Source organism: Bacillus sp. FSL K6-0993, assembly GCF_037977205.1.
GTDB classification, from domain to species: domain Bacteria; phylum Bacillota; class Bacilli; order Bacillales; family Bacillaceae; genus Bacillus; species Bacillus subtilis.
Genome location: NZ_CP150275.1, coordinates 2,813,501 through 2,871,171 on the forward strand (window position 1 = coordinate 2,813,501; position 57,671 = coordinate 2,871,171).

At 44.1% G+C, this 57,671-nt stretch carries 57 protein-coding genes, 1 pseudogene and 1 other annotated feature (2 of these 59 running past the window's edge); of the genes and pseudogenes, 10 read left to right on the top strand and 48 right to left on the bottom strand.

All coding sequences use genetic code 11. The features are described 5' to 3' along the window. Positions 1-1,036, bottom strand: partial view of a M42 family metallopeptidase gene (locus MHH79_RS14685; RefSeq protein WP_063335818.1) — the 5' portion only. Its footprint begins 50 nt before the window's first position; the window shows 1,036 of its 1,086 coding nt (coding positions 1-1,036); the start codon lies at positions 1,034-1,036; its stop codon lies beyond the left edge, outside the window. A gap of 183 nt (positions 1,037-1,219) precedes the next feature. Between MHH79_RS14685 and ysdB the strand changes: the two genes are divergently transcribed. Further along, positions 1,220-1,612, top strand: a complete 393-nt coding sequence (ysdB, locus tag MHH79_RS14690; RefSeq protein WP_003229493.1) for a sigma W pathway protein YsdB — start codon at positions 1,220-1,222, stop codon at positions 1,610-1,612. Between the two features lie 15 nt (positions 1,613-1,627). Here ysdB and MHH79_RS14695 read toward each other — a convergent pair whose 3' ends face one another. From MHH79_RS14695 to infC, 4 genes are read right to left on the bottom strand one after another with little or no spacing between them, the layout of a single operon-like run. Continuing rightward, entirely contained in the window at positions 1,628-1,897 is a 270-nt protein-coding gene (locus MHH79_RS14695) for a DUF1294 domain-containing protein (protein WP_003229490.1), read from the bottom strand. Positions 1,898-1,953: 56 nt separating this feature from the next. Continuing rightward, entirely contained in the window at positions 1,954-2,313 is a 360-nt protein-coding gene (gene rplT, locus MHH79_RS14700; RefSeq protein WP_003222420.1) for a 50S ribosomal protein L20, read from the bottom strand. A 31-nt stretch (positions 2,314-2,344) separates the two neighbouring features. Beyond that, a complete protein-coding gene (gene rpmI, locus MHH79_RS14705) occupies positions 2,345-2,545 on the bottom strand; it encodes a 50S ribosomal protein L35 (protein WP_003222418.1) in 201 nt (66 codons plus the stop codon). A gap of 12 nt (positions 2,546-2,557) precedes the next feature. After that, the gene (gene infC, locus MHH79_RS14710) at positions 2,558-3,079 is read right to left on the bottom strand and encodes a translation initiation factor IF-3 (protein WP_010886591.1); all 522 of its coding nucleotides are present in this window, start codon (positions 3,077-3,079) and stop codon (positions 2,558-2,560) included. A gap of 58 nt (positions 3,080-3,137) precedes the next feature. Then, positions 3,138-3,268: a sequence feature (ribosomal protein L20 leader region), on the bottom strand. Between the two features lie 257 nt (positions 3,269-3,525). Here infC and MHH79_RS14715 point away from each other — a divergent pair. After that, positions 3,526-4,188: a hypothetical protein gene (locus MHH79_RS14715; RefSeq protein ID WP_309530170.1), complete on the top strand. Its 663-nt coding sequence runs from the start codon at positions 3,526-3,528 to the stop codon at positions 4,186-4,188. 31 nt (positions 4,189-4,219) lie between these two features. Here the strand turns inward: MHH79_RS14715 and lrgB are convergent, their stop codons facing one another. The 4 genes from lrgB to lytS form a co-directional block, all read right to left on the bottom strand. Next, entirely contained in the window at positions 4,220-4,915 is a 696-nt protein-coding gene (lrgB, locus tag MHH79_RS14720) for an antiholin-like protein LrgB (protein WP_003229482.1), read from the bottom strand. A gap of 21 nt (positions 4,916-4,936) precedes the next feature. Beyond that, the gene (lrgA, locus tag MHH79_RS14725; RefSeq protein ID WP_014477620.1) at positions 4,937-5,377 is read right to left on the bottom strand and encodes an antiholin-like murein hydrolase modulator LrgA; all 441 of its coding nucleotides are present in this window, start codon (positions 5,375-5,377) and stop codon (positions 4,937-4,939) included. 133 nt (positions 5,378-5,510) lie between these two features. After that, positions 5,511-6,236, bottom strand: a complete 726-nt coding sequence (lytT, locus tag MHH79_RS14730) for a two-component system response regulator LytT (protein WP_015251493.1) — start codon at positions 6,234-6,236, stop codon at positions 5,511-5,513. Further along, positions 6,214-7,995, bottom strand: a complete 1,782-nt coding sequence (gene lytS / locus MHH79_RS14735; RefSeq protein WP_015384334.1) for a two-component system sensor histidine kinase LytS — start codon at positions 7,993-7,995, stop codon at positions 6,214-6,216. Before lytS ends, lytT begins: the two co-directional genes overlap by 23 nt. A 166-nt stretch (positions 7,996-8,161) precedes the next feature. Between lytS and MHH79_RS14740 the strand changes: the two genes are divergently transcribed. Beyond that, positions 8,162-8,944, top strand: a complete 783-nt coding sequence (locus MHH79_RS14740) for an HAD family hydrolase (RefSeq protein ID WP_015251491.1) — start codon at positions 8,162-8,164, stop codon at positions 8,942-8,944. Positions 8,945-8,982: 38 nt separating this feature from the next. Here MHH79_RS14740 and thrS read toward each other — a convergent pair whose 3' ends face one another. The 9 genes from thrS to MHH79_RS14785 form a co-directional block, all read right to left on the bottom strand. After that, a complete protein-coding gene (gene thrS, locus MHH79_RS14745) occupies positions 8,983-10,914 on the bottom strand; it encodes a threonine--tRNA ligase (protein ID WP_014480529.1) in 1,932 nt (643 codons plus the stop codon). Between the two features lie 396 nt (positions 10,915-11,310). Further along, positions 11,311-12,156, bottom strand: coding sequence for a putative sporulation protein YtxC (ytxC, locus tag MHH79_RS14750; protein ID WP_340034686.1), 846 nt, complete (start codon positions 12,154-12,156; stop codon positions 11,311-11,313). Between the two features lie 78 nt (positions 12,157-12,234). Continuing rightward, on the bottom strand, positions 12,235-12,876 hold the full coding sequence (locus MHH79_RS14755) for a TVP38/TMEM64 family protein (protein ID WP_015384338.1): 642 nt from the start codon (positions 12,874-12,876) through the stop codon (positions 12,235-12,237). 33 nt (positions 12,877-12,909) lie between these two features. Continuing rightward, entirely contained in the window at positions 12,910-13,845 is a 936-nt protein-coding gene (gene dnaI, locus MHH79_RS14760; RefSeq protein ID WP_014480531.1) for a primosomal protein DnaI, read from the bottom strand. 27 nt (positions 13,846-13,872) lie between these two features. Then, positions 13,873-15,291, bottom strand: coding sequence for a replication initiation membrane attachment protein DnaB (dnaB, locus tag MHH79_RS14765; RefSeq protein ID WP_015384339.1), 1,419 nt, complete (start codon positions 15,289-15,291; stop codon positions 13,873-13,875). Between the two features lie 114 nt (positions 15,292-15,405). After that, positions 15,406-15,864: a transcriptional regulator NrdR gene (gene nrdR, locus MHH79_RS14770; protein ID WP_003223586.1), complete on the bottom strand. Its 459-nt coding sequence runs from the start codon at positions 15,862-15,864 to the stop codon at positions 15,406-15,408. A gap of 273 nt (positions 15,865-16,137) precedes the next feature. Next, entirely contained in the window at positions 16,138-16,518 is a 381-nt protein-coding gene (gene speD / locus MHH79_RS14775; RefSeq protein WP_003223584.1) for an adenosylmethionine decarboxylase, read from the bottom strand. Positions 16,519-16,756: 238 nt separating this feature from the next. Beyond that, entirely contained in the window at positions 16,757-17,779 is a 1,023-nt protein-coding gene (locus MHH79_RS14780; RefSeq protein WP_003229459.1) for a glyceraldehyde-3-phosphate dehydrogenase, read from the bottom strand. Between the two features lie 205 nt (positions 17,780-17,984). Beyond that, positions 17,985-18,365 carry a winged helix-turn-helix transcriptional regulator gene (locus MHH79_RS14785; protein WP_003229458.1) on the bottom strand — a complete coding sequence of 127 codons (381 nt, stop codon included), beginning with the start codon at positions 18,363-18,365 and terminating at the stop codon, positions 17,985-17,987. A 183-nt stretch (positions 18,366-18,548) separates the two neighbouring features. Here MHH79_RS14785 and MHH79_RS14790 point away from each other — a divergent pair, with 183 nt between their 5' ends. Both MHH79_RS14790 and ytbE read left to right on the top strand, forming a co-directional pair. Continuing rightward, complete coding sequence (locus MHH79_RS14790) at positions 18,549-19,739, top strand: MFS transporter (protein WP_015483547.1); 1,191 nt, start codon at positions 18,549-18,551, stop codon at positions 19,737-19,739. A gap of 23 nt (positions 19,740-19,762) precedes the next feature. Then, complete coding sequence (gene ytbE / locus MHH79_RS14795; protein ID WP_251218135.1) at positions 19,763-20,605, top strand: aldo/keto reductase YtbE; 843 nt, start codon at positions 19,763-19,765, stop codon at positions 20,603-20,605. A 40-nt stretch (positions 20,606-20,645) separates the two neighbouring features. Here ytbE and coaE read toward each other — a convergent pair whose 3' ends face one another. The 10 genes and pseudogenes from coaE to MHH79_RS14845 form a co-directional block, all read right to left on the bottom strand. Further along, positions 20,646-21,239, bottom strand: coding sequence for a dephospho-CoA kinase (gene coaE / locus MHH79_RS14800; RefSeq protein WP_309530168.1), 594 nt, complete (start codon positions 21,237-21,239; stop codon positions 20,646-20,648). Between the two features lie 15 nt (positions 21,240-21,254). Then, a pseudogene (gene ytaF / locus MHH79_RS14805) lies at positions 21,255-21,905 on the bottom strand (sporulation membrane protein YtaF); the annotation flags it as partial. Positions 21,906-22,053: 148 nt separating this feature from the next. Further along, the gene (gene mutM / locus MHH79_RS14810; protein WP_015714500.1) at positions 22,054-22,884 is read right to left on the bottom strand and encodes a DNA-formamidopyrimidine glycosylase; all 831 of its coding nucleotides are present in this window, start codon (positions 22,882-22,884) and stop codon (positions 22,054-22,056) included. Between the two features lie 22 nt (positions 22,885-22,906). Then, positions 22,907-25,549: a DNA polymerase I gene (gene polA, locus MHH79_RS14815; protein WP_251218134.1), complete on the bottom strand. Its 2,643-nt coding sequence runs from the start codon at positions 25,547-25,549 to the stop codon at positions 22,907-22,909. 243 nt (positions 25,550-25,792) lie between these two features. After that, positions 25,793-27,532, bottom strand: a complete 1,740-nt coding sequence (gene phoR, locus MHH79_RS14820) for a sensory box histidine kinase PhoR (RefSeq protein WP_063335812.1) — start codon at positions 27,530-27,532, stop codon at positions 25,793-25,795. Further along, on the bottom strand, positions 27,525-28,247 hold the full coding sequence (gene phoP / locus MHH79_RS14825; RefSeq protein ID WP_014477634.1) for a two-component system response regulator PhoP: 723 nt from the start codon (positions 28,245-28,247) through the stop codon (positions 27,525-27,527). The genes phoR and phoP overlap by 8 nt, the downstream gene beginning before the upstream one ends. 211 nt (positions 28,248-28,458) lie before the next feature. Then, positions 28,459-29,397, bottom strand: a complete 939-nt coding sequence (gene mdh, locus MHH79_RS14830) for a malate dehydrogenase (RefSeq protein WP_003237775.1) — start codon at positions 29,395-29,397, stop codon at positions 28,459-28,461. 43 nt (positions 29,398-29,440) lie between these two features. Further along, positions 29,441-30,712, bottom strand: a complete 1,272-nt coding sequence (gene icd / locus MHH79_RS14835) for an NADP-dependent isocitrate dehydrogenase (RefSeq protein ID WP_014477637.1) — start codon at positions 30,710-30,712, stop codon at positions 29,441-29,443. Positions 30,713-30,876: 164 nt separating this feature from the next. Next, positions 30,877-31,995 (bottom strand): citrate synthase, encoded by a 1,119-nt coding sequence (gene citZ / locus MHH79_RS14840; RefSeq protein WP_004398810.1) that lies wholly within the window; start codon positions 31,993-31,995, stop codon positions 30,877-30,879. 333 nt (positions 31,996-32,328) lie between these two features. Further along, the gene (locus MHH79_RS14845) at positions 32,329-32,793 is read right to left on the bottom strand and encodes a DUF441 domain-containing protein (protein ID WP_004398695.1); all 465 of its coding nucleotides are present in this window, start codon (positions 32,791-32,793) and stop codon (positions 32,329-32,331) included. A 96-nt stretch (positions 32,794-32,889) separates the two neighbouring features. On the opposite strand from MHH79_RS14845, the gene ytvI reads away from it, so the two are divergent. Further along, on the top strand, positions 32,890-34,005 hold the full coding sequence (gene ytvI / locus MHH79_RS14850; protein ID WP_004399115.1) for a sporulation integral membrane protein YtvI: 1,116 nt from the start codon (positions 32,890-32,892) through the stop codon (positions 34,003-34,005). A 32-nt stretch (positions 34,006-34,037) separates the two neighbouring features. Here ytvI and MHH79_RS14855 read toward each other — a convergent pair whose 3' ends face one another. From MHH79_RS14855 to dnaE, 7 genes are all read right to left on the bottom strand, one after another. Beyond that, on the bottom strand, positions 34,038-34,421 hold the full coding sequence (locus MHH79_RS14855; RefSeq protein WP_015251477.1) for an FxsA family protein: 384 nt from the start codon (positions 34,419-34,421) through the stop codon (positions 34,038-34,040). A 92-nt stretch (positions 34,422-34,513) separates the two neighbouring features. Then, the gene (gene pyk / locus MHH79_RS14860) at positions 34,514-36,271 is read right to left on the bottom strand and encodes a pyruvate kinase (protein WP_004398560.1); all 1,758 of its coding nucleotides are present in this window, start codon (positions 36,269-36,271) and stop codon (positions 34,514-34,516) included. A 42-nt stretch (positions 36,272-36,313) separates the two neighbouring features. Then, entirely contained in the window at positions 36,314-37,273 is a 960-nt protein-coding gene (gene pfkA, locus MHH79_RS14865; protein ID WP_003237788.1) for a 6-phosphofructokinase, read from the bottom strand. 183 nt (positions 37,274-37,456) lie between these two features. Further along, positions 37,457-38,434: an acetyl-CoA carboxylase carboxyl transferase subunit alpha gene (gene accA / locus MHH79_RS14870; protein ID WP_015384352.1), complete on the bottom strand. Its 978-nt coding sequence runs from the start codon at positions 38,432-38,434 to the stop codon at positions 37,457-37,459. Next, positions 38,419-39,291 carry an acetyl-CoA carboxylase, carboxyltransferase subunit beta gene (gene accD, locus MHH79_RS14875; RefSeq protein WP_003223544.1) on the bottom strand — a complete coding sequence of 291 codons (873 nt, stop codon included), beginning with the start codon at positions 39,289-39,291 and terminating at the stop codon, positions 38,419-38,421. Before accD ends, accA begins: the two co-directional genes overlap by 16 nt. Positions 39,292-39,623: 332 nt before the next feature. Beyond that, a complete protein-coding gene (gene maeB, locus MHH79_RS14880) occupies positions 39,624-40,856 on the bottom strand; it encodes an NADP-dependent malic enzyme (protein ID WP_014664951.1) in 1,233 nt (410 codons plus the stop codon). A gap of 136 nt (positions 40,857-40,992) precedes the next feature. Next, positions 40,993-44,340 (bottom strand): DNA polymerase III subunit alpha, encoded by a 3,348-nt coding sequence (gene dnaE, locus MHH79_RS14885; protein WP_340034688.1) that lies wholly within the window; start codon positions 44,338-44,340, stop codon positions 40,993-40,995. Between the two features lie 139 nt (positions 44,341-44,479). Between dnaE and ytrH the strand changes: the two genes are divergently transcribed. The 3 genes from ytrH (at position 44,480) to MHH79_RS14900 (ending at position 45,614) form a co-directional block, all read left to right on the top strand. Continuing rightward, positions 44,480-44,821, top strand: coding sequence for a sporulation membrane protein YtrH (ytrH, locus tag MHH79_RS14890; protein ID WP_003229410.1), 342 nt, complete (start codon positions 44,480-44,482; stop codon positions 44,819-44,821). After that, the gene (gene ytrI / locus MHH79_RS14895; protein ID WP_003229408.1) at positions 44,818-45,321 is read left to right on the top strand and encodes a sporulation membrane protein YtrI; all 504 of its coding nucleotides are present in this window, start codon (positions 44,818-44,820) and stop codon (positions 45,319-45,321) included. The genes ytrH and ytrI overlap by 4 nt, the downstream gene beginning before the upstream one ends. A gap of 101 nt (positions 45,322-45,422) precedes the next feature. Beyond that, on the top strand, positions 45,423-45,614 hold the full coding sequence (locus tag MHH79_RS14900) for a hypothetical protein (RefSeq protein ID WP_003229407.1): 192 nt from the start codon (positions 45,423-45,425) through the stop codon (positions 45,612-45,614). Between the two features lie 17 nt (positions 45,615-45,631). Here the strand turns inward: MHH79_RS14900 and nrnA are convergent, their stop codons facing one another. Continuing rightward, on the bottom strand, positions 45,632-46,573 hold the full coding sequence (gene nrnA, locus MHH79_RS14905) for a bifunctional oligoribonuclease/PAP phosphatase NrnA (protein WP_134156553.1): 942 nt from the start codon (positions 46,571-46,573) through the stop codon (positions 45,632-45,634). A 130-nt stretch (positions 46,574-46,703) separates the two neighbouring features. On the opposite strand from nrnA, the gene MHH79_RS14910 reads away from it, so the two are divergent. After that, positions 46,704-47,006 carry a YtpI family protein gene (locus tag MHH79_RS14910; RefSeq protein ID WP_340034690.1) on the top strand — a complete coding sequence of 101 codons (303 nt, stop codon included), beginning with the start codon at positions 46,704-46,706 and terminating at the stop codon, positions 47,004-47,006. Positions 47,007-47,024: 18 nt separating this feature from the next. Here the strand turns inward: MHH79_RS14910 and MHH79_RS14915 are convergent, their stop codons facing one another. The 12 genes from MHH79_RS14915 to tcyJ all read right to left on the bottom strand — a co-directional run. Further along, positions 47,025-48,344, bottom strand: a complete 1,320-nt coding sequence (locus MHH79_RS14915; RefSeq protein ID WP_217019409.1) for a CBS domain-containing protein — start codon at positions 48,342-48,344, stop codon at positions 47,025-47,027. 175 nt (positions 48,345-48,519) lie between these two features. Further along, positions 48,520-49,422, bottom strand: a complete 903-nt coding sequence (locus MHH79_RS14920) for a sulfite exporter TauE/SafE family protein (RefSeq protein WP_340034691.1) — start codon at positions 49,420-49,422, stop codon at positions 48,520-48,522. 18 nt (positions 49,423-49,440) lie between these two features. Further along, positions 49,441-50,691, bottom strand: a complete 1,251-nt coding sequence (gene sndA / locus MHH79_RS14925; protein ID WP_217019408.1) for an S-alkyl-N-acetyl-metabolite deacetylase SndA — start codon at positions 50,689-50,691, stop codon at positions 49,441-49,443. Positions 50,692-50,708: 17 nt separating this feature from the next. After that, positions 50,709-51,401, bottom strand: a complete 693-nt coding sequence (gene ribR / locus MHH79_RS14930; protein WP_029318236.1) for an RNA-binding riboflavin kinase RibR — start codon at positions 51,399-51,401, stop codon at positions 50,709-50,711. Positions 51,402-51,447: 46 nt separating this feature from the next. Further along, entirely contained in the window at positions 51,448-52,776 is a 1,329-nt protein-coding gene (locus MHH79_RS14935; RefSeq protein ID WP_340034692.1) for an LLM class flavin-dependent oxidoreductase, read from the bottom strand. Next, a complete protein-coding gene (locus MHH79_RS14940; protein ID WP_251187620.1) occupies positions 52,773-53,054 on the bottom strand; it encodes a glutaredoxin family protein in 282 nt (93 codons plus the stop codon). The genes MHH79_RS14935 and MHH79_RS14940 overlap by 4 nt, the downstream gene beginning before the upstream one ends. Positions 53,055-53,068: 14 nt before the next feature. Beyond that, a complete protein-coding gene (locus MHH79_RS14945; RefSeq protein ID WP_326210232.1) occupies positions 53,069-54,073 on the bottom strand; it encodes an LLM class flavin-dependent oxidoreductase in 1,005 nt (334 codons plus the stop codon). Then, positions 54,070-54,849, bottom strand: a complete 780-nt coding sequence (tcyN, locus tag MHH79_RS14950) for a sulfur-containing amino-acid ABC transporter ATP-binding protein TcyN (RefSeq protein WP_003229383.1) — start codon at positions 54,847-54,849, stop codon at positions 54,070-54,072. Before tcyN ends, MHH79_RS14945 begins: the two co-directional genes overlap by 4 nt. Next, positions 54,846-55,553 (bottom strand): sulfur-containing amino acid ABC transporter permease TcyM, encoded by a 708-nt coding sequence (tcyM, locus tag MHH79_RS14955; RefSeq protein WP_123372916.1) that lies wholly within the window; start codon positions 55,551-55,553, stop codon positions 54,846-54,848. The genes tcyN and tcyM overlap by 4 nt, the downstream gene beginning before the upstream one ends. 29 nt (positions 55,554-55,582) lie before the next feature. Further along, complete coding sequence (gene tcyL / locus MHH79_RS14960; RefSeq protein ID WP_340034693.1) at positions 55,583-56,302, bottom strand: sulfur-containing amino acid ABC transporter permease TcyL; 720 nt, start codon at positions 56,300-56,302, stop codon at positions 55,583-55,585. 21 nt (positions 56,303-56,323) lie between these two features. Then, positions 56,324-57,136, bottom strand: a complete 813-nt coding sequence (tcyK, locus tag MHH79_RS14965; protein WP_119899684.1) for a sulfur-containing amino acid ABC transporter substrate-binding protein TcyK — start codon at positions 57,134-57,136, stop codon at positions 56,324-56,326. Positions 57,137-57,149: 13 nt separating this feature from the next. Beyond that, a protein-coding gene (tcyJ, locus tag MHH79_RS14970; protein WP_123372914.1) for a sulfur-containing amino acid ABC transporter substrate-binding protein TcyJ crosses the window boundary here: on the bottom strand, positions 57,150-57,671 show its 3' portion. 288 nt of this gene lie beyond the right edge of the window; the window shows 522 of its 810 coding nt (coding positions 289-810); its start codon lies beyond the right edge, outside the window; the stop codon is at positions 57,150-57,152.

The window sequence follows — 57,671 nt, forward strand, 5'->3', positions numbered from 1 at the left end:
CTTCTGTAATTAACTTTACCGCGTTTTCATAATCATCACGATGCAGCATGGCCGCGTGCGTATGAATGTAGCGGGTTGCAATAGTAATGGACAGCGCAGGAACGCCATTTGCCGTCAAATGGATGGCACCCGAATCAGTTCCGCCGCCGGCAATGGCATCAAATTGGTACGGAATGCCGGCTTCCTCCGCAGTGGCTACAACTGCATCGCGCAAACCTTTGTGAGAGACCATGGATGCATCGTAAACGATAATCTGCGGGCCTTTGCCCATTTTGCTCTGCGCTTCCTTCTCGGAAATGCCAGGCGTGTCTCCTGCTATCCCTACATCAACACCAAACGCAATATCAGGCTGAATGGTGTGTGCAGCCGTTTTCGCTCCCCTCAGGCCGACTTCCTCCTGCACGGTTCCGACGCCATACACTATATTTGGATGGTCTGTGTTTTGTAAGTTTCTTAACACATCAATTGCAATCGCACAGCCGATGCGGTTGTCCCAGGCCTTTGCGAGTAGGAATTTTTCATTGTTCATGACCGTAAATTCAAAATGCGGAACGATCATATCTCCCGGAAGTACACCCCACTCCAAGGCTTCTTCCCGGCTTGAAGCTCCGATATCAATAAACATGTCTTTTATTTCCACTGATTTTTTTCTTGCTTCAGGAGACAAAATATGAGGCGGCTTAGATCCGATAACCCCTGTGATTTCTCCTTTTTTTGTGACAATGGTGACGCGCTGGGCAAGCATAACCTGAGCCCACCAGCCGCCAACGGTTTGAAAACGGATAAAGCCTTTATCTGTGATTTGTGTCACCATAAAGCCGACTTCATCCAAATGTCCGGCGATCATAATTTTCGGGCCGTTTTCTGCACCAGTTTTTTTGGCAATTAAACTGCCCAGGCGATCTGTTATCACCTCATCAGCAAATGGTTCTATGTATGATTTCATCACTTGCCTTACTTCTCTTTCATTGCCCGGTATGCCTTTTGCATCTGTTAAATCTTTCAGCATGGTCAATGTTTCATCTAATTTTGCCATGTTCCAAACCCTCCTTCATCAGTCCTGCATTCTTATTATACAAAACATGGCGCTAACCATACGACTATTTCACTTGAAAATCGGGTATATGTTTTTACAGCTTTCTTTTAGAAAAAGTGAAACCTTTTTCTATGCTTTTCGTATTACATCAGATCATCACAATAAGGGAGGTGCCTTCACACAATGTTTGTCATGGTTCTAAGGATTATTTTGCTTGCACTTTTTGCTTATTGTATTTATGCCGTGGTCAAATATGTCGCGAATCCTAAGAGAAGGCTTAAGCTGGCCCAATCAAAAGAACATTTTTATATTATTGATGAACAAAACAATACCCGGAAGAATTTTCAGCTGACGTATAAAGGCGTGCTTTTTGAGGGAGAAAAGCATATTCCTTCCAAGGATCATCCGCTGTTTATTCACACGATCTTTGTCTGGACAGAATCTCCTGAGAAGCTGAAACATTTCTCTGCAAAAGATTTTGAGAACATTGAAGAAAAAGTGCTGGAACGATATCCAAATTGTAAGATTGACTGGGACCAGCCCATTAAACTCGCAAAAAAAGCAGAAGAGCGTTAAACGCTTTTCTGCTTTTTATAAATCAAACGGGCTATAGTAAATAGCGATGAGAATCGCTTCAATTACCAGAAGAAGCGGTACTCCATACTTAAAAGAAGCGTGTTTCGTTTTATGTCTGAAGGTTTGCATGCCAAGCCAGACACCGAGCGCTCCAAACACGATGGCTATCAGCCACAGCCGGTCTTCAGAAATTCTCCACTTGTGCTGCTGCGCTTTGCGTTTGTCAATGCCCATCACCCAAAAACCGCACAGATTAATCAACACCAAATAAGCTGCAATAATCATGTTGCCTCATCCTTTATATAGAAAAAGCCGCTCTGCTGGAGAGCGGCTCTATATGATTACTTGTTTAATTGAGCTTTAGCAGCATCAGCAAGCTGATTGAATGCAGTAAGATCGTTTACAGCAAGATCAGCAAGCATTTTACGGTTTACTTCGATACCAGAAAGCTTAAGACCGTGCATTAAACGGCTGTAAGAAAGGCCGTTCATGCGAGCAGCTGCGTTGATACGAGTGATCCAAAGTTTACGGAAATCACGTTTTTTCTGACGACGGTCACGGAAAGCATAGTTTCCAGATTTCATGACCTGCTGGTTAGCTACTTTGTATAATGTATGTTTTGAACCGAAATAACCTTTTGCTAATTTAAGAACCTTTTTACGACGCTTACGTGTAACAGTTCCGCCTTTTACTCTTGGCATTGAATTTCCCTCCTAATTGTTCCTTATCCGATTACTTGATGTTAGCAAGCATTTGTTTGATACGTTTGAAGTCTCCTGCGCTTACAACAGCACTCTTGCGAAGCTTACGCTTTTGCTTTTGAGATTTGTTGGCGAATAAGTGACTTGTGTACGCGTGAGAACGTTTTAACTTCCCAGAACCTGTCTTTTTAAAACGTTTAGCAGATCCGCGGTGAGTTTTCATTTTTGGCATGGGATTTCCTCCTTATTGCTTTTCGTTTTTCGGTGCGAGCATTAAGAACATGCTGCGGCCGTCCATTTTTGGTTTTGTTTCGACTGTCGCAACCTCAGCACATGCTTCGGAGAAACGGTCTAATACACGCTGACCGATTTCTTTATGAGTGATTGCGCGTCCTTTAAAGCGGATAGAAGCTTTCACTTTATCGCCTTTTTCAAGGAATTTAATCGCATTGCGCAATTTCGTGTTAAAGTCATGCTCATCGATTGTCGGACTTAACCGAACTTCTTTTAAGTTAATGATTTTTTGATTCTTGCGTGCTTCTTTTTCCTTTTTCTGCTGCTCAAATCGGAACTTACCGTAGTCCATGATTCGGCAGACAGGCGGTTTTGCATTCGCTGCAACTAACACAAGGTCAAGATTTGCGCGGCCGGCGATTTCAAGTGCTTCCTGACGGGACTTGATTCCAAGCTGGTCGCCATTTTGTCCGATTAAACGGACCTCACGTGCACGGATACCCTCATTAACCAATTGATCTTTGCTAATAATGAGCCACCTCCATAGTTTCTTCGAATTGATTCACAACTCATTTTGAATGCATTTTGCAGGCAAACAAAAAGTGTGGGCATTATAAAACACCCACACTACGAACATCTGTATCAATAAAAATGTACGGTCAACCTGCCAACTACATGCATGTGTCAATCAGGTGAGAAGCGGGTGCTTCTGCTTGTGATTTATATTCAATTCAATAACTATTCTACACAATACCGGATCTTTAGTCAAGGACGACTTATCCGGAACAACTTTTACATTGTAACATGGGTTTTCTATGAGCGCAAGAGAGAAAAAGAAAATCTTTCATCCCCACCCAGAATGCAAAGAACCAACCATTCCCCCCTTATTTCGCAATTTACAACAAAACCACCGACAGGAAGAAATGTAAAACAAAGTTAATCTCTGACCGATATAAGAAGCAGAAGGGAGCCTGACACATGAACAAACTGATACAGCTTGCTTTATTTTTCACATTGATATTAACCGGTTGCTCGAATAGCAGCACATCTTCCGAATCAAAAGTCGAAACTGTTAAGACAACTGCAGCATTTCCTCAAAAGGAGCTGGAGAAAGAGCTAAAAAAATTAAAACCCGTTTCATTGGACATGAAGTTCGAAAGTCCACTTGCTACTGAGTTAGGAAAGCGGAAGGCAAAAGAAGAAGCTGAAAAGCAAAGACAAATCGCCGCAGAGAAAAAGCTTGAAAAAGAGCGGGAGGCGAAACGAAAGAAACAGCAGGAGGAAAAAGCGGAGAGACAGCGATTAGCAGAGCAGCAGGCGGCAGAGAATCAGCGATTAGCGGAAGCAAAAAGACAAGCTGAACTTGAAAGACAGCGGCAGGCAGCAATCAAAAAAGAGCAGAAAGCGAACGCTGAGAAAAAGCGGCAATCACAGGCACAACGGCAGCAGACCGAGGCACCCTCATCTAATAGTAAAAATCCACCATCTTCCTCGAGTCAGACAGATAAAACCATTCAACAGCCAGCTTCAGAGCTTCCTGATGACGATGGTTATGGTTATGAAGAACGAAAAAAGTGGCATGACGATCAAGTAGAATGGGGCATTAAACAAGGGTATATCGATCCCGAAGACGCACCATAAAATAAAAAAAGCCAAGGCATTCAGCCTTGGCTTATCCTCCGATCAGCTGCACGAACACAGGGATGACCAGAACCGTTACCACTCCTACTACGACAACAGCAATACTTGCCATCGCAGCTTCAACTTCTCCCATCTCAATCCCGACCGCTACACCAAGTGCATGTCCGGATGTTCCAAGAGCCAATCCTTTAGAAATCGGATTTTTCACTTTAAACACCTTCAAGAACAATGCTCCGAGCGCATATACGATGACAGCGTTAAAGATGACCGCAAAGGCTGTGATGTCGCTGATGCCCCCGATGCCTTTTGATAAAGGAAGCGCAATTGCCGTTGTAGCCGCCTGCGGAAGCATGCTTTTCATTACGGCCGAATCGAGATGAATGCCTTTAGCGAGCAGATAAACAATCGTGACAGAGCAGATAGAGCCGGCAATAATGGAGGCCATGATTTGCCACCAGTATTTTTTAAGCTTATCTCTTTGTTTGTACAAAGGAATTGCAAATGCGATCGTTGCCGGTTCAAGGAAAAACTTAATGATCTCTCCCCCGTTATTATAATCCGCGTAGGAAAAACCGCCGATTTTTAAAAATGCGATCCCCAGCACCATGGCAACAAACAAAGGAGTGAAAAGGAAGAAGCCTTTCGTTTTCTTAAATAAAAAGGTGCCGATGCCGAATGCAGCAAGTGATACGACAATCCCAAAATAAGGACTCATTGTGCTTTCCATGTGAAGAACCTCCTGTTTCCCTTAATGGTGAACGAGTTCGTTATTGTTCTGCGGGCTTTGCACTGTTTTTGTTTTCATGTCCGCTGCGGTTTTGCGTTTTCCGCTCAGCGAAAGAATCAGCTGAGAAAACAATCCCGTAGCCCCCAGCAAAATAATCGTTGCGAGCAGAATGACAAGAACAATTTGCAGGCCGTATTGCTGCATCACACCAAGCGAATTCATAACAGATATACCTGACGGAACAAATAAAAATCCGATCAGAGAGGTTAAAGACGTTCCGAGCGTTTCCACTTGTTCCAGTTTAATGACTTTCAAACATAATAGGAGAAATAATAAGACCAACCCTACAACCGATGCCGGGATAGGTATTGGGACAATAGCGGCAATCATATTCGAAACCAGCATAATGACGGCAAAAATAAATGCTTGTGTTAAAAACCCGTACACTTTTTTAGCACTCATTTTCTTCACCTCTTTCTCTTTGGTACCCTCATTATAAATAAGAATTCCCTGTTATAAAGCGCTTACAAGATAACTTGCCGAATAGCGGGTCTGAGTTGCAGAATCAAATGGCTGAAATGCAAAAAGCCGCCCATCAAATATGGAGCAGCTTTTTCAATTCCTTCGCATATGTCCGGCTGACCGGTATTTTCGATCCGTCTTTCATGATCAGATTATACGTTGAATTAAACCATGGCTGAATTTCTTTAATATATTCGGTATTCACGACAAAGCTCCGATGGACGCGGATAAAATCAGAATCCGGCAGCTTTTTCTCAATCACAACGAGTGTATCGCTGACCGTATAAGAATGATCGAAGGTTTTTACATTGACATGACCATCTTCTGTTCCGGCATAGATAATGTCCTTCGTATCCACAATCACAATCGATTCCCCCACAGATAGCGCGAGCTTGTGCTGGCCAGCATGGCTGTTTTGCTCTGTTTCTACAATATCCCGATTGACTTTTTTATATTTTTTCAGCGTTTGCTGAATTCTTTCTTCATCGAAAGGCTTGGTTAAATAATCAAGAGCGTCCACCTCAAACGCTTTGAGCGCATACTGGTCATACGCTGTCGCAAACACAACAGCAGGAGGATGCTTCATTTTTTTCAATCGCTTTGCGATATCAAAACCGTTTTCTCCGGATAAATCAACATCTAAAAACAGCAAATCAGGTTTTTGATCCATCATTTGGTCAAAAGCGGATTCGATATTTTCCGCTTCATTGATTTCCATTTCCTCATTGGTCCGCTTAAGCAAGTAAGCCAGTTCATCTCTTGCCAGCATCTCATCATCAACTATTAACACCCTGAGCATGTTCTTCTCCCTCTTTCATCTGTTGCATTGGCACTTGAAAGGAAACCTCTGTCCCTTTATGAACCTCACTGCTGATATGCAGTGCAGCCTGCTGTCCGAATAAACCGATCAGCCGCTGATTTAGGTTATAAAGCGCTGTACCGGTTCCCTCCTTAGACGGAAACGGTTTCTTTCCCAGTTCCGACAAGACGTCCGGCGGAATTCCGCGTCCGTTATCCGCCACCTTCATATAGACGGATGCATCATCAGATAAGACACAGACTGTAACCTTGCATATGTCTTGTTTTTTCGGAAACGCGTGCCGAAGCGCGTTCTCGACAAGCACCTGCAAAACAAACGGAGGGATATCAATCTGCTCCAGTCTGCTGTCGATATTAAGCTCAATTTTATATTTCCCGGGAAAACGCGCCTGTTCTAATGACAAATAGGCGTTAAGATGGTTCAGCTCCTTTGAGAGCGGAATCAGCAGCTGTCTCGCTCCTTGAAGGTTTGAACGAAAATAAACACTGAGCTGCAATAGGAGCTTACGGGTTTTTTCAACATCTGTACGGCATAGCGCAGAAATCGTGTTGATCGCATTAAATAAAAAATGCGGATTCACCTGTGCTTGAAGCGCTTTAATTTCAGCATCCTTGAGAAGTTTGCTTTGCAGCTCTGCTTCCCCAAGCTCAAGCTGTGTCGAAAACAGCATGGCCAGCCCCTCGGCAAGTTCCTCCTCTACCTGACTCAGGCCTGCCGGGCTTTTAAAGTACATTTTTAAGGTGCCGATTGTATTGCCGTTCGATGTCAGCGGCAGGACAATTGCAGCGTGCAAAGGGCATTCAGCATGCGTGCATTCAATTTCTTCCTGCGAAATCGCCTTCATAATATGCCCTGTTTTAATCACCTTTTTGGACAGGCCGGTGATCAAACTTTTCGATGGGATGTGGTGATCCATTCCCGCACCGACATGCGCAAGGATCTTTTCTTTGTCAGTGAGAGACACCGCATCTGTTCCTGTCAGCTTATGGATAATAGCCGCTACACTTTTACAGGAGTTTTCATTTAATCCTTGGCGAAAAAATGGAAGTGTCTGATCAGCAATTGTCAGCACTCGATGCGTTTCGAGAGCCCTTGCCTGTTCTTCCTTGCGAATGATCGCTTGAATAATAGACAGAAAAATAAAACTGCCTGTTCCATTGATGAGTATCATCGGAATTCCGATCATGCTGACAAGCTCCCAAGCGTCACTGAACGGCTTTGCCATCAGCAAAATAATGATCATTTGCAGTGACTCCATGCCGATTCCCACAAGAGCGGCGATGCGCGGTGTCGGCATTCGATATCGCTTCGTAAAATACCTGCCGATCAAGCCTGCAAGAACACCCGCTAAAATAGATGATACGGCACAGCTTAAGGCCGTGCTGCCACCGAGTGAAAAACGATGCAGGCCCGCCAGTATGCCGATCCCAGCCCCTACAAACGGACCTCCGAGAAGGCCCCCAATTTCCACGCCCAAAATACGGGTATTCGCGATAGAGCCCGATGGATCTATCGTAAACACCCAGTCATTGTTTACAATCATATTTCTTTGAATTTCGATGCCTGTATAATTGCTGATGATGCTGAAAAGAGAAAAAATAGAAATTAAAATCGCTTTTCCTTTATAGCCGTCCTGATTCTGAAGAGCTTGTCTGAAAAGTTTCGTATGGGCGAGAATGAACCCTAATATAACAATAATCCCCACTCTCTCCAGCATCATAATCATTAAATGAATCATTCATGTCACCTGTTCTTTCCGTTTTCATTCTAGCATGTTTTCGTTTTACGGCTGACTGTTTTTTTAAAATCGTCTGAAAACATATTTCATAAGGCTTTTATCTATTGTAAAATAAAACATGAGCCTTTTGGCAGAAAGATTTGAATCTGAAGCAGAGGAGAAGATCATGAAAGCCGTATTTTTTGATTTAGATGATACACTACTTTGGGACGAGAAAAGCGTCAGAACAACATTTGCAGAAACTTGCTTACAGGCGGAGAAAAAATATGGCCTTGCCCCTGAGGAATTCGAAGCAGCTGTTCGCGAAGCGGCGAGAGAATTGTACATGTCATATGAGACGTATCCATATACAGTGATGATCGGCATTAACCCGTTTGAAGGATTGTGGTCCAATTTCTCAGAGCCAATCAGTGAAGGCTTTCAAAAGCTGAACAAGATTGTGCCGGAGTACAGAAGAAATGCATGGACAAACGGACTGAAAGCGCTTGGGATCGATGATCCTGCATATGGCGAATACTTGGGAGAGTTTTTTGCAGCAGAGCGCAGAAAACGCCCGTTTGTATATGATGAAACTTTTGCTGTACTCGATCAATTAAAAGGCAAGTATGAATTATTGCTTTTGACAAATGGCGATCCGAGTCTGCAAAAGGAGAAGCTTGCCGGCGTACCTGAGCTCGCTCCTTACTTCAATGAAATCGTCATCTCGGGCGCATTCGGCAAGGGCAAGCCGGATGTTTCAATTTTTGAACACTGCCTTAAGCTGATGAATATTGAAAAAGACGATGCCATCATGGTCGGCGATAATTTGAATACTGATATTTTAGGCGCTTCAAGAGCCGGAATCAAAACCGTTTGGATCAACCGGACAGATAAGAAAAACGAAACTGACGTAACGCCTGATTACATCATCAGCAGCCTTCATGATTTGTTTCCTATATTAGAGAAATAAAAAAGCATGATCTCTTCAATGAGATCATGCTTTTTATTTTATTTTTTCGCTTCAGCTACTGCCTTTTTCACAAACTCATCAAGTGAAATGGTTTCAGAGTTCTGTTCTCCGTATTTACGCACGTTTACCGCTCCGTTTTCTGCTTCTTGGTCACCGACCACCAGCATGTACGGGATTTTTTGCATTTGCGCTTCACGGATTTTGTAGCCGATTTTTTCATCGCGGCTGTCGACTTCAACACGCAGGCCTTCACGCTGCAGGCGTTCCTGCACTTTTTTCGCGTAGTCTAAATGCACAGCCGGAGAAACCGGGATGACTTGGAACTGAACCGGCGCAAGCCATGTCGGCAGCGCGCCTTTGTGTTCTTCGATTAAGAAGGCAACAAAGCGTTCCATTGTTGAAACGACACCTCTGTGAATGACAACCGGACGGTGCTGCTTGCCGTCCTCACCGATGTATGTCAGGTCGAAACGTTCCGGCAATAAGAAATCAAGCTGAACCGTAGACAGTGTTTCTTCTTTTCCGATCGCAGTTTTCACCTGAACATCAAGTTTAGGGCCGTAGAATGCCGCTTCACCTTCTGCTTCGTAATAGTCGTGGCCGATTTCGTCCATTGCCTCTTTCAGCATGGATTGCGCTTTGTTCCACATTTCATCATCATCAAAATATTTCTCTGTATCTTCCGGATCGCGATAAGACAGACGGAATGTGTAATCACTTAAACCGAAGTCTTCATATACATCCTGGATTAAACGGACTGTACGGATAAACTCATCCTTAATTTGATCCGGGCGCACAAAGATGTGTGCATCATTTAACGTCATTCCACGTACCCGTTGAAGTCCTGACAGCGCACCTGACATTTCATAGCGGTGCATCGTTCCAAGCTCCGCAATTCGAATCGGAAGCTCGCGATAACTGTGAATGTCTTGTTTGTAAATCATCATATGGTGCGGACAGTTCATCGGACGCAATACAAGTGTTTCATTGTCCATTTCCATCGGAGGGAACATGCCTTCCTGATAATGGTCCCAATGCCCTGATGTTTCATACAGCTCTTTGCTGCCAAGCACAGGTGTGTATACGTGCTCATAGCCGAGGCTGATTTCTTTATCGACAATGTAACGCTCGATGACGCGGCGGATTGTCGCGCCTTTTGGCAGCCAAAGCGGCAGGCCTTGTCCGACTTTTTGAGAGTTCGCAAACAGCTTTAATTCTTTGCCGAGCTTTCTGTGGTCGCGTTCTTTCGCTTCTTCTAGCATACGAAGATGCTCTTCAAGATCAGCTTTTTTGAAGAAAGCTGTACCATATACGCGCTGAAGCATTTGGTTTTTGCTGTCACCGCGCCAGTATGCGCCAGCAAGGCTTAACAGCTTAAATTCTTTGATTTTTCCGGTTGAAGGAACATGGACGCCGCGGCACAGGTCAAAGAATTCGCCTTGCTCATAGATCGAAACGGTTTCTCCTTCAGGAATCGCATCCAATAGTTCAAGCTTCAGGTCGTCGCCGATTTCCGCAAAACGGGCTTTCGCTTCTTCACGGCTGACTTCTTTTCGAACGATCGGAAGGTTCGCATTAACGATTTTTTTCATTTCTTTCTCGATTTTCGGCAGATCCTCCGGTGTAATCGCTTCGTCCATTTCTACATCGTAGTAAAAACCGTTTTCGATAACCGGACCGACGCCGAATTTAACATCCTTGTAGATGCGTTTAATCGCTTGAGCCAGCAAGTGAGCCGTACTGTGGCGCATAATTTGAAGACCTTCTTCTGAGCCTTCTGTAATGATTTCCACTGTACCGTCTTCATTGATCGGCGTTCTCAAATCGATTTCTTTTCCGTTCAGTTTTCCGGCTAATGATTTTTTCTTTAATCCCGGACTGATGGATGCCGCGATATCTTCTGTTGTTGTTCCTTTCGCAAACTCCTTGACTGCTCCATCAGGAAATGTGATTTTTACCATATCTGACATCTTTGTCACTCCTTTTTTTGCATATAAAAACCCCGCCCCCTATGAAAGGGACGAGGTTGAATAAACGGAATCGTGGTTCCACCCTTTTTTCCGCAAAGCCAATACACGGCACCTGCGGCTCTAAGCTCTGTAACGGGAGTTCCCGTCAGCCATTACTGTTCCTTTTCAAGAGGTTCACAGCTGAAGTTCAAAGGCGGTAAAGAGAATGGTCCTTAGCTGGGAAGCTTGCAGCCAGGGCTTCCCTCTCTTTGAGCCGGTATCATTCCTTCGTGTCCTTATCAATACGTGTGTCTTTCTTAATCTCCTATGTATTATAAATTGTTCAATCCAAAAAATCAACACGATCGCGTTTCCTTTTTTTAAACCGACAGCCTTATATAGACAGGCTGCCGGCCCTCATCCTTCCGAGTGCTTCACCGGTATTTCTGCATCTGAAAAAGCGTGCAGCGGGAGCATTTCCACTCTCTCTTGAAATACGTTTTGAATGGTCCTTGCCATCATGTGCTCGGGCTGGTCGGTATAAAGCACGACTTCATCAGGCGCAATGGAAATCAGCGGCGCGAGCAATTGAGAATCAATATACATAGGATGATCCCGGACAAATCTCCTGTCTATGTATTTCATTTTTTCCCGTTCCGGCACATAGCGCAGCTCCCATAATGTAAAGGAACCATCATGGACAATATGCACTTTTTTGATTCGCGGCTGTTTGGCATTTACATAGTCTCTGAGTGTTTGAATAAAGTTTTGATATTCCTGTTCCATCTTATATTCATCAATCGCTGCTTCTGTAATATCTCTCAGCTGCTTATAGTATGATCCAAGTCGGAAGGTCTGAAAGGAGCGAATGTAAAATACTCCTTCCTCTAAACAGATCGTTTGGAGTTCATCCAAAATAGATTGTTTCCGTGAAAGCTTCAGCGGCTCAAACGGAAGGTCGTCTGCTTCACCTTCAATAATACTGTGTGCGAGCTGAAGGATTTGCTGCTGTTCATCCTGGTCCGTGAAACAATACGTTTCCTCAATCAATGACAGCATATGCTCGTCTTCTTTGCATTCCAAAAAAAATTTGACCAGAATCGGCTCCATAAAACGCTGAATAGGAAAAGCCGGATTCGCTTTTTCAATCCCGATTTTTCGTATGCCTTCACGGACAATGATATTGTTCCGATCGTCCGAATGCTGAATGAGATGTAAAAAAGCGGCTGCATCATGGTCATCTTCAAAGATTATTTCAAGCATGTTTGTCCCCCCTTACGGCATCTGTTACAAGTATATGGGGGATGTTTTTAAAATAGACGTAAAGGTCATTGGCAAATCTTAATTTGATTCCTGAAACAAGTTTTGCATTTTCTTTCTGAAGATAAATGGCAGCGAGATAAACACGATATATAGAGCGAGGACAAGAAAGAAAGCTGGCAAATTGCCAGTCAAAAAGCTTGCTCCCAGAACATTCAGCGCAATGGTCCCAGGGATGATTCCTACAGCCGTCGCCGCAAAATACGGCAGCGCTTTGACATTGGAAAGGCCTGCCGCATAGCTGACGAAATCAAAATTGATCGGGAGGATTCTCAAAAGAAAGATATAGAAAAATCCGTTATCCTCCATTTGCTTCTGTATGGCTTCAAGCCTTTCGTAATGCCCGTTCTTTTTCGCCGCAAACAAACCTGCCGCAAAAAACGAAACAGCTGAAGCGCACATCGAACCGAATAACGTATAAAACGTGCCGAGAAGCGGGCCAAACGCAAGTCCGCCAGCTATTGATATAACAGACACCGGAAATAAAACAAGTGGCCTGACGATGGATATCCCGATAAACATCAGAGGTGCAAAGACTCCGAACGACAATACCCATACCCTGATCTCTTTCGGCGATACATTCAAATATATTTTATTTCCCCAAAAGATTAAACCTGCACCTGCCAGCACTGCCAGCCATTTAAAAGCGGTTTTTCGATTCATACCCTCAGTTCCTTCCCCTTTGAACCGCAGCAGTTACGGATGGCGGCGGTTTTCTCCGTCAAGGCGGATCGGAGCAGCCAAATATAATATCCGCTCCATTAATCTTGCCGCTTTTACTTCTTCCTTTTCCCCCCTTTGCGAATACGTAAAATGATGCTTCAGCTCGTCAGGTGAGAAATTAGAAGAAAAGAAAGTAGGCAGCTGCTGGGACATTCTGTGCTGAAGCACCGTTCCGATGACTTCATCCCTTACCCAGCTTGTCATTGATTCTGCTCCGATGTCATCAAGCATCAATACGGGTGTGGTCTTTACCATATTGAGCTTCTCTTCCAATGTCTGGTCTTGCAGCGAATTCTTAAGCTCTCTCACAAATTCAGGCACATAGACAATCATGGAGGAATACTCTTTTTCCGCCAGCTCATTGGCAATCGCAGCGAGCATAAACGTTTTTCCTACCCCGAATTTCCCGTATAAATATAATCCTTTCCCTTTTCCCGTCTCATTATAGCTTTTCAGGAAGTCTGTAACATGCTGAAACATTGCGAGCCTGCTCGGGTCACTGATATCAACTTGCTGGAACGTCGCTCCGAGAAGATCCTGCTGGATATACATGCTTTTCATAAGAGACTTTTGTTTCTTCTGCTGGTCGAGCTTCCGTTTGACTGGACATTCATAATACTCGATATCAATAGACCGCCCATTGACAACAAGCTTCGGATGGTAGCCCTCCAACAAATTGTTGCAGTTTTCATCTTCCGAACAATAGGAGCAATTCTTGCTTTGTTCGATATATTCATAAAGCTTATTTAAACTCTTTTCGATCATTTTTTGGTCAATCACTTCTTCGTTTTCCTTTAAAAATGCTTGAACATCTTGATCTTTCATGACTTTTTCCTTCATTTGTTCAAGACGTTTTTGGAAATCCGGCCTGCCGGTTACGCCCTGCAGGGAACGGCCGATTGGTTCCATCTATTCCTTCACCCCGCATCTCTGTCTTTAATAGGCAGAGTATTTTTTCAGTTTTTGCATTTCTTCCATCATCTTTTTCTTCTGTTCTTCCAAATCCTGCGGATGCAGCTTCTGCTGTCCGGATTCTGAATCAGACGCTGTTTCCTTTTCTGTCATCCAATCAGGAAGCTTTTCTTCACGAATCACTTTTTGGTTTCGTTTCGAAGACTTTGTTTTTCCTTCAGCCCATTCAAGATACTGGCGGTTTTCTTCTATTGCGAGCTTCATCGCTTCCCTGACCGTTTTTACCTTTTTGCGTGCCCAATGCGAAGCGATTTTTTGAATATAGTTTTTCGACAGCTTCATGTCGGTTTTCAGCATGACATAATAAATTAACACATTTGTGACGCCTGGCTCGAGCTTCTGTTCGAACATAATTTCTTCTATGATCTTCAGATCAGCTTTTGACGGCTCTGTTCCGTCAGCAATGTCCTGCAGAAGCTTCTTCGGAGAAATCGCCTCCAGCAATGCGATCAGCTTCCCATCTAGAGAATCCTCTTCTGCCGGTTTTTCGCCTTCACGCAGATGCACCGGCTGTGTTTTTTCCACCAAATCAGGCAGCTGTCCGTTTCTTTCAATTTGATACCAGTCGCTCGCCGCTTTTCTTAATGCCTCCGTCGTAATGACGTCACGCTCATCAATTGCGCTCATCACAACATTTTGCATTTGCAAAGGGTCAATTCCGTACAGATAAGAAAGCTTTTTGATTGTGTCACGCACCTGCTGGGTCATCGCTTTTCTCGGTATCATCGTCTCAGAAAGTCCCGCTAAAAACAAATCAAAATCAAACACATCCTCCGTTATGGTGTAGGACGGAGACTGTCCGACAGAAGTATACTCGGACCCCTCGGCAAGCCTTACCGTTTCCTCCATATCGGATGTGAGCTTCCATTCACTCGGCTGCAGCGATTCAAACGCGTGATTAAACGGCCGCGTAATGTCCTTCGCATCTTCTGTAATGGCCGGGTGCGTAAAAAATTGTTTTAATTGCTGATATTTCGTTTTTCCGACTCTATTATACAGAAAAACATTCAGCATTCCGTCTTCAAAAAATTCATTTGGTCTGAGCGGCGGAAGGAGTTCATATATAAAGAGGCGCTCCTGCCGCTCGGATTCTTTCATATATACTTTCAGCAATCCGATGCCCTCGAGCTTCCCCTGTTCCTGATGGATCGTTTTTAAGTTGGACTGTGTCATCCCCATCAGCTGTCTATGTGTGGACTCTCCGCCCCACAGACGGTTTTGTTCAAGCTCTCCCCACAATGTCATATAAAGAGAGAATGCAACAGGGCCGATTAAGGGCTGGTACAGTTGTGTAATAATTTGTCTGTCGATATCCTGCAGCATCGATCTGCTTTTAACCACATACGGGTCTACAGGCAGTACATCTTTCCAATAGTCAGCCATACATTCTCAAACCTTCCGAATTTGTTTCTACCTTTCATTTTACACCGTTTCTTATATCTATCAAATGCCAATTTTGCACATGAGAAAAGAGCTAGAAGAATCCTCTTAGCTCTTTTAACGCTCTTTCTTTATTAAGTCTTTTAATTCATCGATAAAGACGTTTATATCTTTAAACTGCCGATAGACGGACGCGAACCGCACATATGCGACTTCGTCAATCTTAGCCAGCCGGTCCATGACCATTTCTCCGACGAGCTCACTCTTCACCTCGGAGCAGCCTTGATTGCGAAGCTCTTTTTCAATATCAAAGCACATGTCTTCAAGCGTTTTGAGTGAAACAGGCCTTTTTTCACATGCTTTTATGAGACCGCGCAGCATTTTTTCTCTGCTGAATTCCTCACGCACACCTTCTTTTTTCACGACGATGAGCGGGGTTTCCTCCACTTTCTCAAAGGTCGTAAACCGGTAGTGGCAGGATTCGCACTCGCGTCTTCGGCGAATCGACTTTCCGTCATCCACAGGCCGTGAATCAAGGACTCGTGTTCCGTTATGCTGGCATGAAGGACATTTCAATAAAATCAGCTCCCAACTATATCGTTCCCTGCAATGTATTTTCGGCAGCCTCCGCCTTTTAAAAATAGATGTGACAGCATCTGTCGGGAGAGCCGGTGTTAAATTTGTTTCTTTAGCATTAGGTGGTTTGTGAAAATCTCCTTCTTATTTTACAAAAAAAATGAAAAAAGAAAAAGCTGACACTCTCGTTTCTTTATAAAAATAAAAGGAGCATAAGCTAAAAAGCGCATAATGGCTTTCTAGCTTCAGCTCCCTTTGTGTTCGCAATTTACTTTATAGTACTTTCGCTTGCGCCTGTTTAATCTGCACAGGCCCCATTCCTCTTGGTATTTCAATGTTTTCTCTTGTATCAGCATGTAATGCCTCTGCAATGTAATCAGCAGCGACATTAGGATCTAAGTCTCCACAAGTATAAACATCAATGCTCGCATATCCGTGCTCAGGAAAACTGTGAATCGTTAAGTGTGATTCAGAAATAATCACAACTCCGCTTACGCCTTGCGGTGCAAATTTGTGAAATGCAACCTCGCGCACCTCAGCACCTGATTTTAGAGCAGCATTTACAAACGTTTTTTCAATAAAATCCATGTCATTCAGCTTATCAAAATCGCATCCCCATAGCTCGGAGATAACGTGACGCCCCATTGTTTCCATAGTCATGGACCCCCCTTAACAAGAATTAAAAAGTGAAATTCCAACAACTGGGTCGGCCATTTACCACGGGGGAAAGTTAGTCCGGAGAGGTCCTAACCCTTTAAGTAATTCCGAAACAGTCTCAAGCAAGAAGTTCACGAAAAATAGTATACTGTGTTTAAGTCTAATTTGCAAGGTGCGTTTTTTCAGAAATATGTTGTTAAGGGTTTTTTCTTTAAAATGTGTCCATGACCTTATTTTATACAGCAGACGGATGTTTCATTCGTGCCGCTACATGGCGGATCAGATCAACAACTCTGCAGGAGTAGCCCCATTCGTTGTCATACCACGCCAGCACCTTTACTTTCCTGTCTTCCATTACCATTGTTGTAAGCCCGTCAATGACCGCTGAATGCGGATTCGTATTATAATCAGTCGAAACGAGCGGTTCATCTGAGTAATCAAGTACACCGTACATCGACGTTTTGGCAGCGCGTTTAAATGCCTCGTTTACTTCTTCAGCCGTAACATCCGTTTTCAGATCAACAACGAGATCAACCAATGAGACGTTCGGAACAGGGACACGCAAGGCGAGGCCGTGAAGTTTTCCTTTCAGATGCGGCAGCACAAGCGAAAGCGCCTTTGCCGCTCCTGTTGTCGTCGGAATGATGGATTCACCGCAAGCCCGCGCCCGGCGCAAATCTTTGTGCGGGTTATCAATATTTTTTTGGTCATTCGTATACGCATGAACTGTAGTCATCAGACCGCTCTCAATGCCAAACTCTTCATCCAGCACTTTTACAACAGGCGCAAGGCAATTTGTCGTGCATGACGCATTTGAAATAATGACATGGCGCTCTGCGTCGAATTGGTCCTCATTTACGCCCATCACAATGGTAACGTCTTCATTTTTTCCCGGAGCGGTCAAAATCACTTTTTTTGCGCCTGCTTCTATATGGCCCATCGCTTTATCTTTAGCATTAAACTTCCCTGTTGCTTCGACGACTATGTCAATATCATATTCCCGCCAAGGCAGCTGTTTTGGATCACGGCTGTTTAACAAAAGCACTTTCTTTCCATTTACGATCAGGCTGTCTTCACCAGCCACAACCTCTTTATCGTATCTGCCGTGAATTGTGTCATACTTTATTAAATGAGCCAGCGTTTCTGCGGAATAGCTGGCGTTAATGGCCACTACTTGAATTTGATCGTCTAACATCGCTTTTCTAAAAACCATTCTTCCGATTCTTCCAAACCCGTTGATCGCTACTTTTACCTTCATGTTGGACACCCCTTATCAATTATGCCATCCTAATTTGTTACTATCTAAAATTAGTATAACACATTAAAACAAATTCGCCAGTACATATTGATAAAAATCAACGATTATAACGCTAATTTATGATGCATCTTATGTTTTCTTGCACAGAATATCAGGCGTAAGAACCAAAAAGCAGCCAGCGCTCCGCACTGACTGCCCTCATGCTTTATGATTCCTGTTTTAACTTATCATTGAGCACACTTTCTTCTAGCACAGAAAATGTATCCCCGTACACTCTGTTAATATGATTCGCTCCCCAAGCACACAGCATATCTAAAATTCCTTCTAAGCTGCGGCCGTATTCGCTGAGCTCGTATTCCACTTTGGGAGGAACTTGATTATATACGATTCGGTTAATGACACCGTCCGCTTCCAGCTCGCGCAGCTGCTGAGTCAGCATTTTTTGCGTGATATTGGGCATTAGGCGTTTTAATTCGCTTGTGCGTTTTTTTCCGTGCGTCAGATGGCATAAAATGACGCATTTCCATTTCCCTCCAATCACTTCAAGAGTCGCTTCAACAGAAATGTTATATTTTTTCTTCTCCATACAATCCATTCTCCTCACAGGCACTAAAAAGTGACTATAGCACTTAAAAGTACGTACTTTTATTTCTTAACGATATGTTTCATAATCACATTTGCCGGCTGATTTGAATCTGCTCTTTTTTATTTATATAGCTTACTCGGCAGAATTTCAATCATACAACACATCTTACAAAGGAGGAACATCATGACTTCAGCCAATAAAAGCAGTATTCCTGCACTACTGGCTTTGGCCGTAAGTGCATTCGCAATAGGGACAACTGAATTTATCAGTGTCGGCCTTTTGCCGCTCATTGCTGATGACCTGGATATTCCAGTCACGACAGCAGGATTGACCGTTTCCCTTTATGCGCTCGGCGTTACATTTGGGGCACCTATATTAACTTCATTGACCTCAAGCATGTCACGTAAGACACTATTGCTTTGGATCATGTTTATTTTTATTGCCGGTAATACGATGGCAGCAACCGCTTCAAGCATCGGGATTTTACTAGCTGCACGTGTGATATCGGCATTTTCGCACGGTGTGTTTATGTCGATCGGTTCGACAATCGCAGCGGATATTGTCCCGGAAGATAAAAGGGCTAGCGCGATTTCAATTATGTTTACTGGCCTCACTGTGGCAACTGTAACCGGAGTTCCTTTTGGGACATTTATCGGCCAGCAGTTTGGCTGGCGTTTCGCCTTTATGGTCATTATCGCCGTCGGAATCATTGCTTTCATTACAAATGGCATTCTTGTACCGTCCAAATTACGAAAAGGGACGAAAACAACGATGCGGGATCAATTGAAGCTTGTGACAAACAGCCGGTTATTGCTTTTATTTGTCATTACAGCGCTTGGATACGGAGGAACATTCGTTGTGTTCACGTATCTGTCTCCCCTGCTTCAGGAAGTAACAGGCTTCAAAGCCGGGACTGTTGCAGTGATTCTGCTCGGATACGGAATAGCTATTGCTATCGGCAATATGATTGGCGGAAAGCTGTCAAACCGAAATCCGATTGCCGCTTTATTCTATATGTTTATCGTACAGGCAATTGTTCTATTCGTACTGACATTTACAGCCCCGTATCAAGCAGCTGGGCTCATTACCATTCTCTGTATGGGATTGCTGGCCTTTATGAACGTGCCCGGCCTTCAGGTGTATGTCGTCATGCTGGCTGAGCGTTTTGTCCCGAGTGCAGTTGACGTCGCATCCGCGATGAATATCGCTGCTTTTAATGCAGGGATCGCGCTTGGGTCATACCTTGGCGGTGTGATCACCGATTCAATCGGATTGATTCATACCGCTTGGATAGGCGGATTAATGGTGGTCGGTGCAGTCATTTTAACAGGCTGGAGCCGCTTGATGGAAAAACGAGATCGGCAGGAAGCCTGACAATTTTAAAGGAGGAAATGATCATGACAACACATTTACAAGCAAAAGCAATACTTCATAATGGGGTGGAAATGCCTTGGTTCGGCCTCGGCGTGTTCCAAGTGGAAGAAGGATCTGAACTGATAAACGCAGTTAAAACTGCCATTGTTCACGGGTACCGCAGTATTGATACTGCAGCAATCTATGGAAATGAAGCTGGAGTCGGAGAAGGGATTCGGGAAGGCATTGAAGAAGCAGGCATTTTAAGAGATGATCTGTTTATCACATCGAAAGTATGGAATGCGGATTTAGGCTACGAGGATACACTCGCCGCGTTTGAAACAAGCCTGTCCAAACTCGGTCTGGATTATTTGGATCTATACCTCATCCACTGGCCTGTAGAAGGAAAGTATAAAGAAGCTTGGAGAGCGCTTGAAACGCTGTATAAAGAAGGCCGTATCAAAGCGATTGGCGTAAGCAACTTCCAAATTCACCATCTTGAAGATCTGATGACGGCAGCTGAAATTAAGCCTATGATTAACCAAGTGGAATTTCACCCGCGCCTTACACAAAAAGAGTTGATAAGATACTGCCAAAATCAGGGCATCCAGATGGAGGCTTGGTCACCTTTAATGCAGGGGCAGCTGCTGGATCATCCTGTATTGGCTGACATCGCTCAAACATATAATAAATCTGTCGCACAAATTATTTTGCGCTGGGATCTGCAGCATGGCATCATTACGATTCCTAAATCAACGAAGGAACACCGCATTAAAGAAAACGCAAGCGTATTTGACTTTGAATTAACGCAGGATGACATGAACCGAATCGATGCACTGAATGAAAACTTACGCGTCGGTCCTGATCCGGACAACTTTGATTTTTAATGGCAAAAAAACACCGTTCAATATGAACGGTGTTTTTTGATTAAGCCCAGTTGTTCATGATTTCATCAAGCTGCCTTTTGGTCTCTTCAAGCGTGCCGCTGTTATCAATGACTTGATCTGCTCTTGCTGTTTTTTCCTCTAAGGGCATTTGAGAGCGGATACGGCTGACTGCTTCTTCTTCCGTCAGCTGATTGCGCTTCATCAGACGTTCCAGTTGAAGCTCTTTTGTCACACTGACCACAATAATTTTATCAACTAATGATTCCAATTTGCTTTCGAACAATAGCGGTATATCCAATACAACAAATGCCTCCCGATTTGCAACGGCTTTATCACGGCGCTTGAGCATTTCCTGCCTGACTGCGGGATGAACAATTGCGTTTAAAGCGAGACGCTTTTGTTCATTTGTAAATACCAGTGCCCCAAGCTTTTTCCGATCTATATCGCCATTTGGGAGCAGAATGTCTTCACCGAATTCGTCAATGATTTGCCGGTAGGCCGGCATCCCTTTTTCTCCCGCTTGTTTTGCAATAATATCTGCATCTATAACTGTTATTCCTTTTTCAATCAGCATATTGGCTACCGTGCTTTTGCCGCTAGCTATTCCTCCCGTTAAACCAATGACTAAGGTCAAGAGATCCACTCCTTTTTACAATTTCCAGAGCCCAATCGTGATCAGCAGAAGCCCCGGCAAAAACGCCATTTTATCGATCCATTTCCACTTAGAGAGAAAATGGCCGGCATTGATTCCAATTGATACAAACAGCGAGCTCATGATTGCCACGGCGATGCTCATCACAATCGGTGAAAAACCGAGAATGGCTGCGCCTATACCTGCTCCAAAGGCATCAATCGATAAGGCAAATCCCAATAAGACCGCCTCAATTCCGTTGATCACACCCGATTTGTCGATATCCGCACTCATGGGTTTTCTCAAAATATGAATCACAATCCCTAATGACCGAACCTCTAAATTAAGCAGTGTTTTTTCATGCAATAGGTATTCTTTATCTTTTGCCGGTTTGAAAAATTGATACAGAACCCACGCACCGATTCCAACCAATATCAAACCGCCAAGCTTCTCCGTCACATATACAGGAAAAAACTTCGTGAGAAAGCTTCCGATCAGCATGGATATAAACATGACAGCACCGGAACAGCAGGCGATAACCAAAATCGCTTTAAACGGTATTTTCATTTTTCTCAATCCATACGTAAATCCGACTGAAAAACTGTCCAAGCTGACAGCCAACGCCAGCAGCAGTATAGAAACCATTTGCATATCCGTTTCTTCCTTTCTGTTGGTGCTCTTGTATCAGATGTGAAATGCCCGGGATTCATCACAATCATATATATGGGAAAGTGAAAAATCCGTGTTTCGAAAATGGCATCCTCCATTACAGAGTTACTGATATATGCACCGACAGCTTGGACGATGAAGCATTATGCTACTTTTTTTTCTGGCACTTTGCGCAAAAATGCGTGCCTCTTCCTCCAACGACAATTTTCGAAATCATCGTGCCGCAATTTTTGCATGGCTCGTCTTTTTTTCCGTACACAAAATGCTGCAGCTGGAACATTCCGATTTCCCCTTGGGAGTTGATATATGAACGGACTGTGCTTCCGCCCGCATCAATCGCCTCCTGCAGGGTGTTTTTGATTTCAGCGTGAAGGGTTTTGATTGTTTTATCTGATAATTGATTTGCTTTTGTCTCGGGATGGACACCCGCTCTGAAAAGAGCCTCATCCACATAAATGTTCCCTAGTCCAACTACCGTTTTTTGATCCAGTAGGGCAGTTTTGACAGCGCGGTTTGTTTTCGCAAGCCGTTCTTTTAAATACGCACTCGTAAATTCTTCTGCATCCGGCTCCGGACCTAACTGAGAAAGCGGGAGCTCGCCCGCTTCTTCTCCCGGTTTAAATAAGTGCATGGTTCCAAATTTCCGCACATCCCTGTACCGAAGCTGGGTTCCATCCGTCATCGTGAATATGACATGCACGTGTTTATCGTCAGGCTCCTCGGCTTGATGAAGACCGTATTTTCCTTCCATTCGAAGGTGAGAAACCATAACATAATGATCTAAATGAAACAGTAAAAACTTTCCCCGTCTTCCGATGGACTGTATCGTTTCTCCTGCTAGTTTTCGCGCAAATTCCTCCGGTTCGGCAGGCCGTTTGATGATATTCGGCCATCTGATCTCTACCGATTTGATTGTTTTTCCCTTTACAAGCCCGGTCAGAGTGCGCCGGACCGTCTCAACCTCTGGTAATTCCGGCACATCCATCACTTCCTATCTCTGTTTATTTCGCATCGTACCAAGATGGGCCTGATGCAAAGTCCACCTTTAACGGCACATCTAATGCAAGCGCATGCTCCATCACTTCAGGAACAAGCTTTTCGAGAATTCCAATTTCTTCCTGTGGTGCCTCAAAAATCAATTCATCGTGTACTTGAAGCAGAAGCCTTGCTTTCAACTGTTTTTCTTTCAGCTTGGCAGCCATGTCAATCATGGCTTTTTTGATAATATCAGCGGCGCTTCCTTGAATCGGCGTATTCATGGCCGTCCGCTCCGCAAAACTTCGGATATTAAAGTTCCGGCTCGTCAGCTCAGGGATGTAGCGGCGGCGATGCATAAGCGTTGTTACGTATCCTTTTTGCTTCGCTTCCTGTACTGAATCTTCCATGTACGCTTTTACGCCTTGGAAGCTTTCCAGATAGCGGTCGATAAATGCTCCCGCTTCCTTCCGAGTAATGCCGAGGTTCTGTGACAGACCGTAATCGCTGATCCCGTAAACAATGCCAAAGTTGACCGCTTTCGCCTGGCGTCTCATCGCAGATGTCACTTCATCCTTAGCGACATGGAACACATCCATTGCCGTTTTCGTGTGAATATCCATATCATTTGTAAAAGCTTCGATCAGATTTTCATCCTTTGAAATATGGGCAAGCACCCGCAGCTCGATTTGTGAATAATCGGCTGCAAAAATGAGCCAGTCTTTTTCAGACGGCACAAAAGCTTGGCGAATTTTCCGCCCTTCCTCAAGCCTGATCGGAATGTTTTGCAGGTTCGGATCAGTCGAGCTGAGACGGCCAGTTTGCGTTAAGGCTTGGTTAAATCGCGTGTGCACTTTATGCGAATCCGGTCTCGTCACCTTTAAAAGCCCTTCGATATATGTTGATTGAAGCTTGCCAATTTGTCTGTACTGTAAAATATAGTCGACAATATCATGCTTGTCAGCCAGCTTTTCAAGCACATCGGCAGACGTAGAATAGCCTGTTTTCGTTTTCTTTACGACAGGAAGACCGATCTTTTCAAATAAGATGACGCCTAGCTGTTTCGGAGAATTGATGTTAAACGGCTCTCCCGCAATCTCATGGATTTTTTCTTCATATTCCTTCAGCTTCGCACCCAGTTCTTCACCCATCCGTTTTAAACGGTCAACATCGACCTTGACGCCAGTTGATTCCATTTCGCCGAGAATAAGCGCAAGAGGCATTTCCAGCTCTTCAAACAGTTCAAGCTGGTCGTTGTTTTCCAGCTCCTGAACGAGCTTTTCCCGAAGGCTTTGAATCGCTAACGCTTTTCGGCCAAGGTGCTCAGACAGTACGTCTTCTGACGGCACTGCTCGTTTTGCTCCTTTTCCATAAACTGATTCATCACTTGAAACGATATGCAGGCCGTAATCCTTAGCCACACTCGCAACGTCGTCATATGAATTGCCCGGGTTGATGATATAAGCCGCAAGGAGCGTATCAAACTCGGCTCCTTTCAGCTCAATGCCCTGCCAGCGCAAAGCGACAACAGCCCGCTTGCTGTCGAAGACCCATTTCTTCTGATCGTCATTTTCCACCCATTCTTTAAACACCTCAGACTCAACGGCAATGTCTTTCGGAATGAAATAAGCTCCCGTTTCATTTACGATCGAAAATCCGAGAATCGGCTCTTCATGATAATTATCGCCAATCTGTTCAACGACAAATGCGGATGGAGAAACCAATATATCGCTTGTCACGTCTGTGACTGTTTTGACATTAATGTCTTCCAACGATTGATCCTGTTCTGCTTCTGCACTGTCTTCTCCAAGCCGTTCAAGAAGCGTGTTGAAGCCAAGATCTTTAAAGATGGCAATGACCTGTTCACGATTAAAGCCTTGATATTCCAGAGCGGAAACAGATACCTCAATCGGAGCATCTGTCATAATTGTCGCAAGCTCCTTGCTCATCAATGCTTGATCCTTAAACTCCTCAAGCTTTTCCTTCAATTTCTTTCCGCTCACCTCGTCAATGGACTCCAGCAGCTTTTCAACGGAATCAAATTGTTTTAAAAGCTTAATCGCAGTCTTTTCTCCGACGCCGGGCACACCCGGAATATTATCTGAGGAATCGCCCATCAGACCCTTCATGTCAATGATTTGTTCAGGCGTAAGCCCATATTTCTCTTTGACATGCTCCGGTGTGTAAAATTCAACGTCGGTAATTCCCTTTCTCGTAATGGCAACTGTCGTTTTGTCCGTTGCCAGCTGGGTTAAATCCTTATCCCCTGAGAAAACCTTAACTTCAAATCCGTCTTTTTCAGCCGATTTGGCCAGTGTGCCGATAATATCATCCGCTTCATATTGTTCCAGTTCATAGCGGCTGATCTGGTAGGCATCCAGCAGCTCGCGGATAAACGGCATTTGTTCGGAAAGCTCAGGCGGAGTTTTCTGTCTGCCGCCTTTATATTCTTTAAATGTGCCGTGACGAAATGTTGTTTTCCCGGCATCAAACGCAACCAGCATGTGCGTCGGTTTTTCATCCTCAAGCATTTTCATCAAAATCATCGCAAAGCCGTATACAGCATTCGTATGAACACCTTTATCATTGCTTAACAGCGGCAATGCAAAAAACGCCCGGTAAGCCAGACTGTTTCCGTCTACAAGCACTAATTTTTTTCGTTCCGTCATTCAATTTCCTCCTAAGAAGCCTCAGGCTTCCATTCATCTCTTACATAGTCATTAGCTCCTCTTATTTTAACAAAGTTCAATTTGAAAGGAAAATACGTGAACTATAAGAGAAGACACAAAAAAGGACGGGAACACAAATAGGTTCCCGCCGTCAAAATTGGCTCCTTGGATGAAGGGGTTCTACTACATCCTACCAGCATAGGTTTAACAGTGCATGAAGATATTGTTAAACCTTTGTAAACATTAGGCGGACTTTTCAGCGGCCCGTTTCAGCGTCACGGTAAAGACAGTTCCCCGTCCAGGCTCGCTTGTGACATCAATTTTCCCTTCATGAGCCTCTATTAAATGCTTGACAATCGCAAGGCCCAGCCCTGTTCCGCCCGAATTCCTGCTTCTGTCTTTATCTACGCGGTAAAAGCGTTCAAAGATGCGCGGAATTTCTTCTTTCTGAATTCCGATTCCAGAATCGGCAACCTCAATCTGAATTTCTTTTTCTCTGGGCTTTACATTGATAGCCACGGAGCCCCCCTCAGGCGTGTAGGTTAACGCATTGTTTACGAGATTAAGAAATACCTGTTTCAGCCTGTACGGGTCACCAGATACATATTGAGGGTCTTTCGGGACATTCAGTTGCAAGGAGATGCCTTTCTCATCCGCCTTATGCTTCAGAAGCGTTTCAATCTCACCAAGCATTTTGGCCGGATCAAACGTTTCGATACTGAGCGTGAAATTTTGCTGCTCGATTTTTGAGAGATCGAGCAAATCCTGAACCAAAGACTGAAGCCTTTCGCTTTCCTTAAGAATAATAGAGAGAAATTCAGAAAGCGCCTCTTTATCCTCCATCGCCCCGTCCAATAACGTCTCCGTAAACCCTTTTATGGACGTAATCGGCGTTTTCAGCTCATGAGAAACATTGGCCACAAAATCCTTCCTCATCTGCTCTAATTTCTTTGTTTCCGTCATGTCATGGAAAACAAGCACAATTCCTTTCCATTCATCGTCCGGCCCCATAATCGGAACGCCGTCCACTTCAAAATAACGCCGTTCTATTTTGATCGGCAGTCTTAACAGCTTGCATTTCTTTGTCTCCGTCATAAAAATGTCTTCGACAAGCTGGACCACTTCTTCATGTTCAAATGCATCGTGATAAAGACGGCGCAGCATATGATTCGGATTGATATGAAACTGCTTGGCGTAAGACCTGTTTACGAGATTAATAAAGCCTCTTCCGTCGATCATAATCAGCCCGGAGCCAATGTTTTCAATGACTGTCAGCAGCCGATCCCGCTGCATTTCCTGCGTTCGCGTCATTTCCATCAGATCAATGGCAAGGCTGTTCATCGCATGTCCTAGCTTATCAGAACGCCTAATATAGCCGCCGTATGTCCGTGCATCGTAGTTGCCCTTAGAGAGTTCTGTGGCTACATTTGTGGCTGACTCAATTGACCTTTTATAACGTGAGGTCATGCTGGAATAAAAATAAACAATGACGATAAATGCGGTACAAAGACTGGCCGTCAGCATCCCCCACAATTCGCCTTTTAAGCCGTCGCTTTTTTCAGAGGCGGAAAGCAGCACATATCCTGTTTTTTCACCTTCGCTTCTAAGTGAAAGTCCGTAATAAAGCTTGTTATCTGTTGTTGACAGAATCCCCTCATGTCCAGAAACAAGCGCCTGCACCTTTTGGGAATCAGCCGCTCTCCCGTTTGACCCATACAGCACCTTGCCGTCTGTATCGATAACGGATGCGGTCACATCAAGCGCGCCGCCTGCATCTTTAATGATTTTCTCATTTGCTTGATCATTCAGATTGCCGGCATCAAGAAGCGAAGCCAAGTATTTTGCTTCTTTTTCAATGTGTTCCTCTGCTTTCCTTTGATCAGATGTTTCAAAAAGCTGCTGTAAAAACAGCCCGAGGACACAAAACACCAGAATCATACAGACAACGAATACAGAAAAAAGGCGCACACGGTATTTATTCATTCATTTTTGGCTCCTCCAGTTTATACCCCAATCCCCTAATCGTTTTAATGTAGATCGGTTTTTTGGTATTGTTTTCAATTTTGTCGCGAAGATGGCTGATGTGCACATCAACTATTCTCGTATCTCCGGCAAAATCATAATTCCAGACTGCGCTCAGCAACAGGTCTCTTGTCAGAACTCTGCCTTTATGTCTGCCTAAATAGAGCAGCAGTTCGAATTCTTTCGGTGTCAGTTCAAGCTGACTTTCTTTAAAGTACGCTTCATAATGATCAGGCAGGATTTTCAGATCGCCAATTACGATCTGGCCTTCCATTTCATCATTCTTCATCTCACTAGAGGGCGCAGCCATTTCCGAACGCCTTAAAATCGCTTTTACTCTCGCATTTACTTCCCTTGGACTGAACGGCTTGGTCATATAATCATCAGCACCGAGCTCAAGCCCTAATACTTTGTCGAATTCCTCATCCTTCGCTGTCAGCATTAAAATGGGAAACATCAGTTTTTGCTGTCTCAGCTGCTTGCATACTTCGATTCCGTCCAATTTTGGAAGCATCACATCAAGCACAATCAAATCAGGCTTCTCTGTTTCCGCTTTTTTGAGTGCTTCTTCCCCATCCGAGGCGGTAATGACATCATAGCCTGACCGTTCCAAATTGTACTGTAAAAGAGTAACAATAGATTCTTCATCATCCACAACTAAAATTTTCTTGTTCATGCTGTGCCTCCAGTATTATAATTCCCCGACATCCTATTTCTCTATTTTATGTCATCTTAACATGTTTCATGATTTTATTTTAGCGAAAGCAGGACATTCCGACAATTCGCCTTTTACATCATTTTTAAAAGAAATATAGATGTGCATGATAACGCTTTCATTTATAGTAAAAAGAGAAAGGCTGTATTAAGCAAGCCTTTCTCTCTTTTTATTAGGATAATACTTTCATGACATTTTTGACAGATTCAACTGATTTATTCAGCTGCGCTCTTTCATAGTCTGTCAGTTCAAGTTCAATGATTTGCTCAAGACCGTTGCCGCCTACAATTGTAGGAACACCAAGGTAGATGCCTTCATAGCCGTATTCCCCTTCAAGATAAGCAATTGTAGGAAGGACGCGGCGCTGATCTTTCAAGATCGCTTCGACCATTTCTGTCAGAGAAGCCGCAGGCGCATAATACGCGCTTCCGTTTCCAAGAAGATTCACGATTTCGCCTCCGCCTTTTCTAGTGCGCTCCACAATTGCGTCAATCCGTTCTTTCGGAATAAGAGTTTCAAGCGGGATACCGCCAGCATAAGAATAACGCACAAGTGGCACCATATCGTCACCGTGTCCGCCGAGTACGAAACCAGTCACATCTTTCACTGACAGGTTTAATTCCTCTGCCACAAATGTTCTGAATCTTGCCGTATCAAGCACACCGGACTGGCCGATTACACGCTCTTTAGGGAAGCCTGATTCTTTGTACACCGCGTATGTCATTGCATCAACAGGATTTGTCAGCACCACAATAATAGAGTCAGGAGAATATTTCACGATTTCCCGCGTAACGCTTCTCATAATCTTTTCGTTTGTAGAGACCAGATCATCTCTGCTCATACCAGGTTTTCTTGCGATACCGGCTGTAATGACAACAATGTCAGAGCCAGCTGTATCCTCGTAATTGGATGTTCCCGTAATTTTTGCGTCAAAGCCTTGAACCGGGCTTGCTTCAAGCATATCAAGCGCTTTTCCCTTTGTCGGGTTCTCCAATTGCGGAATGTCAACAAGAACAACGTCTGCCAGCTCTTTTTGAGCGATTAAAAATGCAGTTGTAGCTCCGGTAAAACCTGCTCCGATAACAGAAACTTTTTTACGAGTATTTCCCATGTCTCTCTTCTCCTTTATGGCTAGTTTTAGGCTTTTTCCTTGCTTAGTCCATGTTTTTGATCAGTTCTTCTCCGAACTCTGAACATTTCACTTCAGTCGCCCCGTCCATTAATCTAGCAAAATCGTAAGTTACGACTTTAGAAGCGATTGTTTTTTCCATAGATTTGATAACCAAATCAGCCGCTTCGTTCCATCCTAAATGCTCAAGAAGCAGAACGCCTGAAAGAATAACCGAAGATGGGTTTACTTTATCAAGGCCTGCATATTTAGGAGCTGTTCCGTGCGTCGCCTCGAAAATCGCATGTCCTGTTTCGTAGTTGATGTTCGCTCCAGGAGCAATGCCGATTCCGCCGACTTGCGCAGCAAGAGCATCAGAAATGTAATCTCCGTTCAAGTTCATTGTCGCAACGACATCAAACTCGTTTGGACGCGTTAAGATCTGCTGAAGGAAAATGTCAGCAATGCTGTCTTTGATAATGATTTTTCCTGCTGCTTCCGCTTCGCTTTGCGCTTTGTTGGCAGCGTCTTTTCCTTCTTCTTCAGCAATTCGGTCATATTGAGCCCATGTGAAGACTTTATCTCCGTATTCTTTTTCAGCAAGTTCATAGCCCCAGTTTTTGAAGGCGCCTTCTGTGAACTTCATGATGTTTCCTTTGTGAACAAGCGTTACAGATTTGCGGCCATGCTCGATCGCATAATCAATGGCAGCTCTGACCAAGCGGCTTGTTCCTTCTTCTGAAACAGGCTTAATGCCAATACCTGATGTCTCAGGGAAACGGATTTTGTTGACGTTTAACTCATTTTGAAGGAAGCTGATAAGCTTTTGCACTTCTTCAGAGCCTTTTGCATACTCGATGCCTGCGTAAATATCTTCTGTATTTTCACGGAAGATGACCATATCAGTATCTTCAGGGCGTTTTACCGGTGACGGCACTCCAGTAAAGTATCTTACAGGTCTTAAGCAGACGAATAGGTCAAGCTCTTGTCTGAGCGCTACGTTCAAAGAACGGATACCGCCGCCGACAGGTGTCGTTAACGGGCCTTTAATCGCGATGAAATATTCGCGGATCACATCTAATGTTTCAGCAGGGAGCCACTCACCTGTTTTATTATAAGCCTTTTCTCCGGCGTAAACTTCTTTCCATGTAATTTTCTTTTCGCCTTTGTATGCTTTTTCTACTGCTGCTTCCAAAACCTTCGAAGCCGCGTTCCAAATATCAGGACCGGTTCCGTCTCCTTCGATAAATGGGATAATCGGGTTGTTTGGTACGTTTAATACTCCGTTAGAGACTGTAATTTTTTCACCTTGTGCCACAATAAAAACCTCCCAGTATGTAATTCATATTTAGAAAACATTTTATTTTTCTTATATAGAAAACAAAATGATTTTTCCCAACATTCAATTTAAAGTGTAACCCAATTTTGATGTTCTGAACAAGAGGCTAACCTCATTGACGCAAGCCAGCCTCCAATGGTTCTTTAGGCTCTTTCTTCAATCGGAACGAATTTTTGTTTGTCAGGGCCTGTGTAATCTGCCCGCGGGCGGATCAGACGGTTGTTGTCATACTGCTCAAGAATATGAGCGAGCCAGCCGGACATTCTGCTTACAGCAAAAATCGGTGTAAACAAATCATGGTCAATACCGAGGCTGTGATATACAGAAGCCGAATAGAAATCAACGTTAGGCGGAAGCTTTTTCTCTGATGTGACGATGTCTTCTATACGAATTGACATCTCATACCATTTGCTTTCGCCTGTCAGGTTGGTCAGGCGCTTGCTCATTTCTTTCAGATGCTTCGCGCGCGGATCACCATGCTTATACACACGGTGGCCGAATCCCATGATTTTTTCTTTCTTTTCAAGTTTAGCGCGGATGTACGGCTCAGCATTTTCCACTTCACCGATTTCTGTCAGCATTTTCATAACGCCTTCATTCGCTCCGCCGTGAAGAGGCCCTTTCAGCGCGCCGATTGCTGCAGTAATGCCTGAATAGATGTCAGAAAGTGTTGCGACGCAGACCCTCGCTGTGAACGTTGACGCGTTCAGCTCATGGTCAGCATGTAAAATCAATGCTTTGTTGAAGGCTTCAACTTCAATTGGTGAAGGCTCTTCACCGTTTAATGTGTAAAGAAAATTCTCCGCAATACCGTAATCTTCTCTCGGTTCAACAGGCTCAAGACCCTTGCGAATTCTGGAAAACGCTGCAACCAGGCCAGGCACCTTTGCCTGAAGGCGGATCGCCTTTCTGTAGTTGGCTTCCGGGTTCATGGTATCAGCCTCGCTGTCTAGCAGGCCTAGTAATGAAATTGCTGTCCGAAGAGCAGCCATGGGATGAACATTTTCGAGGGAATAAGATTTGAAGTGCTCAATAATTTCTTGCGGAACGGCAGCTTCCTTTGCAAGCTGCTGCTTTAACTCTTCAAGCTCTTTTTTGTTTGGCAGCCTTAGATGCCAAAGCAAGTAGATGATTTCTTCAAAACTTGCATTCTCTGTCAAATCATCGATATCATACCCCACATATGTAAGGGTATCATCAATAATAGAACTAACAGATGATGTTGTTGCTACAACCCCTTCAAGACCGCGTGTCGCTGTCATATATAACATCTCCTTTTCAATAAATTTCCCCTTTAAGAGTGTTGTAAAAACATGAGGCTTACTTAAAAAGCACGATGCAAGTATTTCTCTCCCCCAAAAAGAAAATGCTTACATTTTACTGGCTGCTGGTACTAAAACCCTTTGCTTATGAAAGAACATAACAAATTCTTATAAGCTTATTTAAGTTTAAGCCTATTCTCATTATAAACAATAATCAGACATTTGTTAAATGTTTACCTATAATTTTTTTTTTCATTCTGTGATTTCCCCGAAAAAACGCCTTTATTTGCGGGTTTTTGCATACAAAAAAAGCGGCTTTAAGGCCGCTTTTTTTTATGAAGTGAACAGTTTTACGATCTGCATGGCTAAATAAGCAATCCCCGCTCCGATCAGCGGTCCCACCGCAACTCCTCCAAAAAGCGCGACTGCAAGAATGGTCCCGATCACGAGAGCAGTTGTAATATGCGGATCATTTTCAAGCAGGGTCAGGCCGTTTTTTGCAATCAGCGCCACTGCGATCCCCGCTCCAAGGGCGATCCATGCGTAGGAAGACCGCATTGCTTCTCCAAGCTGCTTAAATCCGATTTCTCCCGTGGCAATCGGGACAAGAACGGCGATGGTAATAATGGTCACACCCCAGTTAATGCCTTTTGACTGGATGGTCGGAAATAATTTCTGATCAAGTCCAACGATTTTGATGATCAAAAGGACGGATACAGCAAAGAGCAATGATTGGTTTTTTGCGATAAGTGCGATAGCCAAGAGTAAAATTAAAAATAAATTCGCTTGTGTAAACACATGCCATCCCTCCTTTAAGATGAATGTATTCATATTCAGCAACAGCGTGAATACATATAAAAAATAGGACATGCTGACGAGAGGAGGACCGTTTTCGTGAATCAATCTTATATCACTATTTTTTTCAGAACCCTCTTTGTCATATCAATGACCGCAGGGTCGATAGCTGCGGCCTATTATTCGTTTCCGTTAACTTATCCGTTCCTGATCGCCCTTATTCTTTCATCAGTGATTCATCCTGTTGTCGATTATTTGGACAAAGTGACAGGATTCCCCCGAACGATAAATGTTCTGGGCGTTCTTGCTTTTTTTCTGCTCGCAGCCTTCGGTGTGCTCACCATTCTGGTAGCCGAAATCGTAACGGGAACAGCCTATCTAGCAAAAACGCTGCCTCCGCATATCAGCACGTTTATTTCATATTGCGAAAAATTGTTTACAACTCATATTCAGCCGCTCTATAACGAGTTAACTCTTTTGTTTCAAGAATTGGAAACGAACCAGCAGGCTTCCATCGTCACTCATATCCAGACACTCGGTGATTCTGCCGCTAAAAATGCCGGGCTCCTGCTGTCCCACATTCTAGAGATGATCCCGAGATTTTTCGCTCTTCTTCCCAATACGGCGGCGGTTCTGATTTTTTCTCTTCTGGCAACCTTTTTTATGACAAAAGATTGGCATAAGCTGAAAGCCATGCTTGTTTTAATTCTGCCGGATCGTGTGACAGCTAACAGTAAAGCGATCAGCAGCGAATTAAAAAAAGCAATGACTGGTTTTATCAAAGCACAAGCCGTCCTCGTTTTCATCACGATGGTGATTGTATTTATCGGCCTTTCTCTCTTAAAGGTTGAACACGCCGCAACAATTGCTTTTTTAATCGGGCTTGTAGATCTTCTCCCTTACTTAGGTGCCGGCTCCGTATTTGTGCCCTGGATTTTGTATTTATCGATTACGGGCCAGCTGCCCCAAGCGATCGGAATTGGTATCCTGTACCTCGTCGTTCTTATTCAGCGGCAGCTGACAGAGCCCAAAATACTAAGTAAATCTATCGGGATCGATCCGCTGGCAACGCTCATCGCCCTGTTTGCCGGCTTTAAATTATTCGGGTTTTTAGGACTGATTGCGGGACCGGCTGTACTCGTCATCATCCAAGCTTTCATCACAACAGGCGCATTAAAAGAAATATGGTCCTATATCACCGTTCAGCAAAAATAAAACGGCAGCCGTTTTTTCATGGCTGCCGTTTTTTATTTGATGATGATCCGCTTATTCTTCGACATTCCTCTCAGCCATTTGAACAGAATCGGCTTACACCAGCCGCGGGTAAACGGGATAAGAAGACAGGCGCCGGCCAAATCTGATAAAAAGCCCGGAAGCATCAGCAATAGACCGCCGATGAAAATGCACAGACCGTCAGCAATCGCTTCCCCCGGCATTTTGCCATATTGAAGATCACGCTGAACCTTATAATACACTTCGGTTCCTTGTTTTTTTGCAGCTGCTGCGCCGATAATGCCCGTCAGAATCATGAATAAAACTGTCGGCAAAATGCCAATCAGCTTGCCTAAAAACAGGAATATGCCGATTTCTATTGCCGGAAACACAATAAAAAGCAAAAACAAAAATCTCATATCCAAGCCCCCCACACGTGTAACACGTTCTGTTCAACAAAAGGCATGATAAAGAGAAAAGGAAGGGATTCCCCTTCCGTTTTCACCTGTAATTAAAGAACGCTCGCACGGCCTTGATAGACTGCGCCTCTGGAAGCGTCAACTGTAATATCCTGGCCATCTGTCAAAATAGATGTCGCATTTTCCAGACCCACGATAACCGGGATGCCAAGGCTTAATCCGACTACCGCAGCATGGCTAGTCAAGCCGCCTTCTTCTGTAATAAGAGCAGACGCTTTTTCAAGGGATGCAATCATATCACGGTCAGTGCTTTTGGTAACAAGTACCGCACCGTCCGTCATTTTTTGCTCAGCTTCTTTTGCATTTTGTGCAACGACAACCGGACCGTAAGCTGATTTGCGTCCAATGCCTTGCCCTTTAGCGATGATATCGCCGACAGTATGAACCTTCATTAAGTTTGTAGTGCCGGACTCACCGACAGTGCCTGCTGTAATAACGATAAGATCGCCGTGTTTTACAATTCCGCTGTTCAATGATTTTTGGACAGCATCCTCAAGCATCTCATCTGTTGAGCTCGCATTTTGGCCGCTTTCCGCGAATACGCCAGATACGAGGGCAAGCTTTCTGGAAATAGAGTCATTTACAGTAACCGCAACAATCGGAGCCTGCGGACGGTATTTTGCAATCATACGTGCTGTATGGCCGCTTTCTGTCGGCGTTACGATCGCAGCAGCATTCAGGTTAATCGCCGTATGCGCGACAGATTGTCCAATTGCGTCTGTAATTGTCATGCCTACTTGATCTCTGCGTTTTGAGAGAATTTCTTTATAATTTAAAGCTTCTTCAGAACGGGACGCGATGTTATGCATTGTTTGAACTGCTTCAACCGGATAGCTTCCGGCAGCAGTTTCACCAGATAGCATGATCGCATCTGTTCCGTCGAAGATCGCGTTTGCAACGTCACTTGCTTCCGCACGAGTCGGACGCGGGTTGCGCTGCATGCTGTCAAGCATTTGTGTCGCTGTAATAACAGGTTTGCCCAGCGCGTTGCATTTTTTGATCAGTTCTTTTTGCACAAGCGGCACTTCTTCAGCTGGAATTTCCACACCTAAGTCTCCGCGTGCAACCATTAAGCCGTCAGACACTTCGAGAATTGCATCGATGTTGTCAACGCCCTCTTGGTTTTCGATTTTAGGGATGATTTGAATATCCTGAGCGTTGTGCTCTTCAAGAAGCTCACGGATTTCGAGCACGTCCGTGGAACGTCGAATGAAAGATGGTGCGATGAAGTCTACTCCTTGCTCAATACCGAAAACGATGTCTCGCGCATCCTTTTCAGTAATACCCGGAAGATTGACACTTACGCCCGGTACGTTAACACCTTTTTTATTTTTGAGTGTTCCGTTGTTTAATACTTTTGTTTTGATTTCGCGTTTAGCGGCATCTACATCAAGTACCTCAAGACCGATAAGGCCGTCATCTAACAGAATCGTTGAACCTTGTTCAACGTCATGGACTAAACCTTCATATGTCACTGAAATTTTATCTGTTGTTCCTACAACCTCGTCCATTGAAATGATAAGCTCTTTGCCTGTTTCAAGCTCAATACCGCCGTTTTCCATTGTATGTGTGCGGATTTCAGGACCTTTTGTATCAAGCAGAATACCAACGTTCTTGCCAAGTTTTTTGCTTGCTTCGCGGATATTTTTAATTCTTGCACCGTGCTCCTCAAAATCTCCGTGAGAAAAGTTTAATCGAGCCACGTTCATTCCTGACTCCATTAATTTCGTAAGCATTTCAATACTTTCACTTGCCGGACCGATGGTACAAACAATTTTAGTTTTTCTCATTTGGTTCACTTCCTTCTGAAATCTTCAGCCTTCAGCTGCACATTAGATAGACAGTTCTTTTGAAAGCTGATACATGTTTTGCTCAACTGTGTGTTTTGTCTCCAGTATTTCTATAATATCATGGTCTACAAGCTTATTGTTTTGTATACCTACACAGCGTCCGCCTTTTCCTTCAAGCAGCAGTTCAACTGCATATGCGCCGAGACGGCTTGCTAACACACGGTCAGCAGCACTCGGAGAACCTCCGCGCTGGATATGGCCCAATACAGATACCCTAGTTTCAAGATTTGTTTCTTCTTCAATGCGTTTCCCGAATTCAACACCGCTGCCTACACCTTCGGCAACAATAATAATACTGTGCTTCTTGCCGCGTTCGTGGCCGCGTTTTAAGCGGGCAATGATTTCGTGCATGTCATAGTCTGCCTCAGGGATTAAGATCGATTCCGCGCCCCCTGCAAGACCGGCCCACAATGCGATATCGCCGGCATGACGGCCCATTACTTCGATTACATATGTACGTTCATGAGAAGTCGCTGTATCGCGAATCTTATCAATTGCGTCAATTACTGTATTTAAAGCTGTATCGAAACCGATTGTAAAATCAGTGCCCGGAATGTCATTATCAATTGTACCCGGTACACCTACACATGGAAACCCGTGTTCCGTTAATTTTTTCGCACCCATATATGAACCGTCTCCGCCGATAACAACAAGGCCTTCAATACCAAGCTTCTTCAAGTTTTCTATCCCTTTTTCACGGCCTTCAACTGTTTTGAATTCAGGACATCTTGCCGTATAAAGCTTAGTTCCTCCACGATGTATAATATCGCCTACTGATCCGAGTTCAAGCTTTTCAATCTTTCCGCTGATCAATCCCGCGTATCCGTTGTAAATACCGTAAACTTCAACGTCATGATAGATCGCTTTTCTGACTACTGCGCGAACTGCTGCGTTCATTCCCGGGGAATCCCCGCCGCTCGTTAATACCCCTATACGTTTCATTCTCCATTCACCTCAGCAACATATATGATTAAACATAACATGATCATTGCCCTAAAAACAATGAAAAGGGATCTCCATCCTCCCTATGAAACCTTACCTATTATACAATTAAATAAATTGTTTTTAAATAAAATTTAAGGAATGTCACAAAAAATAAACGTGAGCCAAAGGCTTCACGTTTATTTAGTTTACCCCGATATATTGATCTTCAACCGAGACTTTGCCAATTGCTTTATATTTTTCATAGCGCTGCTGAACTAATTCTTCTTCGCTCAGCTTCAGCAAAGTTTTTAACGATTGTTTAAGGGTTTCGTCCATATAGCTTGCCTGCAGCTTCACATCATGGTGCGCTCCGCCTTTTACTTCTTTAATCATATGATCTATAATACCTAATTCTTTTAAATCCGGCGCAGTGATTTTCATTGTTTCTGCTGCTTTTTTAGCAAGACTGGAGTCCTTCCATAAAAGTGCCGCGGCACCTTCCGGAGAAATAACAGAATAAGTAGAGTTTTCCAGCATATGCAAGTGATTGCCTACTCCCAGACCAAGGGCTCCGCCGCTTCCGCCTTCACCGATGACGATGCAGATAACAGGCACTCGAAGGCCGGCCATCTCAAACAGGTTTTTGGCAATAGCTTCACTTTGTCCTCTTTCTTCAGCTGCTCGTCCAGGGTATGCCCCCTTCGTATCAATAAAACAGATAATCGGTCTGTTAAATTTGTCAGCCTGTTTCATCAGACGAAGCGCTTTTCTGTAGCCTTCAGGATGCGGCATCCCAAAATTGCGGACTAGGTTTTCCTTCGTGTCTTTGCCGCGCTGATGCCCGATTACCGTTACAGGGAGGCCGTGGAACTTCGCAATCCCGCCAACAATGGCTTCATCGTCCCCGTACGCTCTGTCTCCGTGACATTCAAAAAAGTCGGTAAACAGGTGTTCGATATAATCAAGAGTTGTCGGACGGTCCGCCAGACGCGCAATTTGAACCCGGTCCCATGGCTTCAGATTTTTGTAAATATCATCCTGAAGCTTAGCGAGACGGTCTTCGAGCCGTTCGATTTCCGCACTTAGATCCATATCGGAATCTTGGGTGAATTTTTTTAGTTCGGCGATTTTGGATTGCAGTTCAATCACCGGTTTTTCAAATTCTAATCTTGGAGCCACTCAATGTCACCTCCTGTTTGATGCATATCCAGCAGATTTTCTAACGTTTTTTTCATATCGTCGCGATGAATAACCGCATCAAGCTGTCCATGTTTTAATAAAAATTCAGCCGTTTGGAAGTCCTCAGGCAGTTTTTCTCCTATTGTCTGTTCAATAATCCGTCTTCCGGCAAAACCGATCAGCGCGCCAGGCTCAGCGAAATTGTAATCGCCAAGGGATGCAAAGCTTGCTGATACGCCTCCGGTAGTCGGATGCGTCATTACTGAAATAATAAGACCCTGCTCTTCACTGAACAGTTTTAACGCAGAGCTTGTCTTAGCCATCTGCATCAAACTTAATACGCCTTCCTGCATTCTAGCGCCGCCTGAAGCCGTAAAAATAATAAACGGAACTTTATCAGCTTTTGCTTTTTCAATCGCAAGCGTGATTTTTTCACCGACGACTGAACCCATGCTGCCCATTCTGAATGAAGAGTCCATGACGGCGACAACAGCCGGGTGTCCGCCGATGGTGCCCTTGCCTGTCACAACAGCCTCGTTTAAGGATGTTTTCTCGCGATCTTTTTCAAGCTTTTCCAGATATCCCGGGAAACCAAGTGGATTTTCCGAGAGCATTCCCTGATTGAATTCCTCAAAGGATTGTTCATCCATCAAGCTTTCGATACGCTGTTTTGCGTTCATTGGGAAATGATAATCGCAGTTCATGCATACCCGCATATTTTTATCCAACTCTTTAGTGAGCATGATTTTTTTACACTTAGGACATTTTGTCATAATGCCTTCCGGAACATCGTGCTTCGCTTGATCAGATGGTACGGAAGCATACTTTTTCTTTTTCGTGAATATATCCTTTAACAAATGATTACCTCCCTTTTGTGAAGGGTTCTCTTCACCGCATGTCATCAAACAGATAGACTTGCTAATAACTTTACCGAAACTATTGTACTTTTTTTGTCAAACGCTGTCATCCTCAATTCGACAACTTTTTATTCGATGACGTGCTCGGAAAGGCTTGTATGAAATCAGATAAGGTGTTGAAACGACAAGGTTGACAGCGCATTCAAAAATAATGTTAAACCCGGCTGAAATTTTTTTAAGGCTAACCCCCTAAAAAAATTTCAGCCGTCAGTTTAACTTGAGAACAGCGCGCCGGTCTCCGCCAACGCGCTGCCATTTTTGGAATGAATTAATTATTCACCAATAATCGTAAGTTTTCTTGTTTTTTCTGCGACTTCCTCAGGGTCAACAGTGATTCTTGCAACACCTGTTTCCATCGCAGCTTTTGCCACAGCCTTCGCAACAGCAGGCGCAACACGTTTATCAAACGGTGCAGGGATGACATAGTCTGCGCTAAGCTCATCTTCTGAAACCAGTGAAGCAATGGCTTCAACCGCTGCGATTTTCATTTCCTCGTTAATATGAGTGGCACGCACATCAAGTGCTCCGCGGAAAATACCAGGGAATGCAAGAACATTGTTTACTTGGTTCGGGAAGTCAGAACGGCCAGTTCCGATAACGCTTGCGCCGGCTTCACGCGCATCTTCCGGCATGATTTCCGGATTTGGATTTGCCATTGCAAAGATAATCGGATCTTTTGCCATGCTTTGAACCATTTCTTTTGTTAACGCGCCTGCTACAGAGACACCGATAAATACGTCAGCATCAACGATGACATCTTTCAGAGAACCGTCTTTGCGGTCTTGGTTCGTGAACTTCGCCACTTCATTTTTGACATCGTTCATGCCGTTCGGGCGCCCTTCATAAATGGCCCCTTTGGAATCACACATCACAATGTCGCGAACGCCATAATGATGAAGAAGCTTGATAATCGCAATGCCAGCCGCACCCGCGCCGTTTGCGACAACTTTAATAGATGACATGGATTTTCCAGACAGTTTCAGCGCGTTCACAAGACCTGCTACGGTTACAATGGCAGTACCGTGCTGATCATCATGGAAAACTGGGATGTTTGTTTCTTTTTTGAGGCGCTCTTCAATGATAAAGCAGTTTGGCGCTGCAATATCTTCAAGGTTGACGCCGCCAAATGTCGGTTCCAGCAATTTTACAGTTTCAACGATTTTATCAACATCGTTTGTGTTTAAAGCAATCGGGAACGCATCTACGCCCGCAAAGCTTTTGAAAAGAACTGCTTTCCCTTCCATAACAGGAAGCGCCGCTTCAGGGCCGATGTTTCCAAGGCCAAGCACAGCTGTACCGTCAGTTACAACTGCTACCATATTCCCCTTCATTGTATAATCATATACTTTGTTAATGTCTTCATGAATATCCTTACACGGTTCTGCAACACCCGGAGAATACGCGAGGCTTAAATCTTTCGCATTTCTGACCTCTACTTTTGATTTAGACTCCAGTTTCCCCTGGTTGACTTTATGCAGGTGTAATGCTTCTTCTCTTAATGACATTCTCCTAAACACTCCTTATGGATATTTTTTGATTCGTATACTGCTGCGTTGATTGCTGCATTCTGCGGAGTAAATCTATCTGAATATTTAAACAGGATCACATAATTGCTCCAATTGTATAACAAAAAGCGAATCGTTACCACTGTTTTAAAACGACGTTTTTTTGACCCAACAGCTCTTTTAAGCGATATAACACCTGATGATCTGCATTGATATGAAACGACTCAGGAAGCTTAATCGTCTGTTTTTGCCTTTCATAATAGAGATAAACGCCTGTTTCCCCTTTATGCTCCAGCAAAATGCGCTTAATCTTTGCCAGGATCTCCTGGCTGTGCTGACTGCTTTCTATTTTTATATAAACCGAAGGCGCTTTTTCTGCATCCATATTTTCTAATAATTCTGCCCGGGACATGATGAATTGGATCTTATCTTGTCTTACTTCGCATTTCCCCGCTGTGAACAAAAGAGCGCCTTCTCTTAAAACGGGTGAAAGCTGTCTGAATTGTTCAGGGAAGACTACGGCTTCCATCTCGCCGGTTTCATCACTGAGCGTTAAAAACGCCATGTTTTGACCTGTTTTCGTCCGAATCGTTTTGATCTTCGACAGCAGAACGCCTAGTGAAAGCTGCCTTTTGACTGTCCGCTGAGCCTGCAAAATGGAGACTGCTCCTTGCGCAGTGAGCTGTTTTCGGAAGGCGGAGAGCGGATGATTTGAAAAATAAATGCCGAGCGTTTCCTTTTCAAATGCAAGTAAATCCACTAGCGGAAGCTCTTCCGTTTCCACATACTTCGGCTTAATTGAAAACGATTCATCTAAAAACAATCCCATTTGGTCATCGTCCGCGGCGAATAGCTCAGCATGTTCCAAAGCAACATCAATGGATGCGAGCAGCGTGGCCCGGTTTTGGCCGAATTCGTCCATCGCACCAGAAAAGATAAGTGCTTCAAGCATTTTGCGATTTACGCTTTTTGACGGCACGCGAAAGCAGAAATCGAAAAGATCTTCAAATGGTTTCTCTTTTCTTGCTTTATATATATCTTTGACTGCTGAGACGCCTACACTTTTTATCGCGCGGAGGCTGTATCTGACAGATCCGTTTTCAACTGTAAACGGAAAACTGCTTTTATTCACTGACGGAGGAAGGATACGAATCCCGCTCCCCTTTGCTTCGTAAAGATATTGAGAGATTTTATCCTCATTGCCAATGACGCTTGTCAGCAATCCGCACATAAAATATAACGGGTAATGAGCTTTCAAATACGCAAGCTGGCACCCGATCATGCTGTATGCCACCGCATGGCTTCGGTTAAAGCCATAGTTTGCGAATTTGACGATTAAATCGTAGACCTCATTTGCAGTGTCTACAGAATACTCCTTTTTTAAGCACCCTTCAACAAAATGGCTTCGCTCTCTGTCCAGGATTTCTTTTTTCTTTTTGCTGACCGCCCTTCTCAATAGGTCCGCTTCGCCTAAAGAAAACCCCGCCATACGGGAAGCAATCATCATAATTTGTTCCTGATACACAATGACGCCATATGTATCTTCCAAAATGCTCCTTAAATCTTCATGAGGATAGTGAACAGGCGCCCGGCCGTGTTTACGGTCGATAAATAACGGAATATTTTCCATCGGACCCGGCCGGTACAGTGCATTGACTGCCACAATATCTTCTAGGCCTGAAGGTTTCAGCCGTTTCAAGACGCTTCTCATCCCTGCAGATTCAAGCTGGAAAATGCCTGTCGTATCCCCTTTTGACAGCAAGGAGAACGTTTTGTCATCGCTGTAGGAAATACTTGAAAGATCTATTTTAATATTTTCTTCTTTTTCAATCATTGAAGTGATGGATTCAATAAGTGTCAGGTTCCTCAAACCTAAGAAATCCATTTTTAAAAGGCCCAAGTCTTCAAGATGGTCCATCGCGTATTGCGTTAAATAGATCCCTTCATGCCCTTCTTGAAGCGGAACAACATCTGTTAACGGTTCTTCACTCAGGACAACGCCCGCTGCGTGGGTTGATGCATGCCTTGGCAGCCCTTCTATTTTCCGGGCAATTGAATAGACTTGCTGAAGCAGGCTTGACTCCCGAAGCCGCTTATCCAGCTGCGGTGATTGCTGTCTCGCTCCATCCAGCGTCATGCCCGGTCTTGAAGGAATGAGTTTTGCAAGCTGATCTGCCTCCTTCGGGCTGACGCCGAATACTCTGCCGACGTCCCGGAGCGCCGCCTTTGCCGCAAGTGTTCCAAAGGTGATAATCTGTGCGACGTGCATTGCACCGTATTTCTGCTGAACATATTGAATGACTTCATCCCTTCTAGTATCGGGAAAGTCAATATCAATATCCGGCATGCTGACGCGTTCGGGATTTAAAAATCTTTCAAACAGAAGGTGATGCTTAATCGGGTCAACATCTGTGATATACAGGACATATGCCACAAGAGAACCTGCCGCAGAACCCCTTCCCGGTCCTGTAACAATCCCTTTTTCATGGGCGTGCTTCATAAAATCCCACACGATCAGAAAGTAATCGCTGAACTTCATCCGCTTGATGACATCAAGCTCATATTGAAGACGGCGAAGGTATCGTTCATCAGGCTTGCCGAAACGGCTGCGGAGTCCCTCCATACAGATATCCGTTAAATAATCATCAGCGGACGTTCCGTCTGGGGTCGGAAAAGACGGTAGACGGGTCTGCCCGAGACTGACGTCAACCCGGCATTGTTCCGCGATCTCTACAGAAGCTTGCAGTGCCTCGGGATGCTCTCGATAAATGTTTTGCATTTCTACGAGTGGTTTCAAATCGAGATCAGGCAAATCTTCAGCGGGTGCATCCGTCAGTTTTTCCCCCGCTTTAATCGCTTTCAAACAACGGTAGGCAGCCTTATCTTCCTTCCTTATGTAATGCACATCGCCTGTGGCCGTAACAGGGATACCCGTTTCTTCTGACAGCTTTAGAATCTGCTCAGACAAGACTTGATTCCCTTTAAAAGGCTGATAGGAGAAATAAAAAGCTCCCTTTCCGAATATAGACTGAAATTCCAGCGAGGCTTGAGCAGCCTGTTCGAACAGCCCTCCTTCAAGAAGCGTTTCAATATATCCTTTTTCGCCGGGCGTTATTGCGATAGTCCCTTCTCGATAACTGTGAAGCCATTTCGGCTTCAGTCCGCCTTTTGATTTAGATTGCAGAACGCTGCTGATTTTCAGCAGGTTTTGATAGCCTGTATTTGATTTTGCCAGCAGGACGAGCGGGTATGCTTCAAGTTCGCTGTCATCTGTAAAAACAGAAGCCGTCAAACCGATTATTGGGTTGATCCCTCTCGCCTTGCAAGCTTTATAAAATTGAATAGCTCCGTACATGACATGATCATCTGTCAGCGCCAAAGACGCATATCCGAGCCTGTCAGCTTCACTGACGAGCTCTTCCACAGCCGCGGCGCTGTTTAGCAGGCTGTACCCGCTATGCACTTGCAGGTGAACAAAAGACATGCTATCACCTCTTTCTCATTACGATCCATTTCTTCCTTCATTATAAGGCCGGTTTCCAAAAGAAACAAATGTTCTTTTTTGACTCATCATCATACTTGTCCTGAAAGCTCAATATGATATAAAAGGTGAGGTGATAAAGATGGATCAGGAAGCAGGATTTATGGTGAATTTTATCAATAGCTACTTCATTGCGTTAGGGGTGCTGATCGGGGGCGCACTCATCGGAGGGCTCGGAGCATATTTGGCAGGCGAACCCCCGCTTACAGCCATTACAAAGCTTGCCAACCGGTTAAAAATATGGGCGCTTGTCGCAGCTATCGGAGGCACCTTTGATGCGGTATACAGCTTTGAACGCGGCATACTCGAAGGCAATACGAGAGATATCTTTAAACAGCTTCTTTTAATTATTTCGGCCATGGGAGGCGCGCAAAGCGGCTGGCTTATTATATCATGGCTGACCCAGGAGCATCTTTCTTCATGAGGGTCCCCCAGCATTACAAAAAACCGGGATGGCAGCGTTTTTTCGCGGGAATGATGTGCGGGGCCGTAATCAGCTGGTTCTTTTTCCTGTTTACTTACGGAACATTCCAAGAGGAGCAGGTCAGCCTCATCGAAAAGCAAAAAGAGCATGTAAAAGACTTGAACAATCAAATTTCGATCTATCAGGAAGACCTCCATAAACTGAATGAAGATAATAAAAGAAAACTGCTGATTCAAAGCGTCAGCGTCAAATTGCTGAATGGGGATAAATATAAAATATCACAGCCGGATAAAACGAAATTCGAGGAGCATGTAAAGGATGATATTTCAGAGGTGATTACAAAAGACATAGAGAGCGTCTATCAAACAAAGGATCTCTTGAAGCGGACAATTGAAAATAAAGTCTATATGATCAATGAGAAAAAATACGAGGCAACCGTCAGAGAATTGATTATTTATACGAGGCTGACAGTGGAACTTGAAATATCTTTCGCCACATAATTATGGATTTTTTTCAAATTCTCCAAACTTCTGTCGCTTTTTCCCATTCTTTTTTATAAACTATATGTGAGGCTTAATGGCGAAAGGAAGGAGGAAGGGAAATGGAGGTTTACAGTGACCGTCAGTTAGCAAAAGATCAAGCAGCCCGTCTCAGACAAGGTTTTTCTGCATATGCCGAAACAAACTCACTCGCTTCCCTCATCAAAAAAGAACTTCAATCACACAATCTCCAAGTCTACGAGGACCTTACTGATTTCGGCTGCTGGTTCATCCCCGTCACAGATGAACACTAAGAGAGAGGGTCTCCCCTCTACTCGTGTTCTTTACATAATGTTTCCAGATCAGCTAAAATCCGATCAGCTTCATCCCAGCTGTAAATAGAGGCGCCTGAAGCAAACGGATGCCCTCCGCCGTTATATTTCCGGGCAAGTCCGTTAATGACAGGCCCCTTCGAACGGAATCTGACTCTGATTTGATCGTCTTCTTCTACGAAAAACACCCAGGCGCGAATACCTGAGATATTGCCAAGCGTCCCGACAAGCTGCGACGCTTCAGAAGCCGTTGTGCCGAATTTTTCAAGCGTATCCTTTTTGATGAAAACAGAAGCAGCCCCGTTTTCGGACAAAGACACATTTTGAAAGATAAAGCCGTTAAGCTTCACCACATTCAGTTTTGTTTCATACAATTGATTAAATAACTCTGAGGAAGAGAATGGATACTGAATGAGCTCGCCTGCATATTTTAATGTTTTTTCCGTGGTATTCGGAAATAAAAAGCGTCCGGTATCTCCAACAATGCCGGCGTAGATCAGCTCTGCCGCTTTCGTATTCAGCTTCCAGCCGTGCTCTTTTCCTTCTAAATACAGCTCGTAAATCATTTCACTTACTGAGCTGGCGCTTGTATCGACCCAGAGAAGGTCACCGTATGGATCTTCGTTCGGATGGTGGTCGATTTTCATTAGTTTGGCGCCTGAAGGATAACGCTGATCGTCGATTCTTTCCTGATTTGCCGTATCGCAGACAATGACAAGTGCGCCTTCATATGTTTCATTGTCCACCTCATCGAGGGAATATAAGAAAGAGAGGGACGGTTCAGGCGTGCCGACCGCAAAAATATTTTTTTCAGGATATGTTTCACGCAGGATTTCCGTAAGCCCGCACTGTGATCCGTAGGCATCCGGATCAGGACGCACATGTCTATGTAAGATAATCGTGTCATATAATGATATGGTTCTGATCAATTCTGTTTTCATTTGATACTCCTTTATTGTTTTTATTCATTAAATCACATTCTCTGCCGACGGAAAAGAAAAATAACGTCAAAACCAAGCCCGTTTTTGTATAAAATGGGTTTGTAAACTTTTACGATGGAGGATTTCATTTATGCTGGTTCTTGTTTTTTTGATTGGGCTTTCAGCCTACTTTTATGTGTACTATAAAGTAAAAGGCGTACGGGCAAAGCCATCTTTGGCAAAAGAAATATGTTCAGCAAAATCAAGCATGGCCTTAGGGTCACTAGTCTTGTTCTACGGGCTCAACCAAATGATATTATTCCATTCAGTATTAACGTTAGTAATCGGCGGTATCTTTATCGTCATAGGAGCAGGAAGCGCTTGGGCAGGTTATAAAGCCTTCAGGCATTACAATCCCCTTCACGCCAAAGAAGCTGAAAGAGATCACGCGTAAGGGGCGCCTGAACGTCCCTTAGCTTCTTTCCATCAGCTGAACCATCAGCATCGCTTTAGACACGATATGACCTTGGCTGTGCACTTCCACTTCCATTTTCCCAAACTTTCTGCCTGCCTCCAAGATGCGAGGTTTGACTTCGATGACTGATTCCATCTGCACAGGCTTCAAAAAGAAGATGGTGATGCTCTCTATGACGAGTTCGCCGCGTTTTTTCGAGCGCAAAAATCGGTTTGCCGCTTGCGTCAAAATAGTCGTAAATACGCCATAAGAAATGGTTCCAAGCTGATTTGTCATTTGCGGCGTGACTTCATACTCGTAAACCGTTTGATTTTCTTTATCATCACCCTCATCTTTAAACCCCCTTGAAACGATATCATCAAGCTTCTCCCCGACCTGCGGCTGCTTTTGAATCATTTGAAGAGCTTTCAATACGTCTTGGCGGCTGATCATGCCGATGAGTTTTTGGTGGCCGTCAGTGACGGGAAGCACTTCGATCCCTTCCCATACCATCGTTTGCGCAGCTGAAGCGACAGATGTTTTCCCAATAACCGTGACGGGATTTTTGGTCATAACTTTTTCTATAGATGCATTTCGGTCATGGCCAGCAATATCTTTTGATGTCAGAATGCCATGGATTTTCATTTGATCGTCGACAACCGGGAAGCGGCCGTGCCCCGTTTCAAAATTTTTCTCATACCATTTTTCAAGTTTATCCTTAGGCGAAAGATATACCGTGCGGTCAGCAGGTGTTAGGATGTCCTCCACCAAAACAATTTCTTTTTTGATCAGCTGGTCATATATTGCCCGGTTAATCATCGCGGCAACTGTAAAGGTGTCATAGCTCGTGGATAAAATCGGCAGTTCAAGCTCATCTGCTAGCTGCACAATGCTGTCATCCGTGTTAAAGCCCCCGGTCACCAATACGGCCGCACCCGCTTCAAGCGCCTGCCTATGTGCATTGATTCTGTTTCCGACAATCAAAAGATTCCCCGCTGCGGTGTAACGCATCATCGCGTCAAGCTCCATCGCGCCGATGACGAATTTATTCAATGTCTTATGGAGCCCTGCCCTGCCTCCGAGCACTTGTCCGTCTATAACATTTACAACCTCTGCATAGGTAAGCTTTTCAATGTTCTCTTTTTTCTTTTGTTCAATTCTGATTGTGCCCACACGTTCAATCGTGCTGACAAACCCTTTATTCTCTGCTTCCTTGATCGCTCTGTACGCGGTTCCTTCGCTTACTTTCATTTCCTTTGCAATTCTTCGGACAGAAATTTTTTCACCGACAGGCAGTGAATCGATATACGTTAAAATTTGTTCATGCTTCGTTGCCAAGCCTTTCACCTCTAAGGACAGTCTTCTTGTTTTTATTATAAGGTTTCAAAGGATTTATACGCAATGAGGCTGGAAAATAAAAAAGAAGCCCGACCGGCTTCTTACAGCGTTGATTTCGTTCCAGTCAAGCGCAAGGACCTCGTGATTCCTTTTACATCGTAAAGCGGAAAAACCTTTATTTTTCTTTTAAATGGACATCAACCGCTGTCTTAACAATATTTCGATTCCCTATTTTAGATAAAACAAATAAAACTGCGGATAGCCATATCGCCCCTATGGCCGTATAGATCAATGGATAAACAGCTGTGTTTGCGATCCATTCATTTATTAATGTTCTGGCATTTACCAGAATAATAAATCCTCCTACAAGCACACCCATCAATTGCGGATGAAACTTCTGCACCAGCCATGCTGCGATAGGGGCAGCGATAATTCCGCCGGCCATTAGTGAAAACACCCATAACCAATTGACGTCCTCCCATCCTAATGAAATAAGAAAACCGGCAGTTGCAGATACGGCGATGGCAAATTCACTTGTGTCTACAGTCCCGACAACTTTCCTCGGGCTCAAGCCTTTGCGGGATAATAAAATCGGAGTGGTCACCGGCCCCCAGCCGCCTCCGCCTGTGGCATCTGCAAAACCAGCGATCACTCCCAATGGGATGGATTGTTTTCGGTTTAACGGCACATGCTTCTTCTCAAGAGCCGGCTTATACTGAAATAAAAACCTGATCAATACATATCCGCCCAGAAGGAGCAAAAACAAAGAAATATAGGGTTTCGCCACATCTCCAGGTAATTGGCTGAGGAATGCCGCGCCTAAAAAAGCGCCTATAGAGCCGGGAATGACAAGCTGATAAACGGTTTGTTTGTCAACATTGCCAAATTTAATATGCGACACTCCCGATGCGGCAGTCGTTACGACTTCCGCTAAATGGACAGAAGCCGAAGCCACAGCAGGTGTGATGCCAAACGACAATAACAAAGAAGTTGAGGTAACCCCATAAGCCATACCTAACGAACCGTCTATTAACTGCGACAATAAACCAATAAATGCAAAAACGATTAATTTCTTCATCAGAACACCCCATCTATATCAATCAGATATTTTTGATTCTTCATTCGAATCTAACAATCTCTTGGCGCTTTCATATAAAAAATAAGAGGCTTTGATAATGGCAGTTTCATCAATTGTAAATGCAGGGTGGTGCCAATCATGATCACCGTCTGTTCCAAAAAACGCAAAGGATCCCGGAATATGCTCAAGATAATAAGCAAAATCTTCCCCCGCGGTTGATGGGGCGGGATCAATGACTTGAAGTTTCGCTTTATGTGCAGCGTCTCGCACCAGCCCCGTAATTGCCTCATCATTACAAAGCGGCGGCGGTCCGGAATGCCACTTCACATTTGCCTTTAACGAGAAAGCGGCAGAAATCTGCTCTGTGACTGCAAAAAAACGCTGTTTCACTTGATTACGAACCTCTGAATCAAATGTACGAACAGTGCCCTCAATGACCACTGTATCCGGAATGACATTCCAAGTGCTGCCGCCGTTGATTTTCCCTATGGTTAAAATCGCGCTTTGCAGCGGGTTTACATTTCTGCTTACAATCGTTTGCAGGGCGACAATAAGCTGAGAGGCGCCGACAATTGGATCAAAACCATTATGCGGCAATGCTGCATGAGCACCTTTCCCTTCTATCTCTACTTTAAATCGGTCAACAGCAGCCATAAGCGGGCCTATTTTTAACCCTACAGTCCCAACCGCGATATCCGGTTTATTATGAAGTCCAATAACCGCATCAATGCCATCCAGTTGGCCGTCCTCTATCACTTTTGCAGCGCCTGCACCCGCTTCCTCTGCCGGCTGAAATAATAAACGAATCTTTCCTTTCAGACTGTCTTGATTTTCCTTCAATAAAAAGGCCGCACCAAGAAGCGCTGCCGTATGAAAATCATGACCGCACGCATGCATGATCCCTTTATGTTTAGACGCATAAGGCAATCCTGTTTTTTCTTCAATTGGCAAGGCGTCAATATCAGCCCTCAAAGCAATCGCCGGACCTTCTGACTCCCCTGCTATGTCTGCGAACACACCCGTTTTTAGAGCAGTAGGGCGAATCTGTATCCCCTTTTCTTTAAGGCATTTTTTTATAAAAGCAGTTGTTTCAAATTCTTCTTTTGACAGTTCAGGATATTGGTGCAGGTGCCGGCGAATGCCAATGAGCTGCTTTTCTAGCGTTGAGAGATTTACGGGATTATACTCCTCTTTCAACTTCAGGATGTCATTTCCTGTAGTCTGATATGGATAGGAGCCTTCTATATTTCTCCAATAATCCAAAGACATATGTTCCGCTCCTTTCCCTATCCCAATATATTTTCTTCAGACTCTTCAACATAAGATGAAATAAATCGGTTCAATTTATCAGCAAGACCGCCCGCCCCAAATCTTATATACTTGCTGGAAACTTTCGGATTATCTTCTTTCAAAAAGCTTAAAAAAGATAAAATATAAATGCGCCTGTAAGCTACTTGTGTAATTCCGTACTCAAAAAACCAGTTATCAATGACATTGTATACGCCTCGATTGACGCCATATAGGTTGTTACATTTCTTGTAAAAGCAGAGATCCGGAAGATTTAACTCCTGATGGGAAAGCAGGCTTTCTTTTTTGTTCGGTGCCATAATCCCAATCAGCTCAAAGCGTTTTGCAACGCACGAAATATCCTTTTTAATTTGCTTTGTTAAAGACTCCAAAGAATCAAACCTTCTTTCTTCTCTAATTTTAAAGAGAATGCTGCATTCGATTTTTTCTCCATAGATGTCTCTATGAAAGTCAAACAAAAAAATCTCCAATGTCCTTTTAAGGTTAGAGCCCACCGTCGGTTTCACACCGATATTCATAACCCCTAAATGAAATTGGTGATTGACTGTCGCCAGAACTCCATAAACTCCATTACGCAGCCCATGCATTTTTGCATCTACATTTGCCGTGGGGAATCCAAGCTTTCTGCCTAATTGTTTTCCTTTCACAACCGTACCGGCAATGATCGTCAAAAAAGTCAGCCTCCCCTCTCAGCTTCCGCATTCGATCAGACGAAACCTATTGATGTGATGAATGTAAAACGGATTGATGCTGCGGAATGCCAAGACCGAGATTTTCCCGCAAGGTCCCGCCGCGATAATCTTGACGATAAAGCCCTCTTTCTTGAAGAATCGGAATCACCTTTTCTACAAAAGCATCAAGTGTACCCGGTATATCCGACCCAATGATAAACCCATCCGCCGCCTCAGCGTTGAACCAAGTTTCAATTAAGGATGCGACACGCTCAGGTGTGCCGATAAATAGAGGCCGTGGAAAAGCCATTTCCTGTGCTACCTCCCGCAATGACAGATTTCTGGCTTTTGCTTCTCTCTTAATCCGGTCTGTTGTGCTTTGAAACGCATTCTTTCCCACATCGCCAATATCGGGAAATGGCTCATCCAACGCGTAAACACTCAGATCATAATCATCAAAAAAACGGGCCAAATACGTAACAGCATTTTCAATCGGTATCAATTCTGCAAATTCACGATACTTCTTTTCCGCCTCTTCTTCCGTATCTGCCACAATCGGGCTGATCCCTGGAAAAATCCGCACACTTGAAGGATCACGCCCTTCATCAACAGCTCGCCTTTTCACATCCGCATAAAACGCTTTTGTCTCTTCTAATGAATTGGAATGGGTAAAAATCGCATCCGCATTTTTAGCAGCAAACTGCCGGCCTGTTTCTGATGAACCCGCTTGAAACACTACAGGCTCTCCCTGCTTAGAGCGCCCGATATTCAAGGGCCCCTCTACTTGAAAATACTTTCCTTTATGATTCAGGCGATGAAGCTTCGCCGGATCGAAAAACTGCCCTGTTTTCTTATTGTGTATAAATGCGTCATGCTCCCAGGAATTCCACAGCCCGCGCACAACATCCAAATGCTCTTGTGCGATCTCGTAACGTTCAGTATGTTCTGGCAAATTAGACTTACTATGGTTGCGCGCCGCTCCTTCCTGCGGAGAAGTAACAAGATTCCAGCCAGCCCTGCCCCCGCTGATATGGTCCAGCGACATCAATTGTCTGGAGATAGTGAATGGCTCAGTAAAAGATGTAGAGAACGTCCCTACTAAACCAATATTTTTGGTAACCGATGCCAGCGCAGATAAAATGGTGATCGGTTCAAAACGGTTTAAAAAATGAGGAATCGATTTTTCAGAAATAAATAAGCCGTCTGCAATGAAAATAAAACTAAACAAGCCTTTTTCGGCTGTTTGCGCCTTTTTCATGTAAAATTCAATATTCGTGCTGGCCGAGGGATCAATATCGGGATGACGCCAGCCGTCAGTTGTTCCCCCGACACCGTGAATTATGGCTCCAAACTGAATAAAATCTGAACGTGTCATCTTTTTGACTCCTTTATCTGTGCATGATTAGCAAGTGCAAGATCAAGGTGTTCAATGCCGATTTCAGTTATCCCTTGATACTGATTGCCGCGCCCGATTTCGACCACAGGCACATGGCGTACCCCATATTTCACCTGTAAAATATCTCGAAGTTCCTCTTTCTCTGAAACATCGATATTTTGGAACGGGAACCCTGTTTCATTCAAATAATTCTTGACTTCCTCACAATACGAACAGCCTTTTTTACTCCAAACCACAATGTTCAAAACATCACTCATTCTTCTGTCCCTCCTTAACGTTTTGCAGCTAAAACTGCATCGCTCAGCAGCTGATAAGACAGCTGTTTTTCTACAGCATTTTTGATCGGTGTAAAAATAACAAAATCATTGATTTTGTATGTGCCTGATAAACGTGTTAATTCTTCTGCCACTTCTTCCTTTGTTCCGGCAATAATCCCGGTTTTTTGCACGATGATGTCATAGGGCTCTGTGACGTTTTCCAGATAGGCCTCAGCCTGTTCGCGGGAACCGACGTTGACCTTACGCCCGTCTTTCAAAACCACTTTTATCGATTCACGCGACACAATATGTTTTTCCGCTTCTTCTTTTGTATGTGCCGCAAAAACAGCGGGGGCAAGATGAAATTCAGCCTCAGATCCTGGCGGGAGATGCGCGTCAAATGCTCGGCGGGCTTCCTTCAGCACTTCCTCTTCACCGTTAATAAAGTAAGCAAAGACAAAAGAGATTCCCAGTTTTGCAGCCGAAATGGCACTCTCTGCGCTTCCTCCCAATAGAAAAATACCCGGCTTCCGATCAACCTGCGGCCTAGGACGCAATGCGGCATAGCGGTGGGTATCAGGAAAATCGTCCCGAACGAAATGAGTAAGCTCCTCCAGTTTTTCATCAAACTGACGCACCGGTTTTTCATATTCGGCCTGCAGCGCGTCTGTGGACAGCTGAAACCCGCCGGGCGCTTTGCCCACTCCAAGATCTATACGGCCGGGAGCTAACGCTGATAGAAGATGGAATTGCTCCGCTACTTTATAAGAGCTGTAATGCTGCAGCATCACTCCGCCTGATGCTAAACGAATTTTTCTTGTGCTTGCAGCAAGATAGCCTAAAAGAACCTCGGGTGCAGACCCTGCAATCTCATCATTATTGTGATGTTCGGCCACCCAAAATCGGTGATATCCACACTCTTCAGCCATTTGTGCCAATTTCACTGTATGCTGTAATGTATCAGCTGCTGTCTCCCCTTCACCAATCAAGCTTTGGTCTAAAATACTTAAGCGGATCATATCACCGGCTCCTTTATGTGTTCTTTTGGTTCAAATAAATATTCCGGCGAAACACGGCGGAGAAACTGCCTCGTTCTGTCTTTTTTGGTATGGCGGAAGACTTCCTCCGGGGTTCCTTGTTCAACAATGACTCCTTCATCCATAAAAACAACTTGATCAGAGACCCTTCTTGCAAACTCCATTTCATGTGTAACAACAATCATGGTGGCTCCGGTTTTCACGATTTCCAGCATTACCTCAAGCACTTCACCGACCAGCTCCGGGTCAAGCGCTGCCGTCGGCTCATCGAACAGCAGAACATCAGGATGAATGGCAAGCGCCCTTGCTATCCCAACCCTCTGCTTTTGTCCTCCCGATAACTGACTCGGATAAGCGTTCAATTTATCTTGAAGCCCCACCTTTCTCAGTTCATTTTCCGCTACGGCATACGCGTCTTGTTTTCTCATTTTCCGGGCAATCGTCAAGCCCTCCATGACATTTTCAATTACCGTTTTGTGAGCAAACAGGTGGTATTGCTGAAATACCATTGCCGTCTGTTTTCTGAGCCAGTGAACCTCTTTTTTGGACGGAAAACTGCAATTAATCACTTTGTCATGTATAGAAATGATCCCTTCGTCTGGACGTTCTAATAAATTCAGGCACCGTAAAAAGGTGGTTTTCCCTGATCCGCTCGGCCCGATAATCGTCACAACTTCTCCCTTGCGTACCGTGAGATTTATCCCTTTTAATACATGGTGGATGCCAAACTGTTTATGGATATTTTTAATCTCAATCATAAAGTGCCTCCTTGAAATCTGGCTGCCTTTCTCTCTAATACTCCATTTACGGATTCTAGGATTAGAGTCAGCACCCAATAGATAATCGCTGCTCCGATAAACGCTTCTAAAAATGCATAATTATCAGAAGCAACGATAGTCGCCGTCCCTGTAATCTCTGGGACAGCCACTATAGCCGCGATAGAGGTGGTATGCAAAAAGCCGATACCCAAATTTGTGAAGTTTGGGATGGAAACCATCAGCGCCTGCGGCAATATTACACGCCGAAAGGTTTGGCTGTGTGTCAAGCCGATTGAATAAGCCGCTTCGACCTGTCCGGTATCCATCGCCAGAATGCCTGACCGGATGATTTCTGTGAGATAAGCTCCGGCAGTTAAAGACAAGGCCATGATGACAAACATGGAGACCGGTATCTCATTGGCGGACCAGCCGAGATGAAAAAAACTGCTGACTTGATCTGCAACAGGAGGTATCCCTAAATAAATCAACATAATGTGAAGAATTGCAGGTGTACTTCGAAAGAAAGACACATAAAACCTTGAGCAAGCCACCAAGCCCTTAATTCTAAAAATTCTAATAATTATATTTCCAAGAGCCACGAGAAATCCAAACACGATCGGCAAAACAGCCATCATCAATGTCAGAGGAATGGTCTTTACCATTTCTTTCATGGCGGAAACGATAAATGGAAAGTCAAATTGCAATCTTCTCCCCCCTCATCCGAAGAAATATATCAATGTATGTTCATGTCAAAAACAGTAACAATCCTTGTTTGATTCTTCTTGATTCGTTTTTCTGCCACTCGAAAGAACCATTCGAATAAAACTGCAACAGCATAATAAACAATCGATAGCGCAATGTAAACTTCAAGAGAATGGTTGCTTGAGGTAATCAGTGTTTGGCCCCTTCCGGACATATCCATAACACCTATTGAAAAAGCTAGAGATGTATCTTTTAAAGAACTGATCACCATGTTTCCCATATTCGGAAACGCCTGGACAAGTGCCTGGGGCAGAACGATTCGCCTGAAGGCCTGACTACCGCTTAAGCCAATACTGTACGCCGCTTCCGTTTGGCCTTTATCTACACTGCCCACCCCCGCTCGAATGATTTCTGCGGCTGCCGCTGCATTGCTTAACGCGTAGGTTGCGACAGCAGCATATAACGGGTCCATTTTTGATGTATCAATCCCGATAAGCCCCGTAAGCGCCGGGATTCCGTAAAACACGATGAAAAGCTGCACCATGATAGGCGTTCCCCTGAAAAATGAGATATACACTTTTGCCAATTGATTTACAATTGGAATATTGTAGATGCGGGGCAGTGCCAGAAAGAGTCCTAATACAAAACCGAAAAGCAAGGACAGTGTTAAAATGTATAATGTAACCGGTAAATAACCGGTTAACGTCGGCACAAAATCTCCAATCATGTTCATATCAAACGCTTTTTCCATCACTGCTCCCTCTCTTTTTACCTAATACTGCTCTTTGGAATAGTCGTCACCAAGCCATTTCAAACTGAGCCTTTTCAGCGTTCCGTCATCAATGATTTCCTGTAAGGCTTTATCAATATCGTCACTTAACGTTTGTTCATTTTTGTTAAACATAAAATACACTTTGGCATTTGAAAGCACATTACCGACGGTTTTTTCTTTAATAGCGCTCGTCTTGTTTTGAAAGTCTACTGCAAAAGGCGTTGAGATCGTTGCGTCCGCACGCCCCGATTTCAGCTGATTCGCAGTCTCATTTGCGCCTTGGCCCTCATAGGCAATCTCAAACGGCCGTCCATTATCCTCATTCCATTTTTTCAGTACAAGCGCTCCGTTGGAGGTTGCACTCGTAATCACCCGTTTTCCTTTTAAGTCTTCAATTCCACGGATCGTATCGTTATTTTGAAGCACAGTAATTTTTAAAGGAAAATGGTTGTAAGCAACCTTGTTAAACAGAAATTTTTTCTCACGCTCTTTGCTTTTCTCCATTTGATGTGCCACAATATCGACTTTATGCTGTCCGAGGCTGACAAGCAGGTTGGAAAATTCCATCGTTTTAAATGTGAATTTATAATGTGGCAGGCGCTTATCAAGCTCTTTGATCAGTTCGACATCATAACCGGTTAAATCGCCTTTTTCATCGATAAAGCAAATATTCGGAAATTGGGTTCCAGTTCCGACCGTGATCGTCTGTACCTTCTTTTGCCCGGCTCCCGTCGTTTGACTGCCTGCACCGCAAGCTGACAGAACTGTTATAAGCGAAAATAATATTGCCATGAATGCTGCTTTCGTTTTCATCTCATCGCCCCATTTATTTTTCAAAACTTGATTTTGAATAATCTGCCCCGAGCCATTTTCGGCTTAGTTTTTTTAGCGTTCCGTTTTTCTCCAGCTTTTTAATCGCTTGATCTGTGTCATCCGCCAAGGTTTGGCTGCCTTTATTAAACATAAAGTACACCTCGGTATCTAATAACACGTCACCGACTGTCTTTTGGCGGAAGGCGTGCGTTTTATTCTGAAAATCGACGGCAAACGGTGTAGCTATCGTTGCATCTGCGCGCCCGGTTTCAATTTGATTGGCGGTGTCATTGCTTCCCTGTCCCGCATATTTCAAATGAATTAGGCTGCCGTGCGTTTTGTTGTACTTTGTAATATAATCTGCCGCATTTGACGTGGCGCCAACTATGACTGTTTTTCCGTGTAAGTCTTTTAATGTATGAATCTTGTGATTATCCTCTTTCACCGTGATGTACATCGGCGAGTAGTTATATGGGACTTTATGATACAAAAAACGCTTTTCTCGTTCTTTATTTTTGGCCATATTGTGCGCAAT

Excerpts from the sequence above, each read along its gene's own strand:
- tcyK (WP_119899684.1), bottom strand. The coding sequence starts at position 57,136 with ATGAAAACGAAAGCAGCATTCATGGCAATATTATTTTCGCTTATAACA.
- MHH79_RS14740 (WP_015251491.1), top strand. The coding sequence starts at position 8,162 with ATGAAAGCCGTATTTTTTGATTTAGATGATACACTACTTTGGGACGAG.
- MHH79_RS14855 (WP_015251477.1), bottom strand. The coding sequence starts at position 34,421 with ATGAGATTTTTGTTTTTGCTTTTTATTGTGTTTCCGGCAATAGAAATC.
- polA (WP_251218134.1), bottom strand. The coding sequence starts at position 25,549 with ATGACGGAACGAAAAAAATTAGTGCTTGTAGACGGAAACAGTCTGGCT.
- ysdB (WP_003229493.1), top strand. The coding sequence starts at position 1,220 with ATGTTTGTCATGGTTCTAAGGATTATTTTGCTTGCACTTTTTGCTTAT.
- lrgA (WP_014477620.1), bottom strand. The coding sequence starts at position 5,377 with ATGAGTGCTAAAAAAGTGTACGGGTTTTTAACACAAGCATTTATTTTT.
- MHH79_RS14920 (WP_340034691.1), bottom strand. The coding sequence starts at position 49,422 with ATGAAGAAATTAATCGTTTTTGCATTTATTGGTTTATTGTCGCAGTTA.
- rpmI (WP_003222418.1), bottom strand. The coding sequence starts at position 2,545 with ATGCCAAAAATGAAAACTCACCGCGGATCTGCTAAACGTTTTAAAAAG.
- ytrH (WP_003229410.1), top strand. The coding sequence starts at position 44,480 with ATGGATCAGGAAGCAGGATTTATGGTGAATTTTATCAATAGCTACTTC.
- MHH79_RS14900 (WP_003229407.1), top strand. The coding sequence starts at position 45,423 with ATGGAGGTTTACAGTGACCGTCAGTTAGCAAAAGATCAAGCAGCCCGT.
- citZ (WP_004398810.1), bottom strand. The coding sequence starts at position 31,995 with ATGACAGCGACACGCGGTCTTGAAGGGGTTGTAGCAACAACATCATCT.
- MHH79_RS14935 (WP_340034692.1), bottom strand. The coding sequence starts at position 52,776 with ATGACACGTTCAGATTTTATTCAGTTTGGAGCCATAATTCACGGTGTC.
- lytS (WP_015384334.1), bottom strand. The coding sequence starts at position 7,995 with ATGATTCATTTAATGATTATGATGCTGGAGAGAGTGGGGATTATTGTT.
- dnaI (WP_014480531.1), bottom strand. The coding sequence starts at position 13,845 with ATGGAACCAATCGGCCGTTCCCTGCAGGGCGTAACCGGCAGGCCGGAT.
- mdh (WP_003237775.1), bottom strand. The coding sequence starts at position 29,397 with ATGGGAAATACTCGTAAAAAAGTTTCTGTTATCGGAGCAGGTTTTACC.
- dnaE (WP_340034688.1), bottom strand. The coding sequence starts at position 44,340 with ATGTCTTTTGTTCACCTGCAAGTGCATAGCGGGTACAGCCTGCTAAAC.
- phoR (WP_063335812.1), bottom strand. The coding sequence starts at position 27,532 with ATGAATAAATACCGTGTGCGCCTTTTTTCTGTATTCGTTGTCTGTATG.
- MHH79_RS14785 (WP_003229458.1), bottom strand. The coding sequence starts at position 18,365 with ATGGAGAAGAAAAAATATAACATTTCTGTTGAAGCGACTCTTGAAGTG.
- lrgB (WP_003229482.1), bottom strand. The coding sequence starts at position 4,915 with ATGGAAAGCACAATGAGTCCTTATTTTGGGATTGTCGTATCACTTGCT.
- MHH79_RS14780 (WP_003229459.1), bottom strand. The coding sequence starts at position 17,779 with ATGAAGGTAAAAGTAGCGATCAACGGGTTTGGAAGAATCGGAAGAATG.
- dnaB (WP_015384339.1), bottom strand. The coding sequence starts at position 15,291 with ATGGCTGACTATTGGAAAGATGTACTGCCTGTAGACCCGTATGTGGTT.
- rplT (WP_003222420.1), bottom strand. The coding sequence starts at position 2,313 with ATGCCAAGAGTAAAAGGCGGAACTGTTACACGTAAGCGTCGTAAAAAG.
- MHH79_RS14945 (WP_326210232.1), bottom strand. The coding sequence starts at position 54,073 with ATGATCCGCTTAAGTATTTTAGACCAAAGCTTGATTGGTGAAGGGGAG.
- speD (WP_003223584.1), bottom strand. The coding sequence starts at position 16,518 with ATGGAAACAATGGGGCGTCACGTTATCTCCGAGCTATGGGGATGCGAT.
- MHH79_RS14695 (WP_003229490.1), bottom strand. The coding sequence starts at position 1,897 with ATGATTATTGCAGCTTATTTGGTGTTGATTAATCTGTGCGGTTTTTGG.
- tcyL (WP_340034693.1), bottom strand. The coding sequence starts at position 56,302 with ATGGAAAAAGCGTTTGATATGAACATGATTGGAGATTTTGTGCCGACG.
- MHH79_RS14910 (WP_340034690.1), top strand. The coding sequence starts at position 46,704 with ATGCTGGTTCTTGTTTTTTTGATTGGGCTTTCAGCCTACTTTTATGTG.
- thrS (WP_014480529.1), bottom strand. The coding sequence starts at position 10,914 with ATGTCAGATATGGTAAAAATCACATTTCCTGATGGAGCAGTCAAGGAG.
- MHH79_RS14790 (WP_015483547.1), top strand. The coding sequence starts at position 18,549 with ATGACTTCAGCCAATAAAAGCAGTATTCCTGCACTACTGGCTTTGGCC.
- tcyN (WP_003229383.1), bottom strand. The coding sequence starts at position 54,849 with ATGATTGAGATTAAAAATATCCATAAACAGTTTGGCATCCACCATGTA.
- lytT (WP_015251493.1), bottom strand. The coding sequence starts at position 6,236 with ATGCTCAGGGTGTTAATAGTTGATGATGAGATGCTGGCAAGAGATGAA.
- phoP (WP_014477634.1), bottom strand. The coding sequence starts at position 28,247 with ATGAACAAGAAAATTTTAGTTGTGGATGATGAAGAATCTATTGTTACT.
- ytrI (WP_003229408.1), top strand. The coding sequence starts at position 44,818 with ATGAGGGTCCCCCAGCATTACAAAAAACCGGGATGGCAGCGTTTTTTC.
- ytbE (WP_251218135.1), top strand. The coding sequence starts at position 19,763 with ATGACAACACATTTACAAGCAAAAGCAATACTTCATAATGGGGTGGAA.
- MHH79_RS14755 (WP_015384338.1), bottom strand. The coding sequence starts at position 12,876 with ATGAATCGAAAAACCGCTTTTAAATGGCTGGCAGTGCTGGCAGGTGCA.
- sndA (WP_217019408.1), bottom strand. The coding sequence starts at position 50,691 with ATGTCTTTGGATTATTGGAGAAATATAGAAGGCTCCTATCCATATCAG.
- pfkA (WP_003237788.1), bottom strand. The coding sequence starts at position 37,273 with ATGAAACGTATAGGGGTATTAACGAGCGGCGGGGATTCCCCGGGAATG.
- pyk (WP_004398560.1), bottom strand. The coding sequence starts at position 36,271 with ATGAGAAAAACTAAAATTGTTTGTACCATCGGTCCGGCAAGTGAAAGT.
- MHH79_RS14715 (WP_309530170.1), top strand. The coding sequence starts at position 3,526 with ATGAACAAACTGATACAGCTTGCTTTATTTTTCACATTGATATTAACC.
- MHH79_RS14940 (WP_251187620.1), bottom strand. The coding sequence starts at position 53,054 with ATGAGTGATGTTTTGAACATTGTGGTTTGGAGTAAAAAAGGCTGTTCG.
- ytxC (WP_340034686.1), bottom strand. The coding sequence starts at position 12,156 with ATGCTTGAAATAATCTTTGAAGATGACCATGATGCAGCCGCTTTTTTA.
- nrnA (WP_134156553.1), bottom strand. The coding sequence starts at position 46,573 with ATGAAAACAGAATTGATCAGAACCATATCATTATATGACACGATTATC.
- maeB (WP_014664951.1), bottom strand. The coding sequence starts at position 40,856 with ATGTCATTAAGAGAAGAAGCATTACACCTGCATAAAGTCAACCAGGGG.